The following is a 56,785-nucleotide window of genomic DNA, read 5'->3' on the forward strand; positions in this document are numbered from 1 at the left end:
TAGCAGGCGAGCGCGGTTTCGTAGTCCTTGAACTCGATCACGATGTTGCGGTCGCGCGCCTTGCCCTCCACCGCCTCGAAGGTGCCGCCGCGCACCCGGAATTTCGCGTCGTATTTGCGGAGTACCGCCGCGAGGGCGGGGCCGTAGGCTTTGGTGTATTCGGGTTTGATCACATCGATGCGCCCGATCCAGTACCCCTTCGGCATGTTGTCCTCCTCATCTTTGCATTCTCAAAATCAAAAGGGGCCACTGGGGGTTAAATTGCTCTGCGGCGGCGATGGTTCCGTCGGGTTGACGACGCCGTTGGGCTTGAGTTAGCGGCCCGGCGGGGCCAGGCTAATTGAGCGTCGAAGTCCGTTCAGGGTCACGGGCGGAAAATCTCACTTGGAGCAAATCTGGTCGGCACTACGTCAGACAGCCGACATCGACGACGACGGCGAGGATTTCTCAGTAGGGCACAGAACCGGAAGTTAAGGCCAGCGGCAACCTTATCCGGTTAGGATCGACGACGACCCTTCAGGAGCCAAGTCATCCCCGTGTTCACGCGGCATGATTTCGTTACGACGTCCTGTCGCGCCGCAATCAGCTCTGTTGTGCGCGAAATGCCTGTCCGCAGGCGATTGCCTCTGTAACGCGCGTTTCAAGCCGAGTTGAGTTTATTGAAGCGGAATTTAATGGGGCGGGCGCGCGGTCTCCCTACATCCAATACCAGGTATCCGCATCGGATGCTGCAAGCAGATAGCTCGCGGTCTAGACAGCACGCTCGCCTCACGAAGCGTGATCAATTCGTCTCGTCCTGCGCGGGTCTGCAATCGATCGATACAGGAGAAACGAGAATGATTTCATTCAAAGCTCTTTCCGCGGCCGTGCTGCTGTCCGCGACTGCAGCGACGCCGGCATTCGCGCAAGCTCTTGTGGGCGTCGCGCCGGGCGCTGTGAGCAGCAGCGACGACGCCCTCTATATCAAAAATCTACACGACTCCGGGTATAATCCGAAGAACGATTTCAATCCGAACGGGACCATGAGGGCCGCCATCCAGGAGCCGGGCGCGTTCGCGTTCTATTATCCCAATCTCGACGTTCTGAACGGTGGCAGCCCAACGCCTGCTGCCAGGTATTCTCCCGACTGGCCCGCGTTGAAGGGCGCGTGCGTGTCGGTCGGCGGCGGCATCACTTACTGCGGCACCCGGCACGATGCTTTTGCGCCCGACCCATTCCCGCGTCATCATGCCAGCCATCATCACCGGTCGTGACTCGACCGCGCGGTACAGCGCCATGCGCGGCCGCACGGAGCGTGGCGCGCGATGGCGCAAGGCGGACCTCATCAGGAATCGATTGCGACCTCTCTCCGATCTCGACTGCTCCCTCCAGATGACCAGGACGGCAAAGGAAAAGAGCCCCCGTGACGGCAGTGCTAACGGACAGATCGAGCATGTTGCGCCCGGAGATGAAATTTTCAACCGCCGTTCCTGCGGCGCTGATCAAAACGGGGGCGACCGGTCCTCGCGCTAGTTTGAAAGGACCTCGTGTTGCCAGACGGTGCGGTCGTCCCCATCCTAGAAGTCATGAGAAAGGACCAACCACGATGAAGATCAGACTGGCGGTTGCGGCGCTCGTGACTGTGGAGTTGGCTTGCGCTCCCTTTGCTGCCGAAGCAAGGACGCACCAAATTTCAACGACGCAAAAGACGCACTATAATTCAATGACGGCATCGAAAATGTATCCGACAAGCGTCCTAAACCCACCGTCGTTTAGTTATCCAACAAGCGTCCTAAACCTACCGTCGTTTAGCTATCCGACAAGCGTCCTCAATAAGTAACTTATCCGACAAGGTAGATCGGTTCCGCGGTAATTGCGAGGACTAGCGACAGACATTGCACTGCAGCTTCATCTACAATCATTTCTAAGGCATCGACGATGCACATCATCAAGTGTTGGTCATATCAAGCTCGTTCCCGAATACGGCGGCTGATGACCGCTCTGGGTCATGAGCCAAGCCACAAAACTCAAGGTGAGCATAATAGGTCCGGTTTCGGCTGCTTAGCGCCAAGCTGCTAGGGGGACTGCTTCTACGCAGATGACGCTCTGCTTACCAATCGCCCCCTGCGCACGCCTCTAGGATGCGCCCATCAATGGAAGAGCCGACGGATCCAGCGAGGCTTCCGGGAGGTTCACGAAAGGCATTCCCGCCGAACGTCCGGATCCATGGCATCGCAAACCACACCAGCGCGGCCGCCTGAAGCGCAAGGTTAAGACCGAATGCGGCCTGATAGGCCACGACCGGATAATGCCCGTCTGGAGACGGCCATTGCCCGACCACGAGCCCGATGCCGTATTGAATCGTGAACGCCCAGCCGAAGTGCAAGAGGTTCAGGGCGGAATTGGCGCGCGCGGCTAATTCCCTGGGGAAGTAATCGGCTATGGCCGCAAAGCTAAGCACGGTTGCGGCGCCAGCGATCGACACGATGGACCAAGGCAGAAGTGATGGCAAGTGAATGCGTAAAACCAGAGCGAGTTCCGCCACGATAAACAACGCTCCCACGCCCGCCAACAGAGCTTCCGTTCTTATATTGAGTTTGCGCAAGCGATCAGCCATGGCTCCAAGCAGGAGAGCTCCGAGACTTAGGCTAACAGCCATAAGGAACATTTGAGTGACCCGGCTCTGCCGGTCGAATCCTTCCACATCTGTAAGCCAGGCCGAAGCCCACAATGACTGCAACGCCCAAGCCGAGCCAATGCAGGCGGCCGAGAGCGGTGCGACTCTCAGGAAGCGCGGATCTGAATAGATGGACCACAATGTAAGTTGCTTCCGAGCGGAGGTGGCGATCTGCGAGTCTGTGACGCGTTCCGGAACGACTATATAAATGAGTCCACCCACTGTGACCGTACCGATCGTCAGGATTTCGAATAGGCTGCGCCAACCAATATAACTCAGCAACCAATCGGTTGGCGCGGTCGCTGTGACCGCGCCGAGCGACCCCAACATGATCATCCAGCCGTTGGCGAGCGCGACACGCTCTCTCGGAAACCAGGTGACGATGGCCTTGAGTCCGGCCATCAGCGAGCCGGCAACGCCAAGTCCAATCATGGCGCGCGCAACAAGAAGCTCTGGGAAGCTCGACGCGGTACCGAACAGCGTTGCGCCGCCAGCCGCAATGACCAGCAACACGCCTTGGACTCGACGCGGTCCAAGGCGATCCAAAAGGACCCCTATGGGGATCTGCGTCAAGCCGAACACCAGGAAGTAGATTGACGCGAGCAGCCCGGTCTCGGCGGCGTCGAGGCCAAAATCCGAAGCTAATGCCGGCGAGATCGCGGCGTTGATCGTCCGAAATAGGTAGGCAAGGTAGTACCCGGCGGCAAAGGGCAGAAAAACTGAGAGGACCAGGCGCCATTTAGGAAGTGAGGGCTTTCTTGAGACATCAGTCTTGCCGCTCACATGTGGATCGCAATTTGACGGTGTCGGGCGTGGGTTTTGCTGTAAGTTTCCGGGGGCGCCATGCAGGTCGGCGGAATGGATCGGATGGCGGCGAGCGTGCGAATTGCTACCCCCTTCTCCGGGGCTTACGCCCTGGCCGAAATCGAAGCATTCAGAAGTAGCTTTGTGACCGTTGTGCTGTGGCTCCGAGACCCGCGGGGCTTCCTCGCCTGTTGCTTGCGCTGCTCGTCCATGGCCTTGGGAATTGAGGCTGTCGATGGTCTCCCGTATGAGAGGCCGACACTGTCGAACGCGGCGATCGACCTGTTCCGCCAAAACCTTGAAACGCTGGTCACCAAGGAGGATCGCGTCTTGTTGCCGCTCTTGCGAAACCGGCGGCGTCACAGCCAACTGGTATCGAGCATGTAGGGCGACTGTCTCGGCCATCGTACGCACGTCATGTTCGAGACGATCGAACCTGGCGTGCATATCGTCAAGACGCTCGCGCAGCAGAGCCTCGACCGAGGGGACGGGCTCAAGAAAACGCTCGAGGGCGGCTTCCACGAGCATACTCTTGCCGACGCCCGGTCGATCGGTTGCGAGGTCAAGCCGACCACAGACAGCTTCACTCAGCCGAACTGTTAATTTGCGGCGTGCTGAGCTTTTGCGCCTGCGCGAGGGTCGGACTTCAGCGCGACTACATTGCGCATCCAGATCGGCCAGCTGTTGCATTTTCTGACAACCCCAAAATCCGCAGGATCGAGACCGCGGCACCGCGACACGATTGATGTGGTGAACTAACCTGACGGGAATTACAGAAAGGACGGGCGACGCTTTGGTTCAACAGAGCAGATCCAGCGGCCATACTCTGGCGTAGAAAAAGAAAGGAGATGCGGAATCTCATTGACCGCAATTGAGTATCGGCGCAAAGGCAAAGCCCTTTTTATCGGCAGAGAGCCCGACAGATAGTCGCAGTAGGTGAGCTGTCCCCTTCACGAATGAGTCTTTAAACCGCTCGGCTTCCCGAAGACGAAATGGCACTCACGGAGAGCCGGCCCGAGTTTTCACTCGCGCCGCGTTTCCGAGTTCAGGCGATTCGATACTGACTTCTTTGAGAACTGTCGATCCACTGGACAGGCGCCGGCCGAGCGCTTCGACAAAGCGATCGTAGCGTTCTGCGCCTTTAGCGCGCGCGGCAGGGCTCGACTGCTCTGGCAGTGCCGGCGTCGACGTCAGCCAGAAACGGATGAACAGGCCTATTGTTTCGAGCGTGACACCGTCATTGCGTTCGAGCCGCTCGAGCACTCGCACGATACGGTCCAGGCGCTTGGCGATCGCAGCTTCCCGCCGATCGGAATCGTCAGGAGAAAGAAATGACGCGATGGCGGCGTCGGCAACCAGCGACTTCGGCTTGCCCTGACGCTTAGTGTAGGCCTCCGAGCTCGCGAATATCTCTGGATCCAGATAGATGCTGAGCTGCGCCTTTTTCATCTCGCTCCGCTCATAGACCCATCTTGTCGTCGGCGTCGAGGCTGACAGCGCGTGCCAGTCCCTGCATCGATCGGTTCAAGGCCACAGTCTGCATTGCATCGGTATCTCCTTCGTCCGGCGCCGCAGCAGATTCGTACTCGGATAGCGGCGCATCGACAACGATGTCCTCGTGTTGCGGCATTTCGGGCTCGCGGCGCAGGCCGGCATTCTGATCGCGTACCTTATTCTTGAGAACCGCAAGCAGCTTGACCGACGGAGGAATTGGCCTACGTCCCGACCACTCGTCCGGTCGCGCGATCAAATTGACCGGTACGATGCTTAATGGCTTTAAAATCCGGCTCTGGAATCGCGAATCCTCGTAATAGCGGACCTTGCGGGCGCGCACGGGACAACACGCCTGAACGCTCGTTCTCGCTCTTGTTGAGCAGTTCGCGGGCCGCGGAGGTCACGACCGGATGGACGCGCTCGCCAAGGTGCGGCGTCGCCAGCATGGCGTTCAGCGTTGCGTCGATTTCGCGTGAAGGATCCGACAAGAAGTTGGCGACGCCCGCGAGTGTTTTGTCGGCTTCAGCGTAAAGAACATGTAAGATCGCCACGACGAGCAACGAATGGCTGGTTTTCTCCCAATGATTGCGCCGCTCCAGTGCGCCCTCGGGGTCTACTAATATATCGGCGATGTTCTGTGCATCACGGACCTCCTTTTCTCCTTTGCGGATCTCGAGCAAGGGATTGTAGGCAGCGCTTAAGGGATTTGTCGGATCAAACAAGAGCACTGACCCAAACTTGGCGTGAAAGCCGGAGGTCAGTTGGAAGTTTTCGCCCTTGATGTCGTGGACAACAGTGGAATACGGCCATGTCAGGAGGCTTGGGATGACGAGCCCGACACCCTTTCCGGACCTGGTCGGCGCAAAGCACAGAACGTGTTCAGGACCGTTGTGCGGCAGATACCGACCGCCCAGACGGCCAAGCACGACGCCGTCGGGTCCAAGTAGGCCCGCACGGCGCACCTCTTTTGTATTCGCCCAACGCGCCGACCCATACGTCGTGACGTGCTGGGCTTCTTTCGCGCGCCAGACCGAAAGGATGATGGCGATGACCATGGCTGCGATCCCGCCACTCGCGGCGATGCCTCGCCTTCCATGAATATTGTTGGCGCGTAGGCGCCGAACTTGAACCACCAGATGAAGGGAGCAAGCGGTTGATAGATCGGCCAACGCCAAATCATTAACCAGGCAGGTCCGAGTTGCGGCTGGAACGCAATGCGCCACGCCGTCCACTCGGTCGCAGCCCAGACAAAGGCGAGTACGACCATGGATACAAGAAGGAGCTGACCCCAAAGTATTCGGGTTGCGGACATGCGCAGAGGTGAGGCGCAATTCGAGCAAACATTATTCAACAGCAATCCACTGGCCGTCGCAATCACTCGTACCATGGCGTAGAGATCGGCGGGTCAGAGCGAGAGGTCGCGCTTGCGGCCAAAACTCCATTCGACGCCACCCGGACCGGCAATGCCGTTCACGTGCCGGCCAAGCTCGCGTTCGAGTGAAGGTATCCAAGGGACGAGCTGAAAACCCAAGCCGTTGTCGATCATCGCGAAGCGGCCGGACGCAAGTGACAGCCGCCGGCTATAATTCCCCGCGATCCGGTCTCCCGTCTCCACGGGCAAATGCGCGAGCCCGGTTTCCGAGGCGAGACGCTGACCGACCGCATCGAGTTCGCGGCTCCGCAGTGTACCGACCAGGTTACGTCCGATTGTGACTTTGTCGCCGTCGCGGCGCGCAAGGCCCTGCTCTGCCAAGCTATCGATCCGGCGATCGAGCGCGGCCCGGACCTCGGCACCGAAACCGGCGCGCGAAACTTCCACTCCGTCTCGCGCGACCAACCGCCGGTCGAGCCAGGTCGCCCCTTCCGCCGCTACCTGTTGGTCGAGATTGAGGTCCGAGCGGACAGCCAACGCGATGCGCTGACGGCCGCGTGCATCCTCGAAACTACGCAGCTCCACGATACCCCCAATTGGACCATCACCCGCCGATTCGATGTCGGGGAGTTTTAGATGATGAACGCGCCCGTCGATGCCGTCGACGACGGCGAATGCCGAGCCCCTGAGCTCGTCATCCAGCCCGCGCGCAATGAGGCGGCCGATTACAGGCTCGCCATGGCGTTCGCCTTCGATCGCCCAGGACGACGGTGCGCGTGCGGCTCCATCCTTGGTCAGGCTCTTATGCAGCCGCTTGATGATATCGCCGCGCTCGCCCAGCTCCCGCAATCGCTGCTCCGTATCGGCTCCCAAGACCCAGCGGGCTGACCCGGCAGGTTCGGCCAGACCTAACCGCTCCAAGGTCCGCATTCGGCCAATGCGAATCTCCCGCAGCGGGTCACCAACGGCATCCCGGCTCGGCCGTAGATCGATCACCCCATCCGCGGCCCCCGCTTCCCGGGCAAGCACCCGATCGATCCGTGTCCAGCGCTCGGCCGTGGTCTCCGCCTCCAGGCCTCGACGGGTTTCGAGTTCAGATCGCGGGCCGAGCTCGCGGGTGACGAGGTCGCCGGCGCGCGCACGAAAACCCGTTGAAATATAATCCCGGCTGATGACGAGGTCTTTGCCGTCGTCGGCGCGGCCTCTCACGAGGATGTGGATGTGGGGGTGCTCTGTATTCCAATGGTCGATGGCGACCCAATCGAGCCGCGTGCCGAGGTCGCGGGAGGCATGGTCCATCAGCTCGCGGGTGAAGCTCCGCAAATTCTCCAGCTCGCTCGCATCATCGGGCGAGACGATGAACCGGAAATGATGCCGGTCGTTCTTGCAGCGTTCGGCGAAGGTTTTGCCGTCCGCCTCCTCTCCAGCCGCATCGAACAACTTGCCTTGGGATCCGTCGCGAGTCACCCCGTCGCGCTGGAGATATCCGATATGGGCGCGTAGCGCGCCGGGCGGCCGCATCTGGCGCACGACCCGCGCCTTGACGATGGCGCCGCGGGCACGGCTATTGAGGAGCCGCGACGCGGCAAGGCTCGCGGCGCGGCCACGCCCAAACGTGCTGCCGCGCCTCTGGCCGCCCCGCGAGAGACCGCCAGCTTTCTGCGCGGCTTGGAGCGCCTGCGTCAGGAACGGTTTTGTACGAGCCGCGCGCGTCGAGCGGATGCGGCCTGGACGGATGCGAAAATCATCGTTTCCGGTCATTTCGGACTCACGGGGTGTCGAAAGTTGAGTGGCCACAAAGCGTTCCCGAAACTCGCGAGGTGCGATCGATATTGTGCAATGTTTGCCCGATCGCTGGAATTTCCCGATGCAACCCATCCCGACCGACCGCACGCACCTTGCGTGCTTTATCCTGCCCTCGTCGGTCGCTCGCCTCCTGCGCCCAATTTCCGAGCTGCAGGCTTCCAAGAGCCCAAAGCGGATTGCAAAAAAATACACTTGCAGTCATTGCTGTAGGTCCTCACATGATTGGCGCACGAACGGTTCAGTGGAGAGTCATGTCGGTACCAAAAGCCAGTCGTGAGCTGACTGATGAATTGCGACGTTGCTGCATGTCAGATGCAAACCGACCATCAGTCAACGCGCATCCACGCGCTCGACAAACAGCGGAGCTTCCTGCCAAGGAACCGCGCGTTTGGTACGAAATGCCGGGTGTTCACTCTGCCTGTCGTCGAGTAACGGCGTGACCGCGGCAACGTAGGCCGTGGTTTCCGGTGGAGGCGGTTGGCCTGTCGCGAGGTGTTGCTGATAGCGCGCCGGACCTGCGTGGTAAGCCGCAAGGAAACCCGCCGAACGGAAACGATCGTGCATCTCTTCGAGGTATGCGGCGCCCGCCATCATGTTGTCGCGCGGATCAAAGGGATCGAGACCGAGACTATAGCGAACGCTGAGCTCGACCCAAGTGCCGGGCATGAGTTGCATTAAGCCCATCGCGCCGCGAGACGAGATCGCATGCTGGTCTCCGCTACTCTCAACCTGCATCACGGCACGGATCCAGTGCGCCGGGACGGCGAAGCGACGGGACGCCTCCTCGATGAATTTAGCGAACCGATCGACCGCTCCAGAACGCGCTGCAGTTTGCGCGTGCACGGTCGATTCAAAGAGTGTCAAGCCGGCGACTCGGCACGCGAATGGCGCGATGATTACGATGACGCGCGCGATTGTTCGGAGCGAACGGCGCCATGCGATCGGATCGGCGACCCCACGCGTAGAGCTCTTCCCTCGCAGGCTGGACGAATGTCCACAAATTTCTGGGGTTGGCCGGGAAGGAAAAAACCGAGGCGGTTTGAAGCAACAGCAGTGGGCTGAAGGAGTATGAACTTCGTGCATGATCACTCCTCGTCAACCCACACGGGCACCGCTTTGCCGATAACGGCGGATGCAGGTAGTGGTCCAAAGTATCGACCATCGAGCGAGTCCGCGGACTGCCGGTTCATGACAAAGATATCGCCATCAGCTATGACGCGGCATCCGCGCCATGCTGGAAGCGGGCGGCCTCGTCCGTCACGTTCACGGGCCTTGCCCACATCGATGCCGTCGATGGTGATCGTTAAGGCATTCCTGCAAACCGTTTGTCCGGGCAATGCCAATACACGCTTGAGCATTGGGACGCCGAGCGGCAGGTAGCCGTTGAGATCGATAAACGCCGCGAGGAGATCAGGGGGCTGCACGGCGACGAGTTCAGTGACGATCAACCGTGCCGCTGGTTGAACACGATAAAGGCCGATCGGAACGCTGTGTGATGCATTCCATATGTAGTGCGGCGTCATTCCTCCGAGCGTCGAAAGGAGAAGGCCTGTCGCAGTAAATGTCGTGAAAAAGGCAGCACACCGAGCGCTCATGACGTGATCCTCCGGCGATGGAGCCAGGCCTGGTGGCGGGATCGCGTGTATGGCCGAGGTGTTTCGTTGACCGACAATCGGTTATGAACATGGTGCCAATAATCGGGTGCCGCGTCGGCCGGATCGATGCCGAGCGCGTCGACGATATCGATCAATTGCAGAACCCGTTCAACCTTCGGCCAACCGGACAGCCGCAGCAGACTCTCACCCCCGGGTGTGATCCAGGGTACAGTCGAATAGCGCTGTCCAGGTATCGCTGCGCGCAAAATATCGATGCGGGATAGGACGGTCCCAAAGTCGTTGGACGTCCAACGCACGAAGGCGAAAATGCTGCCGGGCGCGAACGACAGGACGCGTCGATTGCGGTCGACGACTCTCTCCGAAACGTGTCGCCCAAACCGAACGCGGTTCTCGATGCGCTTTTCGAGCCACAAAAGTTCAACCATCGTAAGATCGCCCGCGCCGACCTCATTCGTTGAATGGCGGTTGGGAGCATGAGGGTACGTCTTCATGGGTCAACGCCGCTCCTTTCCTGCATAAGGAATAGGAACGTGCTGCTTCGCCGGCAGCACTGTGCCGATGCCGGAATCGCTCGTTGAAGTTCTGGTGCCGCGGTCAGCCCATGCATTCAGATCGGCAACCGAGTAGACGACGCGGGCCCCGATCTTCCGGTAAGCGGGGCCGGTCCCGTAAATGCGATGTTTTTCCAAAGTGCGAGGTGAAAGGCTGAGGAATCGGGCTGCCTCCGCAGTCCGCAAGTACCGTGGCGGTAAGCCGGCGTTCGGATCAGGCATCTGGGGGCTCCATGGTCTTCTGGAACGCCGGCGAGATCATCGGCGCGTCGACGGACAGCATGGCGCAAGCAAACTCAATGCGGGATGGCGAAGATTGGGGGGTGCATTTTCGATACCCCCGACAAGCCGTCTATTTTCGGGAAGGCGGCCTTAGCAAAGCGCGGTAGCCGCCTTGCACCAAAGCGAATCCAGTCTTGACCAAGCGGATGATCCGATCGCGCACCTCGTGCGTTCCCCATTCCCGCTTGGGAATGTGTTGGGCGGGCAACAGAACTTCGGCGATTTCGTGATAGGTGGCGCCGTCGGTCCTTGCATCCGACGCACGCAAGGCAAGCGCAATTCGCTGCCGGCGATGCGCTGAAATCGCGTGCGGAGGCGCGCCCTGCGGCCGGCCAATGAGCCCTCGCCACAAGCGCATACCGGCACCCGCCCTGAATTCGAAGTCGCGGTCGAGCGGCAATTCGACAGTGTAGGCAGCGGCGATGATTGGCGCTTCCTTGAACCAAATACGATGCTCTACGCCGCGCAAATGCAGCACGGCGTGCCAACCATCCGGGCCTTGCCGAAATTGACTTTCGTTCAACTCGTTCAGATCCGGCCTGACCTGTGTGTGCAGGCCGACGAGCGATGCAGGGCGGACCGGCACAATCGTCGGCACGGCCTCGGGAGCCCAGAAAATTGTCTGTTCGAGGAACGATCGATCGGCATCAGCTGCGAAAAACCAACACCCAGTGCTGCCGAATTCGGCTGGTGAAGGTTCGATCTGATGATGAGATCGTCTTATAATCTCGTTCAAACGACGCGTTGCGGCGCAGGCATTCCCACGCAATTCCGGTCAACTCCGCCTCTTCGATGCGGTCGTAGTAGGTATCGTCTAACGATCTCCAGTTGAACTTTCACATAAACTCGTCCCCAAACTGAGTTGCCGCGCTGGCGGCGGCATCATTCTTAGAACCTCTGGTTAGTCCCGAATCGCGCATCGCGTGATGCAGCAAGTCTGATTTGTGAAGGGAAGAAAAATTCTTCTGCGAAAGGCGCTAAAGATTGGAGTTTGACGCTCCGCCGCGAAGCAAATGCCGATAGCCGTGCTCTGTCATCCACTTTGCGCGGGTCAGGTGCGTATCAAATGCACGTTTTGCACGATCGTACTCGAGCTCTGGATTGATGTGCAGCACGATTTGCGCCACCTCGCGCCAATCTGCCCCCTCCTTATCTGCATCGAGCATGCGCAAATAAGTAATGATATGCTCCTCGTCGTAGACTGTGAGCACGGGATCCGTTGGTGCAGCATCGGCAACGTCAGGATCGCGGGGCGGTTTTTTCATAGATCTTCCAAGCCTTGCAACGCCATCACGCCTTAAATCCGACAAACTCTAACCGCCGCGACTCTTCCCGAAAGAGGGTACCCCTTAGACTTTTGAGCAGCACGCGGCCAGTATTTGCCAGGATAGCTCCCTCATGTAGCACATTCCGCGACGAATAGGAACGATCGTTCCTAGAGCGATCGTTCCGGTTCGGTTCCCATGCCCTATGGATCTCAAGGAGATCATGGCTGTGAACCTGCGTCGCAAACGCCACGATCTAGAAATGACGCAAGAAGAGCTAGCCGAACGAGCGGGCCTGAGCGCCCGCTACGTGGGCGCTATCGAGCGTGGCGACGTTTCCGCAAGCGTCACTGTGCTCGGGCAAATTGCCGAAGCATTAGGAATTGAGCCGGGAGATCTGCTCAGGCGAGCTGGGAGATCGACCAGATCGTCGTAGGCCGCCTTGGGCCTGCTTGCGGAGGATCGCTCGAGGATAGAGTCCTTGTACGGCCGATCTTTAGCTTGTTTCGTTCTTGGCGCGGTCGTTGCGCTGATATCGGATGCAATAGCAAAAACCCCGCCCGATTTGTTCGGGCGGGGCTTGGCGGCGAGACTTACTCGCCGTTCTTCCGCGGCCGCGACCACAGCAGGGTGTAGCCTTCGCCACCCTCGTTGTCGAACAGGTTTGCGTAGATGGGCGCCGTGAAGGAGGGATCGTCGAGCTTGAGTGAGAGATAGTCGCGACCTTCCTCGGAGCGCTTCGACCAGGCGGCGCCGATCTCGACGTCGCGGCCCACGAAAACGCGGTGGCTCGGAGCTTTGTCGTTGGAGGGGTTGGATTCCGCGACGATGCGGACGCCTTTGGCCTTCAGGCTGAGGGTAGCGATTTCGCCGTGGTAGTCGTTTCCGACCTTCTTGAACGAACCGATGGTAGCCATCTCTCTTCTCCTGTTGTGTTGCGAGCCCGCGACCACCGCGGCCTCGATGGCGATCTACAGGCCGAAGACGATCGGCGACGCACCCGAAGGGCCGGAGCGCAGCGGAGGATGCTGTCGACGCGACTTTCTTGCCTCGCGAGGAATGGGCGTTAGCCCAGGGGAAGAAAGTCGCGGCGACAGCGTTGCCGCTCAGACGATCGAGGCGCAGCGGGTCTTCGGCCAGATCGAGCCATCACAGAGGCCACGTGCGTCGCGTGGTGAACCACAAGTCCGGGAGAAGATGGCGGCCTGCGATTCGGCTTGGCAAGAGGTCGAAACGGTTCCGCGCATAAAAGAAACGAAGGGAGGCAAAAGGCGATATCGTCAGCGCAACGCCAACCGCGGACGAATGCTCCAGCGCGGAATCTATGCGGACCCGGATGCAGTCAACGCCATCTGGTCGCGACTATCTCTCACTCAAGTTCGGCGATCCCACACTCGGCACGCTGCTGTCGTCGACAAGTTCGACAGGCGAATGGCACAGGATCACTGCTGATGCGCTGCGGCTGCGAGAACCGGCTGAGGATCGCTCCCGACTGCCCTGTCCGAACGGAGCGGGCAGATCTCGGTGAAGATGGTCAACCGTGTCCACGCCGTGCCGCCAATAAAGACCGCGCCGAGACATGCGAAGATCTCACGCGATACCAAGGACGGCACGCCGAGCTCCGACATCGCAAATAGGACCTGATAGCCAGCGAGTGTCGCCGGGACAGCAAAGAGGGCGGCAATGATGGCACGGATGATCATGGAGCGCGTCATTGCGAAGGCCGTTTGGCCGACCGCAAGAGTCATTCCGCCAGCGGTAATGCCAACAAGCGGCGCTCCAAGGATGCCGGCACCGCCGTGCAATGCCATCATGAAGACGGGAGTCCGACAAAAACGGCAAGGCGTATGCCGCCAACATAAAGATCAGCCAGCAGAATAACCCAATGCCAGCAAAGTTCAGAAGTAGTCCAAGGGCAAGCATGGTGGTGGCTCCATATGCAAAGGGGTAACGGTTGCGCGCAAATTCGAAGATGCAGTCGAAACGAGGCGGAGTTGCGGCGACATCAACTCCGCCTTGGTGGCGTGGAAGATGGCACGTCGGCGCTCACGAAGCGCCGAATCTCCAGACCGCGATGCCCATACGTTTCGCCTTGTCGGCAAGATTGTCCTGGATTCCCGTGCCCGGGAAATACATGACGCCGATCGGCAGCAGTTCAAGCATGGCGTCGTTACGCTTGAAGGGCGCTGCCTTGGCGTGCTTCGCCCAGTCCGGTTTGAAAGCGATCTGTGGCACCTTGCGATTGGTCGCCCATTTGGAGGCGATCAGCTCGGCGCCCTTTGGCGAACCGCCGTGGATGAGAACCATATCGGGATGCTTGGCGTGAACCTTGTCGAGGCGATCCCAAATCAGGTTGTGGTCGTTGAAGTCAAGGCCACCGGTAAGAGCAACCTTTGGTCCTGCGGGCAACATGACCTCGGTTTCGGAACGGCGCTTGGCTGCGATGAAGTCTCGGGAGTCGATCATCGCTGCGGTGAGAGTGCGGTGGTTGACGAGCGAGCCCGACCGGGGACGCCAGGACGAGCCAGTGTGGACCTCAAAGCGTTCGATGGCCTGATCGCGAAAAAGTTCCAGGCAGTTGCGGCGTTCGGTCAGCGTGATGCCCTCGGCTGTCAGGCGTTCAAGTTCGACTGACTGCACTTCCGATCCGTTCTGCTCGCGCCGGCTCTTGCGTTGCGCCTGTTCGTTGTCGTCGAGCTGGCGTCCGATGCGATCAGCGGCGCGGTGGAAGAGATTGACCGTCAACCAGAGCAGGTCATCCAGGTCTGGTTCGAGCCGTGTGTCGTTCAGCGTGGCGACGAGGGCATCAAAGATATCCGCCACGGCGCCGGCGATCATCCTCCCTTCGGGCAGCGGTCTGGGATCAGGCTGGTCGTCGAAGGGACGATAGCCAAAGAGCTGCAGCTCACTCAGCAAGTGCTCGGTTGGAGATGCGCTCTGTGCTGGCTCGATGTCGTCATGGTCGGTCATGGGTTAAGTCCTTTGCCGCTTCGGCCGCGCCCATCGCGGCCTTCGTGGCGATCACTCAGACGGCATGCGGGACGGGCCAGAACCCGAAGCGCCAGCGGAGGGCCGAAGCGCCAGCGGAGGATGGCAGAGGGGCGGCTATTTTGCTTCGCGATGCAAAGCGCGCCGTCCGGCCATCGATAGGATCTCATCGATCACGCGCGGCGGAAAATAGCCGCTCCTTTGCCATTGCCGGCCCGGGCCGCTTGCCGCCCGATCGCCCTCTAGAAGGCCGTGGTCGCAGCCGTCGCCGGCAAATGGATTCGCCGCGACCGACCCTGTTGACGTCAATGGAGGGCAGACGCAGCTATCTGGCCACTGTGGAGGGCAACAGGAAGCGGTCGACGTCCTCAGGTGCGAGCTGTATCCGCAACGCTGCCCGGAGGGCATCGAGCCCGAAGACGTGCAGATCTTCATTGAAATCACCAAGCCGCGGCGACAGCGCGATCGGCTCGATACCGACAGTTCGTGCGCGCTGTGCGAGAGTGATCTGTACCGCGTTTCCCGCGGCATCGGCGTCGCGAGCGATATAGATGCGGCGCAAATCCGGTGAGAGTAGCATGGCCGCGAGGTGATTGGCGGAAAGTGCGGCTGCCATCGGCATGCTCGGCAGCACGCAGCGCAGCGACAACATGGTCTCGATGCCTTCGCCCGCGACGAGTACGTCTTCGTTCGCCGGGCCGAAAAGCACCGCGTTGCCACGGAGGTCTCCCATCGCGCCTCGCGGAGTGTCGATCGGTGCCTTGCCGAGCCGAATCCGGTCAAATCCAAAGGGATCGAGCCAGGTACGGTGCACGCCGGTGATACGGCCTTCGAGGTCTGTGACGCGGGCGATCATAGCAGGCCAGGTCTCGGTCGGAAGGTGCTCGTCAGGTCGATAGTAGCAACGCGGATGGAAGCGCAGGCTGCCGCCATGGTGCACAGGGGCTATGCCTCGGCGGTGCAAGTAAGTCTCAGCGATGGTCCCCTCGATCGGACCAGAGATGGCAAACAGCCGTCTCGCGGCTTCCTGCGATCCGGTCGCGACCGTCGGAAGAACCGGCTTCGAGACGAGTTCCGGTTCAGAGCGGGGCAGCTTCAGAAATCGCCGCGCCTCCTCCGCAACCTCGCGGAAGTCGCGAAGCCCGAGGCTCTCTCGGATGATGTCGAGCAAATCGCCGTGCTCGGACGTTGCGGCGTCCGTCCACTTGCCAGCAGGCCCCTTCGGCGAGTCCTGAAGCCGCACGAACAGCGAGCGACCCGGCGTGTTATGGACATCGCCAACCAACCAGTACCGTCCCGCGCGCTTGCCGTTGGAGAGATAATGGCGGCACACCGCCTCCGCCTCACGCGCGAGGCGATGGGCCAATTCGGAAGCATCGCGCGCCATCACGCGGCCTCCCGTTCACCGACCCGTTCGATCGGGTAGCGTTCGAACAGCTTGGCCAGAACGGCCGACACCACTTTCGTCGGTCGGAACGAACATGCGCAGCTTCCAGGAGATGATCTCCCCGAAGAGCCCATAGGCACGGAGACGATCCCGCATGGTGTCTGTGAAACCAGACAGTTCGATGCGATGCGCGCCCATCACGCGGACGCGCCGGAGTCATGGGCGCGTAGGTAAGCGAGCCGGCGAATCCGCCGTTCCCGATGCCCGCGTACTTGCCGTTCCATGCCTCCGCAGGCGGCAGCCAAACCTCGAAGTGGATGTTCGAATCAGCGCTCGGCTCCAGACGGCCCTGCAGCCGGCAGAACGGCTTGGCTATCGATACGGCCACCGGCGGGTCCATACCGGACACGGAGAATGGAGGCGCAACGGCGGTTGCTGCGGTGACGAGTCCGCCGCCGAATTTCTTTCCGTTCAGGGCGTCGCAATCTGTAGCGCGGGCCTGGCCAACTCCAAGCGCCACCCATGTAAGAGCGCAAAATGCGATGTTGCTCGCGCGAGTGAGGATCCGATTTCGCGTAAGTGAGAGGTCGGTTTGATACATCGGCTTTCCTCGCTCCGGGACGCTTGCTGCTAGAGCTCCGCCGGCGAACAATCTCGCGTCGTCGGCTACTGTGTGAAATCGCGGTCGACAAAGAACCGCTCCCGCACCGACGGTGCGAGAGCGGAGTCACAGGGAGGAGCCCTCCATGAGGGCCGCCGTCGCCGACTCGAACGCCGATCAACTCGTCGCGGTGAACGAGGTTCTTCCGGACGTCCTGTCGGTTGACCTCGATAAAACCGTTTCACGGCAACGGAGCCGGCGCATACGAGAGCAGCAATTGCGCGAGCAAATGCGGATCGGTGATATTCGGACTGTGACTGGCGTCGATGCCGTGGAACGCCCAAGCCGGATTCTGAGAAAACCTGTCCGCGAACTGGCGAAAGAAATCCTTGTTCGGCTTCCGGGTGCAGTGAATGTAGGCGCGCGGACAAGGAGGTGTCGCATGCGACAGCCGCAGCCGTTGTGAAAACGTCCGCACAGGCTGATGCCGGCGCAAGGGCGTCGTCCAGGCGATGTCCTCTGGGGACGTGTCCGGCGCCAGGGCGACGGGCGGGATCAGCCATCCTTCGACGGAAGCGGCAAAGCTGGATTCGCCCCCCGAAAGATCGTACAGGGACTCTCCGTCCTGCGGTACGAAGGCGTCGACGTAGATCATCTGTCTGATCCGTTCCGGGATGCGATCGGCGATCCCCGTCGCGACCATTCCGCCGTAGCTGTGGCCTACCAGAATGATGTCGGTCAGATTCTCGTACTCGATCACGTTTCTCACATCCTGAATGTGAGTCTCGAGATCTACCAGCGGGTTGGCCAGATGAGCGCGCTCGCCCAAGCCGGTATAAGTCGGAACGAGAACTTCATGGTTTTCGGTGCGTAGAAGGTCCCGGATTCTTTTCCACGCCCAGTTGCCGGCCCAAGCTCCGTGACAGATAAGGTACGTCGCCATCAAGTACTCCCGAGCACTCCGACGGCCATCCCCACGATCCGGACGATGGCGGCAGCTCTCCATTTCGCCCTCTTCTCGCGCGGCGACCACCACCAAAAGTGAAAAATCATTTTGCGATTGTGGGCTTTTCTTGCTTGGATACTTTCAACTGTAGAAAGAGAAAACTCGCTCGCCCGGCAACACGATGTGTTTTTGAAAAACCAATCATCAGCAAGCGTGCGAACCCATCGCTTACACCTTTCATCGCTGTCAAGCTTCACCGTTCGGGCGTGAGCCACGGCTCGGCATGCGCTTCAGTGCATGCACCGGCCGATCGTGGCAAAGTCAGGTATTCGGCTCACCGGCTCACGCTCGTTCAGTTTCGGAAAACCTGCGCGTTCATCTCGGTTCCTGGATACCCGCGGATCACCCAGCGAAATAGAAGCTCCGGTTCGGCCCGACGGTCGGACGCGTCTATCCCTCCCCATACAGTCCGACCAAGTTCTCCCGCAGCAGGTTCTTCTGCACCTTGCCCATCGTGTTGCGCGGCAGGGCCTCGACGAAGACCACCCGCTTCGGCTGTTTGAATTTGGCCAGTCTGTCCGAAACGGCCTTCAGGATCGCGTCTTCATCGACGAGAGAGCCCGGCGCACGCACGACGGCGGCCGTCACTCCCTCCCCGAACTCGGGGTGCGGCAACCCGATGACCGCACTCTCCACCACGCCGCCGATCGCATCGATCTCGGCCTCGACCTCCTTCGGATAGACATTGAAGCCGCCGGTTATGATGAGATCCTTCCCGCGCCCGACGATATGGAGATACCCGCGCTCATCGATGCGGCCCAGATCTCCCGTGACGAAGAACCCGTCTTCGCGAAACTCGGATGCCGTCTTCTCGGGCATCCGCCAGTACCCCTTGAAGACGTTCGGTCCGCTCACTTCGACGACTCCGACCTCGTTCTGGCCAAGAACGCGGCCATTTTCCGGATGGGCAACCCGAATTTTCACTCCGGGGAGGGGCAATCCCACCGTGCCGGGCACCCTTTCGCCCGAATACGGGTTCGAAGTGTTCATGCCCGTCTCCGTCATTCCGTACCGCTCCAGGATCGAGTGCCCGGTCTCATCGCGCCATTGCTGGTGCACCTGCGCAGGCAGCGGAGCCGACCCGGAAACGAAAAGGCGTATGCGTTCGGATGCGGCGCGCAGGCCCGGCAGCTTGAGCAAACGAACGTAGAAGGTGGGAACGCCCATCAGCACGGTCGCCCGCGGCATCAGGGCCAGCGCGTCGCCGGCGTCGAAACGTGGGCGGAAGATCATGCGCGCGCCGGCCATAAGCGTGACGTTCGAAGCCACGAAGAGGCCGTGCGTATGATAGATCGGAAGCATGTGGATCAGCACGTCCCGATCCGAGAGCTGCCAACTCTCCACGAGAGTTCGAGCGTTGGAAATCAGATTTCCATGGGTCAGCATGGCCCCTTTCGAACGGCCCGTCGTGCCCGAGGTGTATAGGACCGCGGCCAGATCGTCGGGCGCGCGACCGACCGTTCCGAACGTCGAGGTCTCGGCAGTCGCCGCCTGCGAAAGACTGCCGCTGCCGTCGCCGCCGAGCGTCTCGACGACAGCCCCGAGTTCGGCCGCCATGTCGACGAAATTCGGTCGGCACGAAGGATCGCAGACCACGATCGTGGGCTCAGCGTCCTTCAGGAAGTATTGCAACTCGTTAGGCGTGTATGCGGTGTTCAGCGGAAGGTATACTCCGCCGGCTCTGACCGTCGCAAGGTACAGGACGAGCGCCTCGAAGGACTTCTCGACCTGAGCGGCCAGACGATCACCTGGGCGCATCCCTCGCCCGACGAGCAGGTTCGCCATGCAGCCGCTAAGTTCGATGAGTTGGCCGTAGCTGACGGTTCTTCCGTCGGGCAGCTCTATCGCGACCCGCCTCGAGTCGACGTCGCCCGGAAGTACGGAAGAGAACAAGTTGCAATCGCTCATGGCATCATCACCGATCGATCAGGGGCACGGGTCATTCTTAGGCGGTCACTTCCACCACTATTTTTCCCCTCGCCCGACGCGCAGTCATCGTTTCGAACGCCTTCTGGAAGTCTGAGAAAGAAAACGCTTGCGTCGGCGGCGGCGAGAGCGAGCGCGCTTCCAAAGCGACGCGAATGTCCTCCATCACCCGATCAAAGACGTCCGGCTCGAACTTCCGAATTTGAGCGCTGTCCACTCCGGTGAGCGACGCCCCCTTCAGAAGTGCGATATTGAACGGAAGGGCCGGGATTTTTCCTGCAGCGAACCCGACCACGAGATGCCGTCCCCTCCAAGCCAGCGTACGAAAGGCGATGGGCGAGATTTCACCGCCGACCGCATCGAAAACCACGTCCACCGCGCGACCTTTGGTGAGCGACTTCAACGCGTCCCGCCAATCCTTGTTCGTGTAGTCGACCGCGGAGTCGGCACCTTGCGAGCATGCGAATGATCGCTTTTCCTCGGACGAAGCGGCGGCGATCACATGCGCCCCCAAGCTCTTCCCCACCTTGATCGCCGCCGTCCCGGTTCCGCCTGCTGCTCCGAGCACGAGGAGGATCTCTCCCGCGCCCAGCGCCGCACGCTCCCGAAGGCCATATGTCGCCGTGAGATAGTTCACGGGAATCGCCGCGGCCTGAACGAACGAGAGGCTCTCGGGAATCCTGAACAGCTCCCTCTCCGGCACCACGATCTCTTCGGCCAACGCGCCGCGCGAAGCCAGCCCGAACACCCGATCGCCAACCATTATTCGACACACGGCCTCGCCGATCTCGTCCACCACGCCGGAAAACTCCGTCCCAGGAACGAAGGGAAGCGGATCTTTGGTTTGATAGAGTCCCTGGACCTTAAGATCATCGACGAAGCCGATGCCGGCCGCCTTGATCCGAACTCGAGCGCTTCCTTGTGGCAGATCCGCGGTCGGGACATCCTGGATCCGGAGCGACCGAACCGGCGAAAATTTTTCGACGAGAACCGCCTTCATTGTGCGTCCTCCTTGCGGCACGACCGAGAGCTCCTGCCGCCATCGACCATATCAACGCGGCCGCTATTCGGGCCCTCGAGTTTTGACATCAGTGTACGAGGTTCACAGTCACATTCTTGGTCTGGGTGAAGCTATCGAGCATTGCCGCCAGCGAGAACTCGCGCCCCAGCCCGCTCTGTTTGTAGCCGCCATACGAGTGGCCCGGCTGCTGACCTGCTCCTTGGTTCACTTGAACCCAGCCGGCTTCGACATCGCGAGCCGTGCGAAGAGCCTTGCCGATGTCATGGGTCCACACGTAGGCCGCCAGCCCATAGTGGCTATCGTTCGCCATCCGGATCACCTCCGCCTCGTCTTCCCAAGGTATCGCGACCATGACGGGGCCGAAGATCTCCTCTTGGGCAAGCCGCCAGCTGTTCTCTCCCTGGCCGAAGATCGTCGGTTGTAGGAAGTAGCCGGTGTCCTCGGGCCGGTTCGGAAGGCCGCCGATCACGAGTTTGGAGTTCGGCTGTCGCACTCCCTCTTCGATGTAGCTGCACACCTTCTCGAACTGTCTACGGTTGATGATCGCCCCGATGTCGGTTTCTTCCGAAAGCGGATCGCCTACCTTCAGTTTGGAAACCGCTGAACAAAGTTTCTCCAACACCTTGGAGTAGACATCCTTGTGGACGAACAGCCGCGATCCAGCCGTGCACGACTGGCTTTGTCGCGTGAAGCGCATGGCCGCGATGATGCCCTCGATCACCCAGTCGTCGACGGCGTCGGGAAATACGATCGAAGGACTTTTTCCTCCCAACTCGAGTGACACGGGTATGATTCTCTTTGCGGCCGCTTCCATCACCAGTTTGCCGACCGGGGTCGAGCCGGTAAAGGACAGCTTCGACACCTCGGGATGGTTAAGTAGCGGCGCGCCGCATTCCGTTCCCGTGCCGGTGAGGACATTGAGCACCCCAGGTGGTATGTGTTTGGCGCAGATTTCAGCCAACGCCAGAACAGCAAGGGGCGCGTCCTCCGCCGTCTTCATGACCATTGTATTTCCCGCGCAAAGCGCCGGGGCGATCTTCACGGATGCGAGCAGGAAAGGCGCGTTCCACGGAATAATGGCCGCAACTACGCCCAGAGGCTCTCTTACGGTGAAGCTCAACACGTCGCGGGAAAGGGGTATGGTTTCTCCCTTGAGTTCGGAAGCCAAGCCCCCGAAGTACCGGAACATTTCTATGGAAGACTTCACCTCTGGGCGCGCTTGCGTCCGAAGGGCGTTTCCAGTTTCCTCGGCGATGAGGCGCGCGAGTCCTTCCGATCTCGACTCCACCTCATCCGCGATGTTCTGCAGCGCTCGGCCGCGCTCTCTCGGCGGTACCCGCTTCCAGGACTCGAATGCCAGGATGGCGGCATCGACTGCGTCGTTCACGTCTTCGGCGGATCCCCGCGGGACGGCTGCGATGATCTGACGTCGAGCGGGGTTTTCGACATCGACGAACTCGCCGCCCTTCGCATGCACCCAATTTCCCGCAACGAGCATCTTGCGCTGTTGAACACGCTGAAAGGACGGATTCTCGTTCATGACAATTCCTCCGCATTGACGCTTTTATCGTTACGTTGAGCGAAGTCTTCAGACCAGCTCCATGGCCCGGACAGCTCCGACGCGGGACTCCTCTTCTATCATTTTGGCCCCTTTCTCGGCGATCATCAGCGTCGGCGCGTTCGTGTTGCCCGACGTTATCGTGGGCATTACGGAAGCGTCGATGACCCTCAGCCCGGCAACGCCTCGGACTCTGAGCCGGTGATCTACGACGGCGTCTCGATCCTTTCCCATCCGGGCTGTGCCGACAGGATGGAAAATCGTCGTTGCCATTTCGCCAGCCGCCTGCGTCAACTGCTCCTCGGTCTGGAGCAGCGGTCCGGGCAGCACCTCCTCCGGCCGATGTGGCCCGAACGCCTTAGCCGCCATGATGCGCCTGGTAAGGTGGATGGAATCGACGGCGACCTTGCGGTCCGCCGGCGCGCTTAGATAGTTCAAGCGTATGGAGGGATGGACGCGGTGGTCCGGCGAAGCAGCGTGCACCGAGCCGCGGGCCTCGGGACGAAGATTCGCAACGCTCGCCGTGATCGCCGGATACGGATGAAGAGCATCACCGAAGCGGTCGAGCGTCAGAGGCTGGATATGATACTGAAGGTTCGGAGTTCGTTGCGACGAATCCGACTTGGCGAACGCCCCGAGCTGGCTCGGCGCCATGCTCATCGGGCCCCGGCGACCCAACGCATATTGCAGCGCTATGCGCGCCTTGCCGTGGAGCGTCGAGGCAAGCTGGTTCAGCGTCAGCGCGTCTTGAACCTTGTAGGTCAGGCGCAGTTGAAGGTGATCCTGAAGGTTCTCGCCCACGCCGGGCGAATCGACCAAGGTATCGATTCCCAGTCGTTGGAGATGGTCGCCTTTGCCTATCCCCGAGAGCTCCAGCAACTGAGGCGACGCGATCGATCCCGCGGTAAGAATGACTTCGGCACGGGCATGAGCGATCATTACGGCGCCGTCGCGGTCTATCTGCACTCCCACCGCTCTCTTGCCGTCCAGAATTATCTTCCGGACGTGAGAATGAGTCAGGATGCGGAGATTGGGCCTTTGCTGCACCGGCCGGAGAAACGCCTTGCTGGAATTCAATCGCCAGCCGTTGCGCTGGTTGACCTGAAAATAGCCGACCCCGAAGTTGTCACCCCGGTTGAAGTCGGAAGTGGCGGGAATGCCGGTCTCGACGCATGCAGCGCGAAAGACGTCCAGAATCGGCCAATGCAGTCGCTGCTCCTCGATCCGCCACTCGCCGCCGCTGCCGTGCTCTCCGTCGGCGCCATGGACGAAATCTTCGTGCTTCATGAAGAAGGGCAACACCTCCCTCCAACTCCAGCCGGGATTTCCTGCGTCGGCCCAACGGTCGTAGTCGTCCGATTGACCGCGCATGTACACCATGCCGTTGATCGAGGAGCATCCGCCAAGCAGTTTGCCGCGGGCGTACCTTATCGAACGGCCGGCAAGTCCCGGTTCCGGTTCCGTGCTGTAGCACCAGTCGGTCCGGGGGTTGTTGATGCAGTAAAGATATCCGACGGGTATGTGGACCCAATGATAGTTGTCCTTCCCACCGGCCTCGAGCAGGAGCACCCGATGGCGCGGGTCGGCGGACAGGCGATTTGCGAGAAGGCAACCGGCGGTACCGGCTCCGACTATTATGTAGTCGTACGTCTCTGCATTTTGGGCCAATCCCGCCTCCCTAGACGGCTGTTTCTTTATGTTTATTCAGGCGCTCCCCCGATCCACGAGGATCGGGGAAGTAGGATCGCGGAAGTAGATCAGGGAAGTAGGATCAAGGAGCCGGAAGTCTTCCTGGCCTCCAGATCCCGGTGAGCCTGGGCAGCATCGGCCAGCTTGTACTCCGTAACCCCCACGGCCTTTATGGTTCCGCGCTCGATAGCCTCGAACACCGCGGCAGCGCCTTTTTCCAGATCCGGGCGTTTCGCCGTGTAATGCGCGATGGAGGGCCTCGTGACGAAAAGCGAGCCCTTCGCGCCAAGCACGCCGAGATCGAACGGCGGCACCGGCCCCGACGAGGTACCGAAGCTGACCAAGGTACCGGTCATCCGCAGGCAATCCAGCGAACCATTGAATGTCTGCGCTCCGACCGAGTCGTAGACCACTGCGACGCCCTCGCCCTTGGTGATCTCCTTCACCTGCTCGACGAAGTTCTGGTTCGTGTAGACGATCGGATGATCGCAGCCGTTGGCGCGCACGAGCTTCGCTTTGTCTTCGCTGCCAACCGTGCCGATGACGGTCGCCCCCATGGCCTTCAGCCACTGACACGCGATCAGGCCGATGCCGCCGGCGGCGGCGTGCCACAAGACGACGTCCCCGGCCTTCACCTGATAACAACGCCGAATGAGATATTCGACCGTCAAGCCCTTGAAGATAAGGCTCGCGGCCGCCTTGCTCGACACGGCCGCCGGAGGCTTCACAACCCGGGCGGCAGGTGCGTTTCTGATGGTGGCATAAGCGCCGGGAGGCCCACCGGCGTAGGCAACGCGGTCGCCCACGGAGAGGCCCGAAACTCCGCTGCCTACAGCTTCGATCGTGCCGGCCCCCTCGACGCCGATGCCGCTGGGTAGCGGAAGCGGATAAGTCCCGGAACGATGATAGACGTCGATATAATTGACGCCGATCGCTTCGTGGCGGATCTGCACTTGTCCTTCCGCAGGCGCAGGAAGCTGGTCCGAGACCCATTCGAGTACGTCCGGCCCCCCGGTACGAGAAAACTTGAAGGCGTGCGCGGTGATGGTCATATCAGAAAACGCTCCAGAGTAACTGCCGGTTACGTTTTTCTGCTCTTTTCGCTGAGCGACCAGCATCAATCACGCAAAAGCGTTTTTCAAAATTGAAAAGAATAGGCCGGCGTTCGAGTCGACCATGCCCGAGCCTCACGCGAGCATTTCTACGAGGAAACCGCTGCGGGTTCCTAGTCGACGTCCGTGAACTCGGCCGACGCTTGCTGAAGGGCTTCCGCGAGATGGTCGGCCAGTACCCTCACTCGTGCAAGCGAACTCGAACCCGGTGCCTGCAACATCCATATGTCGGACGAAAACGGAGCCTCTTCCTTGAGAACCCGGACGAGGCCAAATTTCTTCGCAACGAAGGCCGGCAAAACAGCGAGACCCAGATTGGCCTCGACCGCCGCCAACTGTGCGCTCATCGTGTGTGCGCGGAAGACCACGTTTGTCTCCGGCAAAGCGTCCAGCAGCCACCTAGAGAACGGCAGAAAGCCGAGTTCGGCCTCCCAGCCGATCAAGCGGTGATTCACCAGATCCGCCTGCACGTCGGGCGCACCGCGCGCGCTCAAGTAGGTAGACGAGCCATACAGCGCAAGCGAGATCCGGCCGACCCGGCGAACCAGGTAGTCTCCGTGCGGCGGGTGCACGAGACGCACGAGCACGTCGGCTTCGCGCCTGCTCAAGCGCATCGGGCGCACATCGGCGATAACCTCCAACCTGATCGAAGGGTGACGCTCACTAAAATCCGCAAGAGACGGGATGATGAAGTGTTGTCCCAACAGTTCCGGAATCGCCAAGCGGACGATCCCAGCAAGGCTTTCGGCAGGAAAGGCCGCTCCTCGTTCCAGCCAGAGCATATGAGCTTCCGCCTGCTCAGCGGGTTCGAGCAACGCTTCGCCCGCGGTCGTCAAACTGTATCCGTCGTGTCGCTTGGTGAAGAGACCTCTCCCGATCGTGCTCTCAAGAGCCGCGATCCGGCGTGCGATGGTCGCCTGGCTTACTCTGAGCTGTCGGGAGGCTTCCGTTAAACTGTGAAGCCGGGCCACGGCCAGGAAGTAACGCAGGTCGTTCCAGTCCAAGCACATCCTCCATCACGGCGAGAGGAGCGGCCCGACGATTACCGAGTGCTGTCCTGGGTCGATGCCGCTACGCCCACCACATTCAAAGCGTCTTCATTTCCTATCGTAGAGACGAAAGCTGAAACGTTTCAAGCTGATTTCGGAGGACATAGGCCGTGCAAAAACACACCTTGGTGCGTCCGAGGACACGACGGGCGTCTCGGCTGATGCGGCATAGCCCGAGTTGTGTGCGGCGTTCCTCCCCCGGGCAAGCCATGGAAGCAGAGAATTCCAGAGCACATTGCTCCGAAGAGCCCGAGTTGGAGCGTTTTGGCCGCTGCCCAGAACTCCGCTTGGCGGTCTTTGCCGCTATTGCGAATGCTTTACCAACCCGCACTTGCTCTCCGCGAGCGGAAGAGCTGCTTGATCGGCCGGGATTGTGCGAACGATACGATAGGAGTCCCAATCAGCCTTTGACTCCGATGGAGATTTCACCTCCGCTAGATACATATCTCGGAGCACTCTCCCATCCGGTCTGATCGTGGCGTTCTTCGAAACGAGATCTTGCACGGGAAGTTCGCGCATTTTTTCGGCGACCGCCTTTCCGTCTTCGGTTCCGGCCGCTTTGATCGCTTTGAGATAATGTAGTACCCCCGAGTAGACGCCAGCCTGAATCATGCCCGGCTTTTTCCCGGTCCGCGCTTCGTACCTCTTGGCGAACTCGCGGCTGTCGTCGTCGCGATCCCAGTAGTACGCTGTCGTCACCAGCAGCCCTTTGGCGCTGCTGAGCCCCAGCGCCCGGATGTCGCTTATCACCACCACCAAACCAACCAGCTTCTGACCGGTCCCAGCCAGATTGAATTCTGCCGCCTGCTTTATCGAGTTGATTGTATCGGCCCCCGCGTTCGCGAGTCCGACTACTTGCGCCTTCGAAGCCTGGGCTTGAAGCAGGAAGGAAGAGAAGTCGCTTGTGCTGAGGGGATGACGGACGCTTCCCAGCACAGTACCTCCGTTTTGCTCGACGGCTTTCGTCAGATCCGCTGCCATTTGATGCCCAAAGGCGTAGTCGGCGACCAGCAGAAACCATTTGTTGCCGCCGTCCGCGAGAACCGCACGCGCAGTACCCACGGCCTGAGAATACGTATCCCACATCCAGTGGAAGCCGGTCAGCGAGCAGTCTTCGTTGGTGAGGCGCGTCGTGCCCGGGCCAACGGAAATGGTGATTTTACCCTTCTCTCGAGCAAGGTTCTGGACCCCGATGGCGATAGCCGAATTGGTGAGGTCCGTGATCATGCCGACGCCGTCGGCGTCGAACCATTTCCTCGCAGTCGACAGACCGATGTCGGTCTTGTTCTGGTGATCGGCTGCCACGATCTCGACCTTCTTGCCGAGCACTTGGCCGCCGAATTCTTCGACGGCGAGCTTGGCCGCCTCGACGGAGCCCATTCCGCCGAACTCGGCATAAAGACCTGATTGATCGTTGAGAACGCCAATCCGTACGACGTCTCCTGCAAACACCGGGCTTGCAGTTAAGCCGATGATCGCGAAAAGCGCTGCCCAGGCCGATTTCGACATGCCTCCCCCCATTTGTATTTATTAGTGGTCGCGCAACCGGCCGTATCTTCCGAACCAATGCGCGCTTTGCGGAAGCTTGAAATTTTTCAGCGCTGGCCTCTACGAAGAAAAACGAAAAACGATTTTTCGTTTCTGACCTCTCGCTTCGTAGGGCCCGACCGAAGCCGTCACCGGCGCAAGCCCCGAGGCCAGGCTGACGTGCGAGGTTCTGCCGACATGCCACAGTTGTGAGACGATACGGCCGCCCTTTCCGTGCACGTCATCGACGATGGTCTTCCATCCATCGGACTGCTGCTCCGGGTACCCGCATCGCCGGCCCTAAATTGGGCGTTGCCGCCCTGGGGTTGCCGCTGGTCTCGATCTCCTTCGGGGAGTGCCTGATGGCTTCCATCTGGAGCTTGACGAAGGCTTCGAGCTGCGGCCCTTGTGCGCCGCACTCCCTCTAACTCTGCGTCAGCGATCGCTCAGCCCTCGCGAGCGCGGGTTCGAGCTTCTCCTTCGGATACCCGCGATCTGCATGCCGCCGCGCTGCGTCACCCAGGTCTTGCGCGCGATTTCCTCAACGTCTCCGGCACACCGGTCATGGCCGAATCCCCCGACTCGCTTGCGAGAGGCCGATGATACCCTTGGTGCTCGTCCGTCTGGGATCGATCCTTCGGAAGGATTCGACCGAATGCCACGTCCGGCTCGCGGTCGGGTTCCAAGGATTCGGCTTCCAACAGGCTCACAATGATGGCAATTTGAGACAAATTCGAACCAACCGCGGGGTCTCCACCGCGGTTCTCCACCGTCCGAATCCGGTGGCTCGAGAAATGCCGTGTTTTATTGGGGTTTTCGCACGTCGCGGGCAAGTGGCGGAGAGGGAGGGATTCCAACCTCCGTTACATGGCCCACCCGGAACGATTCGACGTCCGACCCTCAAATTCGTAGCCAGTCGGCGGCTCGCGCAGGCAGAGTTGAGCTCGACGACGTTCGGAGCAACCCACCTATCTGCACGACTTAGGCGCCGATTCAACGACATCAGCATTAACTTGTTTACCTCGGGTCAGCCCTCTGCGACCGTGATGGGTCGCCCGAGCTCATTCCTAGATTAGCCGTGAGAGAGATTTTCGCCTCCAACAGGAACGGCGTTGGTTGTGGTCGATGGACCCACATCGACGGGTTCAGCGAGAGCGTCATCCGCTACATCCGGGAGATCGAAGCCCGCGACTGATGATAGCTGGATGGAAAGGAGACGGGCCATGACGGGAATGCACAAGGCGCAACAAGAGGTGCCAGCGCCAACGCAGCGGCTGTTCCTGACACGCCGGGACGCTGCCATCGAATTGCGGATGTCGCTGGCAAAACTGGACCGCGTGATCGCGCGCGGCGAACTGAAGGCCAAGAAGCACGGACACTCGGTGGTGGTGATGGCGAGCGAGATCACGCGCTATATCGAACAATGGCCCGACGTACAACCGCGCGCCGTTCGTGGCGCGCGGTGAAGACTAATTTTCAGCTACAAGCCTTCCGTTGCGTCTCCAACGCTGCATATTCAGGCGACCGCCTTGAGCTGCGGCCTCGGCCGCGCAAGGTGGCGCTCCCATGCATTCATGATGCCCATGCGGGGCTTCCAGAGCCGATTGCGCCGGTAGGCGCGCTTGACCTTGTCGCCCGGATTGTGCGCCATGCAGTAGCCGATGGCATCGGGATTGAACTTCATGGTTTCGCCGTCGTCCTGCAGCTCATTTTCCGCCCACGTCTGGAAGGTGGCGCGCATGCCGTGCGGCGTCGCGTTCTTCTTCAGCGTATCCACGAGCAGATCGCGCATCGTGTTTTCCGAGATCGGCTGCTCGAACGGATTTTTGAGCTGACTGGCATCGCCGGGCCACAACAGCCCGACCGGCTGGCCGGGGAAGGTTTCTTGCAGGTACGCAATCTGCTCCTTGAGCACGGCGACGAGACGCGGCACCATCGGCAGGATGAACGGATGGCCGTCGTCATCGACCTTCATCAGGTCGCTCGGCACCGTCCATTTCGGTCCCGGCCGCAACGGATCGTCGACGCCGCCTTCCAGATCGAGATGGTCGATGTGCAGATAGCGTACCGCATTGGTGCGCAGGTTGGAGAGGATCAGCGCTTCAAGCGCGCGTGCCGACTGGCTCTTGATGGCGCGCAGCTCGACCATGAACTCAGGCATCTTCTCTGCGTTGAGCGCTTTCATGGGTCCGCGAATCCGCCCGCGCTTTTTGACGGGCTTGCCGAGCACCGCGACGATAGCCTCAACGCTTGCCGGATCGCCCACGGGACGCAGTTCTTCCCTCGCCGCCGCCTTCAGGACGCGGGCAACCAGCGCACGCACTTCCTCGGCCATCGCCGGCTTGGCGTCCCAGATCGGACGCATGACGTCGAGCACCTCGGGCGTGCCGATTTTCTCAATCGGAAGGTTGTTGATCGCCGTGCAATAGATCGGAATGATCCGCTTCATGCCTGCGGCATCCTTGGCATTCTTGCGCTTGTCAGCCCACCCTGCGACGACTTTCGTGCCATAGGTTTCGAAGGTTGGGCCGGTCTTGCGGCGGCCCACGCCTTTGGTGGCCTCAGGATAGATGCCGTGCTTGATGTCGTCCTGCAGCTTGAGATGCGCGGCGAGCGCGGCGTTGTAAGAAAAATCCTCGACGCTGCCGAGTGGCGTGAGCTTGGGCTGGCGCTTCTGGCTCTCCTTCAGCATGTGCTTGGGCTTCTCCCACTGCGAATAGAACAGACGCGAGTTGCCGGTCACGAGCAGTTTGAAGCTCCGATGGTGTTCATCCGTATAGAGCTTCTGCTTGCGCTTGCCTTTCTCGTCCAGCCCACCGTCCGGCAGGGAGTGGAGATTCTTGGCGTTGAAAAACTTGGCCATCATTTCGGAATTTCCAAGTTCGATTGGGCGCAATGCCCAGTCATGCTTCGAGGCATGATCTAGTTTGATTCCGTTTATAATTCAAGGCGGCCCGAGGCGGGTGATGAGAGATGCGGACGCACGACATGGCGTGAGGAGAAAAGTCTTGAATTAACAGTTCCTTGTCATCGGAACGCGTGATGCGAGGTAAGGAGATGGGAGGAGGAGTGAGGAGGCTTGATGATACCGGTGGCTGGGGCGGGAGGATTCGAACCTCCGCATGGTGGAATCAAAATCCACTGCCTTACCACTTGGCGACGCCCCAAAACGACGTGACGGAAGGGCCGGACGAGGGTCCAAACCGTTTCGCGCCGGCACCGTCGGTCTATAGAGACAAGCGAGCCATTTCAACAGGGTAGACGGCATTATTCGCGGCAAATTCTTCTCCCGGACTTGCTGCCCGAACACGGCCTTTCGTCTCGCGACGCCCCTGCCGACCCTCTTGAGAAGAGTGTTGAGGGGCTTGCGGTTTCGTGGGAATACGGCAGCCAATTCGAGGCCGAAACAAGCGGGATGACGCTCATGACCTACCAGGCGCCGATCAAGGACATGCTGCTGGCGCTCAACCATGGCGCGGGGCTGAAGGCCGCGGTGGAGGCCGGCCATTACGGCGATTTCGACGCCGACCTCACCGCCGCGGTGCTGGAGGAAGCCGGCAAATTCGCCTCCGACGTGCTGGCGCCGCTCAACCGCGTCGGCGACCAGAACGGCATCAAGCTCCAGGACGGCAAGGTCACCACCGCTCCCGGCTGGCCCGACGCCTATAAGCGCTGGACGGAAGGCGGCTGGAACGCAGTCTCCGGCCCGGAAAGCTTCGGCGGCCAGGGCCTGCCGCTCGCGATCAATGCCGCCTGCACCGAGATCTGGAGCGCATCCAACGTCGCCTTCGGCCTCTGCCCGCTGCTCACGCTCTCGGCAATCGAGGCGCTGGATGCGCACGGCAGCGACGAGTTGAAGAAGATCTACCTCGGCAAGCTGGTCTCGGGCGAATGGACTGGAACCATGCAGCTCACCGAGCCGCAGGCCGGCTCCGACGTCGGCGCGCTGCGCACCCGCGCCGAGCGCGCGCCCGACGGCACCTACCGGCTGAAGGGCGCCAAGATCTTCATCACCTATGGCGATCACGACATGACCGACAACATCGTGCATTTCGTGCTCGCGCGTCTGCCCGATGCACCCGCCGGCACAAAGGGCATCTCGCTGTTCCTGGTGCCGAAATTTTTGGTCAATGCCGACGGCTCGCTGGGCGCGCGCAACGACATCTATCCAAGCGGCGTCGAGCACAAGCTCGGCATGCATGCCTCGCCCACCTGCACCATGACCATGGGCGACCATGGCGGCGCGATCGGTTACCTGATCGGCGAGGAAAACCAAGGCATGCGCTGCATGTTCACGATGATGAACCAGGCCCGGCTCGGCGTTGGCCTCGAAGGCGTCGGCATCGCCGACCGCGCCTATCAGCAGGCGCTTGGCTATGCGCAGGAGCGGCGCCAGGGCCGCGCGGTCGGCAAATCCGCCGACAGCGGCTCCGATCCGATCATCGTGCATCCCGACATCAAGCGCACGCTGATGCAGATGCGCAGCCTCACTGCGGCCGCGCGCACCATCTGCTATGCCACGGCGGTCGCGCTCGATGTCGCTGCCCGCGCCACGGATGCAAAGGTCCGCAGCGAGGCCGCTGCCCGCGGCGCGCTGCTCACGCCGATCGCAAAGGCCTTCTCCACCGATGTCGGAAACGAGGTCGCCTATCTCGGCGTGCAGGTCCACGGCGGCATGGGATTTATCGAGGAGACCGGCGCCGCGCAGCATTATCGCGACGCGCGCATCACCCCGATCTACGAGGGCACCAATGGCATCCAGGCCATCGACCTCGTGACGCGCAAGCTCGCCGCTAATGGCGGCGCCGCGGTGTGGGCTCTGCTCGACGAACTCGGAGAGACGATCAAGCAGGTTGAGGGTTCGAACGATCCCGCCTTCGGCGGCACGGGCCAAAAACTGCACGACGCGCTCGCTTCGCTGACGCGCACGAGCCGCTGGCTGCTCGAGCGCGTCACCAGCGCACCCAACGATGCGCTGGCCGGAGCGACGCCCTATTTGCGGCTGTTCGGCGCAACAGTGGGCGGCTGCTATCTCGCCTCCGAGGCGCTCGCCGCCCGCAGCGGCAGTTTCGGCGAGCCGCAACGTTATGTGGCGCTGGCCCGCTTCTTTGCGGAGAACATCGCGGTACAGGCGCCGTCGCTGGAGAAGAGTGTGACCGACGGCGCGGAGATGGTGAACGGCGCGGACGCGGTGTTGTTGGGGTAAGTCTCTCATCGTCGTCCCGGCCACGGCCGGGACCCATACCGCGGAATGCATCTGTGGTGCCGTGATGCCAGTCGATCTTTGCAACAATACGGCCTGTGGTTATAGGTCCCGGATCTGCGCTCGCGACCGGACAATGCTGCGCGTTGCCGGGGGCTCGCTTGTCCGGGACGACGCGTGAATATTCCTAACAGCTGGCGCCGTCGTTGCGAGCGCAAGCTAAGCAATCCAGAGCCGCATGTGAGGCTCTGGATTGCTTCGTCGCTTTCGCTCCTCGCAATGACGCATCCATGAGTCGGCATTCTCGCGACGCCTTTTCGTCCGAGTTGAGCTGAGAACCTTCTCCCTCCGGAAATCAGAGGGCGCAGGGAAGACCGGGTGCCCGCTGCGCACCCACGGCCCCCGCGCAAAAAATTGCGCGAGCGCGCGTTGACCACAGGTGAGCGCGGAAATCACTCCGGCCTTCCCTGCGCAGTGGTTTACGGCTTACTNCGNGCTCTCCCCGGTGAGCCAGACTTTGTTGCCACCGTCGCCCGCGCGATGCGCTTGCGCATCGTCGCGACCTTAGCGCCAGCCTTGGGGCGCCAGGACCACACGACTTCGCCGTCCGCAAAAGGATGCCGCTCGTCAGTCAGCCCATTCGCGTCCACCGCATCCCGCACTCAACGTCCGTGACGACGCGTACGTCCCTCAGCGAGGCGGGACGCGAGAGAAGATGCGACTGATTTGGGGTGATCACAAAGCGATTTATTTTTGCGCGAAGATCTGGACGACCCAAATCAGATTGAAACGCCTCGCGAAATTAGTTTTTACGCGCACGCGTCTTCGGGCGCAAAAGGGCACGACGAGCGCAGTTCGTGCATGGATTGAACGCAGTGAAATCCATCGGAGTGTGTGAGGTGATGGGGTTTCGCGGAGCCTGTCATCGGGCGCGCGTTCGCGCAGCCCGGTGGCTCAACCCATCCTGCCAATGACTGGCGCATCAGGCGGATCGCGATTGGTGAACGCTCATGCCCGCATCTGCTGCTGCTCGCGCGATCGTTCGAGCGCGTTGATGAGCGATCTGATCCGCTCGGCATCCGCGGGCGTTGCCGGATTGTAGATCACCATGGCGAGATCGGGCCTGCCATCGACGGCAAAAGCTGAATATTCCAGCCCGAGCATCCCGACCACAGGATGCCGCAGATGTTTCGTGCCCTCGCCATGTGCATTGACGTCATTGGCACGCCACATCGCTTCGAACTCAGAGCTCAGGCGGCAGAGCTCATCGACCAGCGCCTTGACGTTTTCAGCCGCACCTGCCCGCGCCGTATCCGCCCGGAACGTTGCCACCACAAAGCGGGCGACGCTTTCCCAATGCGGCTGCGCGGCGCGGACCCGGGGATCCAGGAAGAAGAGACGGAGAACGTTGCGCTCGGCGGCGGCGAGCGAGCTGTAGTCCGTGAACACTGCCGTCGCTGCGCGGTTCCAGGCAACGACGTCCCATGTGGCGGTCCTCACAAGCGCCGGGCTGAGCTCCAGCGCGTCGAGCACACGTTGCAGCCGCGGCGAAATCCCATCAGTCGCCTGATAACGACGAACCTCGGGCAGCCGGCCCAGTGCAAGTAGAAACAGGTGCTCGCGCTCGACCTCGGTCAGCATCAGGGCGCGGGCGATGCGATCGAGCACGTCAGCCGACGGCGCCCCGCCCCGGCCCTGCTCAAGCCACGTGTACCAGGTCGCGCTGACATTGGCGCGCTGCGCCACTTCCTCCCGCCGCAGGCCGGGCGTTCGCCGGCGCGCCAACGGAAAGCCGAGGGCTGCCGGGTCAAGCTTGGCGCGGCGATCCCTCAAATAGGCTCCAAGCAAGTTGTCGTTGCTATCAGGCATGCGCATCCTGTTAGTCATTATACCTGTGTAAGGTCCCTACTTTACCGGGATAGACGACGCGCCGAAATAGCCTCCGCTCAAGGTGGAGAATTCTTCATGCGCGTGTTCGTGACCGGTGCAACGGGATTTGTCGGCTCTGCCGTCGTCAACGAACTGATCAGTGCGGGACATAAAGTGCTGGGTCTCGCCAGGTCGCAGGCGGTCGCAGGAGCGCTTGCCGCGACAGGCGCGGACGTCCATCGCGGCTCGCTCGAAGATCTCGATAGCCTGAAGCGTGGCGCGGCCGCAGCCGATGCAGTGATCCACACCGCCTTCAATCACGACTTCTCGAAATTCGCGGAAAATTGCGAGATCGAGGGGCGCGCCATCGAGGCGCTCGGCAGCGTGCTGGAAGGCTCCGACCGGCCGCTGCTCGTCACCGGCGGGGTTGCGCTGTTGGCGCCGGGCCGCATCGCGACCGAGGAGGATGTGCGTGTAACCGGCTTTCCTCGCGTTTCGGAAGAGGTGGCTTCAGCGCTCGCGGGCCGCGGCGTGCGCGCGGCGGCGATCCGTCTTCCGCCCTCGGTCCACTGCATCGGCGATCACGGTTTTGTGCCGCGCCTCATCACCATTGCGCGCGAAAAGGGCGTCTCTGCCTATGTGGGTGAAGGCCTCAACCGCTGGCCCGCCGTGCATCGGCTCGATGCCGCCCGCGTCTATCGCCTCGCGCTGGAGCAAGGCGCCACGGCAGGCACGTATCACGCGATCGCCGAACAGGGCGTGCCCTTCAGGGAGATCGCCGCCGTGATCGGCCACCGATTGAACCTGCCGGTCGCATCCAAGTCTCCCGAAGAGGCGGCCGAGCATTTCGGCTGGTTCGCAACGTTCGTGAGCGCAGACATCCCAGCATCGAGCGAGCGAACCCGGAAGCTCTTGGATTGGGAGCCGAAACAACCGGGCCTCATCGCCGATATCGATCAGCGGCGCTATTTCGAAAGCTGAATGGGTCGGCGCGTGCAAGAGACCCGGTCTTTCCGGAACAAAGACGAAGGTCTTGCGCAGCAATCCTGCGCAAACGCCGAAGTCGGCCTTAACGCTTCTCCTTGAGACGATTTCGGTGAGCGGCCTGTTTGGCGCGGTTGCCGCAGATGGCCATGCTGCACCATCGTCGCCCGCGGCCGCGGGTGCGATCGACGAACATGAGGGTGCAGCTATGCCCCTCGCATGCCTTCACGTCGGAAAAGTCTTCTTCACAGACGAATTTGGCCAGCGCCTCGCCGATCGGCAGCAGCAATGACTCGGGCGAACGCCAGCGCCGCATGTGTTGCAGGTGCAAGCGATCGCCGCCATCCGCGCGACGCGGGACGACCTGGCTGAAAGCCTCATCACGTTCGAGCAGCCTGTTGAGCGGCTCCAGTTCGCGCGCGGCCTTGGCCGTCAACGGACGGCGCATGTGCTTGCGGACGAATCCTCTGAACCACTCGCGTAAGGCCCGCGCCTGATCGGCCACCTTATCCAGTTCGCCCGGCATCGCGCGCGCCTTCAGCGCGTCGAGTTCATCGGCCGGTACCAGCCTGGCTTGCGCGAGCCAGTCGAGGAATCCATCGCCGTCAGCGATCCAGTCGACCGGCACATCGGTCGGCGTCGCGATCGAATTGAGGAAATCCAGGCCGGGGGAGTCGGCAATGAATATCGCGGGGGAATGAGATAGCATCTGGGGGCCTTCCCGCAGCCGGATCGTTCCAACGGTCAGCTAAGTAACCCCTCTAACAGTTCTTGACAAGTTACCTCATCGGCATAACCTGATCGAAGCCATTTTAAAGGTTACGTCCTCACTGCCAGGAGCAGCGCCCATGTCCGTTGTGAAATACCGCTTTGCCGATGTCGATGGTTTCAAAGTCTTCTATCGCGAGGCCGGCTCGTCCGACGCACCGAAGCTGCTGCTTCTCCACGGCTTCCCGAGCGCGGGCCACATGTTCCGTGATCTCATTCCCCCGCTTGCCGACAAATTCCATATCGTGGCTCCCGACCTTCCGGGCTTCGGTCAGTCGGACATGCCGGCGCGGGCAAAGTTCACCTACACGTTCGACAATATCGCCGGCGTCATCGACCGCTTCACCGAAGTGATCGGGTTCGACCGCTTCGCGATCTATGTCTTCGACTATGGCGCACCGACCGGCTTCCGGATTGCCGTTCGGCATCCGGAACGCATCACAGCGATCATTTCGCAGAACGGAAACGCCTATGAGCAGGGCCTCAGCGACGGCTGGAATCCGATCCGCACCTATTGGCAGGACCCCTCGCCGAAAAATCGCGAGGCACTCCGCGCGTTCCTCTCTCCCGAGGCGACCCGATGGCAATATACGCATGGGGTTGCCGACGCAGACGCGGTGTCGCCGGACGGCCAAAACCTCGACAATTTCTATCTGGCGCGTCCCGGCGCCGATGAGGTGCAGCTGGATCTGTTCGGGGACTACAAGAGCAACGTCGCGCTCTATCCGTCATTCCAGCAATATTTCCGGACTCATCGCCCGCCGTTCCTGGCCGTCTGGGGAAAGAACGATCCTTTCTTTCTCCCGCCAGGAGCGCAGGCCTTCAAGCGCGACATTCCGGATGCCGAGGTCCATTTCCTCGACACCGGCCACTTCGCGCTCGAAACGCATGCCGGTGAGATCGCCGAACGAATCCGCGATTTTCTTGGGCGCAACACGCGCGCTTAGAGCACAGCCCGGCCGCGAAACGCGGCTTCTCGCACCGACGCAGCGATGACGTCCGATGGCTCATAGCGAGCCCGAAAATGCAGCTAGAAAATGGAGCCGCCAGTGGGGCAACTGGCGGCTCCAAGCCAGACGACGGCTTACCGGATAAGCAACGACGTCTGACAACAAAGGGCCGGAGCAAATGCGCCGGCTCCTGCGTCGTTCAAAACATCCCTCGTCCCAACAGCGTGACGACATGCCGGGCCAGGCGGTCGGGGCTGACGGAATAGGTCCCCTTCGCGCCCGCGGCCAACGGCAGCAGGACGAGCGCGACGATGGATGTGAAGACCAGCTCAGGCTCGATGGTCTCGCCAAGCTTTCCTTGTTGCTTCCAGCGTTCGATGCAGCGCGAGGCCTTCTCTCGCTTGGTTTCCGCAAGCCGCCGCTCGATCTGCTCGGTCAGCGCCCCGCCTTCACTCAGTCCTTCGCGCAACCAGAGCGGAGCAAGCCAGGGGTATCGCGCCGCGGCTTCAAGTAGACGCGCGACGAAGTTCGAGATCACCGTCATGGGATCATCGCATTCCGCGCCGAACGTCTCTTCGATACTGGTGCAAATCGGAAGCAGGCGTTCTTCGACGAGAGCATCGATAAGTTGCTCCCTGCTGTTGAAGTAATAATGCGCCATCGCGGGCGTCAGGCCGACCTGATCGGCAATCATTCGCAGCGTCGTATTCTGCACGCCCTGTTCGGCGAACAGCACGAGCGCCGCATCGAGCAGCAGCGTGCGCCGGTCCGACTTTCCCGTAGGCCGTCCAGGCGGACGCCGGATGATGTCGCCAACCCTTCGTAGTCTCGCTGTCCGAGCCGTGCGGCCCGCCCGTTGCGCCAGCTGCCTTGACACACTCCGCCCCAGAGAATTAATTAACTCAGTGATTAATATATCGTGCGGGTGAGCGGAGCAATGGCTGCGTAAGAGAAAAATGCCATCGAGTCGCATGTCCTTGATCCGGCGCAGAACGTTTATCTGGGGCCGCTCACTACAGGGGATGCGCCAGGGGGCGCGAGAAGCTGCGCAACGGTGAACCGGCATTGATTGCCGTCACGATGGCTAAGTTGTGTGTTTAGAGACCAGTGAACAAGGACGGCGCGTGAACCGACAACGCGACCGGCAGTGGGTCCCCGATGTGGAAAAACTATGTAAGCGCAGCGATGTTGTGGCTGATGCTGACGCCGTCTCATTTGAGCGCGACCGCGCTTTCCGGTACCGCCCCCTCCATCGCGCGCAATGACGCCGGAACCGGCGCCAACGTTGACGACCAAACGATCGACCGCGAACTTGCGCTGTTTCGCGCGGCACAGATCTCGCTCTGTCAGGCGCTGGTCAGGGCCGAAAAACTGCACCCGGGCTCGAAAACCTGGGACATCGGCTTCGACGGCAGCCCGGCTTCGCCGGTCTACAGGGTGAAGACGATGGCGAGCGATCGCATCTGGGAAAACGCCATCGATGCCCAAAGCGGAGACGTTGCAGGCGAAGAGACTGTCTCGTTCGTCAGGGACCTGAATGCGGAAAATCAGCACAATGTCGACGCGCTCAAAAGCGTGCGCCAAGATCTCTTCGACGCCGTGCTCGTCGCAGAACGCGCCGCGAAGGGCAAAGCGATCGGTGGAACCCTGCTCAGGGACAGCGGGCGATTGAGCTTCGTCGTCGTCATCGTGAGCGGCGATGACCTCAAGCAGGTCACGCTCGATCCGCCCAGAGCAGGCCGCGGCGGACGGAGTGCGCGGCAGGGCGCCGCGATGCGGCGATGCAACTAGAGCGATCGCCGAGCTGAGCGAATCGAGGGAGCGCGCGCCCAGCCTCCACTCTCATTGCGAGCGCAAGCGACGCCTCGCAATAACGGGCCTGATTGAAGGCGCTTGTCCGGGTCTGCAACTTGGCAGATGCTCTCATGCGAGCCTACCGGTTCACCAGCCACAGGACCAGGCTCAGCACGATGCTGATGATGAGCGAGGTCATCAGCGGAAAATAGAGGGAAAATCCCGGGCGCTCGATGACGATGTCGCCGGGCAGCCGGCCCAGCCCCAGCCTGCCGATGAACGGCCACAACAGGCCGGCGGCGACCAGGACAAGTCCGAAGATGATGAGTGCGCGCGACATCCTGCATCCCGACCGATCGTGAACCGTGTTACGACGGCATCTCCAAAGTAGGGACCGCCGCGGCGGTGCCGCAAGACCAGCAGGGCCCTTCCCCGCGCCCAATGTTACCGCTGAAACGCAATCGTTCAGTTTAATTGAACAATCGCCCGCCCTGTGCCAGAACGGGCTCGGGGAGCCTCATGGCTGATTCAATCAGGGCACGGCTGATCACATGGTTGCTTCCAAACGGGCACATAGCCGAGGCGGCCGACCTCCTTTGGAGCGTGCGGGCGAAGTCGAGGAGCGCATCCTCGACGCCGCCGAAAGGATTTTTCTGCAGCGCGGCTTCGACGGCGCGAGCGTCGACGAAATCGCCCAGACGGCGCGCGCGGGCAAGCCGACCATCTACGCCAGGTATCCGGGCAAGGAGTCGCTGTTCGCGGCGGTGATGGCGCGCCAGGTCGCGCGGAACACGCAATTCGAGAATCTGGCGCCGCATGGACGCACGTTTCATGCCAAGCTGATCAACCTTGGCACGGCGCTGGCCGAGCGGATGCTCAACGACGACACGATCGGACTGTTGCGCTCGGCCATCGCCGAGGCGCAGCGCTTCCCGGAATTGACCCGCGGCGTCAACGAGATGGCGCGCAAACGCGCCGCCGCCAACCTCGCCAAGCTGCTCGCTGAGCTCGCGCGCGAGGAAGGGATCGAAGCCAAGGGAGCCTTTGCCCCCGAGCGGATCGCGGATACCGCGCGCATCTTCCTCGATGTGGTGCTGTTCGGCGTGCTGATGCGCCGGCTGATGGGCGAAGACGCCAAGGCACTGAGGAAAGAACTGCCCGATCACGTGCGCCTGCGCGTCGAGTTCTTTCTTGGCTCCTGCGGCAGGAATTAGGGCAATCGTCGCCGAGCTCAGCGAAGCGAGGGTGAGCACGCCAACCTCGGCGTCAAAACGCCTGAGGCATTAGCCGAGGCCCAAACCCAAACAAATAGATCACCGAATTAGTGAACATGCACAGCAATGACGGCGACTGAAGACGCTCGTCCGGATTTGCAACTTGGCGTCCTCGTCTACCCCGCCCGCGTCGATGGAAGGAAGCGGCGGGCGCCGTTCTCATCAAGGACAAATTTTGGGATCGCGCCGACGATGGCTGTATCGCGCACCAGCGCAAGCTTGCGGTTGTCCAGGATCAGCCACGCTCCGTCGACGCGCGCGGCGACCGCGGCATGGTCCTCGGCCGGCGCGAGATTTTTCAAGATGACGATCTTCACATCGGCCGGCGAAAGCCCCGCCTGCAGGAGCGCGAGGTATTTGACGATCGCGTAGTCTTCGCAGTCGCCGCGGCCGGTCTGCAGCGTCTCGAACGGCGAGCTCCAATGATCCTCAACGCCCCATTGCGCCCGGTCGCTGGCCGGCGCGATGGCAAGATCGACTGCCCTGTTGATGCGGCCGACTCGGGCGAGCCCGATGTGACCTGAGCCCTCGGCGACGATATGAAGCACGCTCTGCGCGGCGGCCGGGCAAGGGGCCTGCTTGCGGCAGCGCGCCAGCACCTCTTGCTCGCGCGCAATATCCTCTTCGATCATGCGCCATTTCGCCGTGACCCCGCCTGCCGCAACTGGCTCGCTATCCATGCCGAACAGCGGCCTCCCTTGTGGACCGGCTTGAAGCGCGGCGGGGCGCACGGCGGATGATGCATTCTCGGCCAAGGCGGCCGCTCCGCGACCGCCGGCGGCCCGGACGACTTCGTCCGCGCCGGCCGGGGTGCGAGACAGTGCCAGCGCGGCCAAAACAAGGCTCGCAGCAGCGGCCAGACGCACTGCGCCAAGATGCCGCTTCACATCGCTTTGCCTTGCACTTGCCATGTTTTGCCGGGCATAACTAAACGATACAGTGCCGTTTAATCGGTGCGCTCCACCGCTTCATCAAACCACCGCTTGGTCAAGAAGGCTGCCATGCCGATCGCCCGCTACTTCGTTGTTGTCGGAGGCGCGCTGCTTGCGCTGCTGTTCGCGGCAAACTGGTATTTCGTGGACGCACCAAGCTCCTCCACACTGCCGATCGAATATTCTCCGCTGATGCCGAAGGCCGAGGATCTGAACATCCGCATTCATTCCGAGCGGAAATGGCCGGAGAAGCTGATGTTCGATACGAACCTGCCGCAGATCGCCACGCCCGACCCTTGAGCCGCGGCCGCTCGCGCCGCCGGCCTCAGCGCCAGATAGTCACGAAGGCGGATTTGCCAGCGCTCGCGCCGTTCAGACCTGCAACGTCACAGGCGCATGGCTCCGCCGCCGCGCGCGAGGCGACCTCAGTGCGCCATGGTGGGACCGCCAAGCTTCACGCTGCGTAGCGTTAGCGCGAGCGGAATTGCAGCGAGCGAGATCAGCATCAGGGCCCAGTAGACGTCGATATAGGCGAGCAGCGCCGCCTGGGTCTGCACCGCTTGACCGATCCAGGCCACCGCCTGCTGCTGCGCCTGTGCGAGCGAAGCCCCGTGCGCGGTAAAATAGTTCGTCACCTGCTGCAGCGTATCCTGGTATTGCGTGCTGGAGGGGATTGCGTGTTCGATCAGCCGGCTCTGGTGAAACTGCTCCCGATGCGCCAGCACGTTCGCCGCCAGCGAGACGCCGATCGAGCCGCCGGTGTTGCGCGCCGCGTTGATCAGGGCCGAAGCCTGGTCGGTCTTGTCGGGCGGAATGCCGTCATAGGACGCGGTCGTGATCGAGAGAAAGATCAGCGGCAATCCGACGCCGAGCAGCATGCGCGACATCGCGAAGAACCAGAAGCCGACATCGGCATAGACGCGCGTCAGGTCGTACATCGCGCCCGCCACCACGATCGCACCGGCGATGATCATGTATTTCGGCTGCACCTTGCCGGAGAGGCGCCCGACCACGAACATCATCAGCATGGTGATGAGGCCGCCCGGCGACAGCACGAGGCCGGCCCAGGTCGCGGTGTAGCCGAAGTTCTGCTGCACCATCTGCGGCAGGAATTGGGTAGTGGCGAGCAGGATCGCGCCGGTCGCGAGCATCACCAGGAAGCTCGCACCGAACTGCCGCGAGGCGACCATGCGCACGTCGATCATCGGATTCCTGCGGCTCATCTCCCAGGGGATCATCGCGACGAACGCGGCCGCGCAGACGACCGCGACGGTGACGATGAAGCGCGAGGAAAACCAGTCATCCTCCAACCCGCGGTCGAGCATGAGCTCGAGCGACCCGAGGAAGGTCGCAACCAGCACGAAGCCGACGAGATCGAAACGGTGGCCCTGCGCAAGCAGGCGCCGCCGCTCGGCGGCCGCGGATGCAGGCTCCTGCAGGATCAGCGCGATCACCGCGATGGCCGCGAGGCCGACCGGGCCGTTGATCAGGAAGCACCAGTGCCAGGATAAATTGTCGGAGAGCCAGCCGCCGAGCGTCGGGCCCACGACCGGCGCGACCACGACGGCGACGCCGAACAGCGCGAAGGCCTGGCCGCGCTTGGCCGGCGGAAAGGAGTCAGCCAGGATGGACTGCGAGACCGGCACCATGCCGCCACCGCCGAGCCCTTGCAGGATGCGGAACAACAACAGGGACTGCAGATTCCAGGCAAAGCCGCACAGCACCGAGCTGACCGTGAACAGCGCAAGGCACATCAGGAAGAACGCCTTGCGGCCGAAGCGCTTGGCGAGGAAGCTCGAGGCGGTCAGGATGATGGCATTGGACACGAGATAGGTCGTCACCACCCAGGAGGCTTCGTCCTCGCTCACGCCCATTCCGCCGGCGATATAGGGCAGCGCCACGTTGGCGATGGTGGTGTCGAGCACTTCCATGAAGGTCGCAACCGCGACCAGGATGGCGATCAGCCAGGGATTGGTCCCGGCGACGGGCGCGGCGGAAGCGCCGCCTTTTGCTGCGGCGGCGCTCATAGCCAGGCACTCAAGCGTTCATAGAGGGAGGGTGCCGGGTTGATCCGCACGGTCGGCACCACCGACATGCCCGGGCCGAGCGCGACATCGGTCGGCGGATTGTCCATGATGATCTTGACCGGCACGCGCTGCACGATCTTCACATAGTTGCCGGTCGCGTTCTCCGGCGGCAGCAGCGAGAAGGCGGGACCGGAGCCCGGCTGGACGCTCGCGATATGGCCGCGGATTTCGCGTTCCGGATAGGCGTCGATCCTGAGCGTCACCGGCTCGCCGGGGCGCATACGGTCGAGCTGGGTCTCCTTGAAATTCGCGGTCACCCAGACATCATCGGGCACGAACTGGGTCAGCGCCGTGCCCTGCGCGGCGAACTGGCCCTTTGCGGCGCCGAGATTGACGATGCGCCCGGACTGCGCGGCCGTGACGGTCGTGTAGGACAGATTGAGCTGAGACTGGTCGCGCTGGGCTTCGGCCTGCGCGAGGTTGGCCGCGGCGCTCTCCTGCTGGGCCTTGAGCGATTCGAGCTGCCGCTGCGCAACCTTCAGATTGGCCTGCGCGCTTGAAAGCGCCGCCTGCTGCTGCCGAAGCTGGGAGTTGTATTGCTGCTCGTTCTGCACCGTGCCGGAGCCGGTGCGCGCCAGATCCTGATAGCGCTGCGCCTGCTGCTGCGCGAAGACGAGTCCAGCCTGCGCCTGCTCGACCTGCGCCTCGCCGGCGTTGATCTGCGCCTGCTGGACGTCGATCTGCGCCGCGATGTTCTTGATGCTGGCCTGCGCCGCATTGACCTGCGCCTGCGCTTGCGCCAGCGCGGTTCGATAATCGCGATCGTCGATGCGCGCGATCACCTGCCCGGCATTGACATGCTCGTTGTCGGTGACGGGAACGTCGGTAATGTAGCCGGAGACTTTCGGCGCGATGGCGAACTGCCGCGCGGCGATGAAGGCGTCGTCGGTGCTCTCGAAATGCGCCGCATAGTCGTAATAGAGATAGCCGAGCGCGCCGGCCGCGAGCAGCGCCAGCACGCCAAGCATGGAAATGAACGGACGCCGCCGCAACAGGCCCTTGCGCGACCGCTCCGCCTCGTCCCGCTGCTCGGGCGGCGGAGCCTCCTGCGGCCGCTCGACGACACGGAGCTCGGACGGGGCTTCCTGCGGAACTGACTTCTGGCCGCGCCAGAAGCCTTTTCGGGCTTGTGCCGGATGCTCACTGCCGCGCCATTGCTCGAGCGCGCGCTCGCGCGCCGGTGATGGAACTTCCGCGGCTTGAGGTGACGGAGCCTCGTCGGTGACTGCTGGTTCGGCCATGGCCGCACTCCAAAATTAATAGAACGGAACCGTTTCGTTTTATGAACATAAGCGCGGCTGGCTGCGATGCAATAGGCGCCGTTTGGCAGATTTCTAAACTCGCGGTCATGAATTGCGCCCGGCGCGCGAAATCCGGCGCCGTTCGGCCCCGGTGCGCGCAAACTGTGGCGTCGTTCACGAGTTTTTGCAGTTTGCGTGAATAGAGGAACGATGAGGGAAGGATCGCTTCCCTCATCGCCCCGGTGTTCGGACTGGCAGACCGCCCGGCCTAGCGGTCGACCAGCGCCTGGTTCGCCTTGCGCGCCTCGGGCGAGAAGCGCGGCACGATGTTGCGGAAGTCGCTTCTGTCGAAGGTGGTGCTGGCGTCGATCGCCCCTGTGAGAAATCCCTTGCCGAGCGGACTGTAAGGCACACGCCCGATGCCAAGTTCTTCCAGCGTCGGAATGATCTCCTTTTCCGGCTCGCGCGACCACAGCGAGTATCGGGCGTAAGCGGCGCTGTTGCCTTGCCGGTCACGCGGCAGCAAAACGCGCCAGCGCCTTGCGGTCGATCTCGATCCCGAGCCCCGGCCCATCGGGCACGCGGACGATGCCGCCCGCATGCTCGATCGGGGCGGTGAGAATCGCCTGCCGGATCGGATGCTCGGTGCGGTCGAACTCGAGCATCGGCGCAAGCGGGTCGAGCGAGGGCGGCGTGTGAGGTGGCAGCACGGCCAGTAGCTGCAGCGAGGCCGCAATCGCAATGCCGGTCCCCCAGACATGAGGGTTGTAGCGCACAGCGAACGCCTCGGCCACGTCCGCGATCTTCTTGCATTCGGACAAGCCGCCGGCCGCGCAGGTGTCCGGCTGAACGATGTCGAGCGCATGCGAGACCAGAAGCTCGCGGAATCCGAAGCGGGTGAACTCGCATTCGCCCCCGGCAATCGGAAGCGATAGCGCCGCTTTCACCGCCTGATGGCCGGCAATGTCCTCCGGCGGCACCGGCTCCTCGAACCAGCCGATGTCGTATTGTTCGATCATCCGTCCCAGGCGGATTGCGGCGACGGAATCATAGGCATGGTTGGCATCGACCAAAAGGGCGATACCGGCCCCGATGGCGTCGCGCACTGCGCGCGTGACCTTGGCATCTTCTTCCACGCCGAAGCCGACCTTGAGCTTCACGGCCTTGAAACCTTCGACGACATAGCCTGCGGCTTCCTCAGGCAAGTAGCGGAGCGGATCGCCCGACCTCCGCCTGTAAAGGCCGGTCGCGTAGGCCTGGACCTCGGTGCGCAGCGCCCCGCCCAAGAGTTGGTGAACAGGCACACCAAAATGCTTGCCCTTTAAATCCCATAGCGCGATATCGATGCCGCTCAAGCCCTGGATGACCGCGCCCTTCTGGCCGTGATCGCGCAAGTTTGCGTAAATCGTCCGCCAGAGAGCATCGGTGCGCAGCGGATCCTGGCCGATCAGCCACGGCGCCATCGTTTCGACGACGGCGGCGGTGATCCGCGCCGGACCGTAGCATTCGCCCCATCCGGTCACCCCCTGATCGGTTTCGATCTCGACCACCATGGCCGTGCGGGTGTTGTACCAGGCACGCGAATAGGCAAATGGCTGCGACAGTGTGGCCTGGAGCATGTGGGTGCGGACGTTCGTGATCTTCATCGGCTTGTTCTCGTTGTTTTGAATCAGCGGCGCGAGACGGATATGGAAGATACGTCACACCGCGAGGCGCCTCCCGCGCCTGCATAATACAGCAGACCGCCAAGCTTCGTGAAATCGTTGCAGGCGCGTTCTATGATGGTGCCATGAGAAAATTCGCCAATGCAGCGCTCGCCGCCCTTGCGCTGGCTTGCGCCTTCGCCTCTTCCCTGCCCGCGCGCGCCGACAACACGCCGGTCGACTTGCGCATCCTCGCGATCAACGACTTCCATGGAAATTTGAAGCCACCGCCCGGCGGCATCAGGATTACCGACCCCAACGACGCGAGCAAAAAGGTTGCAGTGCCCGCCGGCGGTTCGGAAACCATGGCGACGCTGGTGAAGCAACTGCGCGAGGGCCACAAGAACACGATCTTCGTCGCGGCGGGAGACCTGATCGGTGCGAGCCCGTTTCTGTCGGCCATGTTTCACGACGAGCCGACAATTGAATCGCTGTCGATGATGGGGCTCGCCATCTCCTCGGTCGGCAATCACGAATTCGACGAAGGCAAGGATGAACTCTTGCGCATGCAGAATGGCGGCTGTCATCCGACCGAAAATTGCCGCGGGCCGCGTCCGTTCGAAGGCGCGAAATTCCATTATCTCGCCGCCTCCACCATCGACAAGGCGACCGGCAAGACCGTGTTTCCGCCTTACGAGATCAGAGAGTTCGACGGCATCCCGGTCGCGTTCATCGGGCTCGCGCTGAAGGGAACGCCGCAGATCATCTCACCGTTCGCCGCCAGCGGCCTCGAATTTCGCGACGAAGCGGAGACCGTCAACGCACTCGTCCCCGAGCTGAAGGCGCGGGGGGTGGAGGCTATCGTAGTGCTGATCCATGAAGGCGGCTTTCCGAGCGGCGACTATGATGAGTGCCCCGGCATTTCCGGGCCGATTGTCGACATCGTCGAGAAGCTTGATCGCGACGTTGATATCGTGATCAGCGGCCACACCCATCAGGCCTATGTCTGCAACATGGACGGACGGCTGGTCACGTCCGCCGACAAGTTCGGCACGCTGGTCACCGCGATCGATGTGAAGCTCGATCCGCAAAGCCGCGACATCATCAGCGCCAAAGCCGACAATGTGATCGTGCGCACCGGCGCTCTCCCGAAGGATCCCGAGCAGACCGCGTTGATCTCGTCTTACGAGAAGGTCGCGGGCCCGATCGCGAGCCGCCGCGCCGGCACCATCACCGAGACACTGTCGCGCGCGCCGAACGCGGCCGGTGAGAGCGCGCTCGGCGATGTCATCGCCGATGCGCAACTGGCCGCCACCTCCAGCGAGGCCAAAGGCGGTGCGGTCATCGCCTTCTCCAATCCGGGCGGCATCCGCACCGACATCAACAAGCGCGACGATGGTGCCGTGACCTATGCCGATGTGTTCGCGAGCCAGCCGTTCCGCAATCAGCTCGTGACGCTGACGCTCACTGGGGCGCAAATCAAGGACATGCTCGAACAGCAATGGCTCGATCCGAAGCGGCCGCGCATCCTCCCCGTATCCAAGGGGTTTCGCTATAGCTGGGACGCCGCCAAACCCTATGGCGAGCGCGTGGTCGCTGCTTCCATGATGCTGAACGGCAAGCCGATCGAGCCCGCCGCCAGCTACCGCGTCACCGTCAATAATTACCTTGCGCTTGGCGGCGACGGTTTCACGGTGTTGAAGGGCGGAACGAACCCGCAATTCGGCTCCTATGACGACGAGGCGCTGTTCGCCTATTTTCAGGCGAGCAGTCCGATTGCGCCACCCGCCGCCGATCGCATCGCCCAGACAAACTGAACAAATTGAGCTGTCAGGCCGTTTCGGCGGAAGGTGCCCTTTCCGAGCGCCCCGCGACCCCTTAAGTTAGCCGTTTATTGCAAGCGCGCCCTCGCCCCCCACCGCGCTTGCCGGATAGGGTACGGCATGAGCACGCTTCTTCTGACCCACTCGGCCTGTCTCAAGCATGCGACGCCGCCGGGACATCCCGAGCGCGCCGACCGGCTGCGTGTGGTCAACGAGGTGCTCTCGGACGAGCGCTTCAGCTCGCTGGCGCGCGGCGAGGCGCCCGAAGGCAATCTCGATCTGGTCACGCTCTGCCACAACGAGCATTATGCGACGGAACTGCGCCATGTGGCGCCGACGAGCGGTACCATTTACCTCGACGGCGATACCTCGATGTCGCCCGGCACCTGGGAAGCCGTGATGCGCGGCGTTGGCGGTGCGGTTGCGGCGACCGATGCCGTGATGAGCGGGCAGTATGACAATGCGTTCGTCGCGGTCCGCCCGCCAGGCCATCACGCCGAAAAGGCGACGCCGATGGGCTTTTGCTTTTTCGACAATGTCGCGATCGCCGCGCGCCATGCGCAGCGCAAGTACGGCATTGCCCGCGCGGCGATCGTGGACTTCGACGTGCATCACGGCAATGGCACGCAGGACATCTTCTGGTCGGACGCCACCGTGATGTATTGCTCCACGCATCAGATGCCACTGTTTCCGGGCACGGGCTCGACCGGCGAGCGCGGCGAGCACGACACTATCGTCAACGCGCCGCTCGCGCCCGAGGATGGCAGCCTGCAATTCCGCGCCGCGTTCGAGAACCGCATCCTGCCGCGGCTGCAGAAATTCGCCCCCGAGCTCCTCATCATTTCCGCCGGCTTTGATGCGCATCATCGCGATCCGCTCGCTTCCATCAATCTGAGAGGAGAGGATTTCGGCTGGGTCACGCGCAAGCTGATGGAGGTCGCGGATGCAAGTGCGGAGGGACGAATTGTTTCGGTGCTCGAGGGCGGTTATGATCTGCAAGGCTTGATGGAATCGGTGGCAGCCCATGTCACCGCGCTGATGGGCCATTGAGGTCTCGCCACATTCCGTCCGCAGTGATCCCCTTAACTCCGCAGGCAGACCCCGCGCGTATTCTTTGGGAAAGGCAGCATGGCCGAAAATAGCCAGGTAGATGTGAAACAGCTCAGCTTCGAGCGCGCGATCGATGAGCTTGAATCGATCGTCAAGCGGCTCGAAGAAGGTAAGGTCCCGCTGGAGGAATCGGTCGCCATTTATGAACGCGGCGAAGCCTTGAAGCGGCGCTGCGAAGAGCTGTTGCGGCAGGCCGAGGCGCGCGTCGAGAAGATCACGACCGATAGCAGCGGACAGGTCACCGGCGCCGAGCCGCTGGATGTGCAATAGCGCGCATGGCTTCTCGACGTCCTTCTACGCTGCCCTGCGGCACAATCGAAACGATTGGGCAAATTCGGCACCACGGACCGAAATAGCTCTTGGCGCATGACGCGCGCTGCTATAGTCCCCAGCATCAGCCCCGTTGAGCTGTCGCGGCGACGGCTCACCTCTCCCCGCTGAAGAGAGGTGAGCCGCGTAGCCGGTGGTTCAACCGAGGTGAACGTCGGGGGACTAGCCGGGCACGTGCGCGTTCATAATCGCCACATCATCTATGTGCAGGGGTACGATCCGCGCGGCCTTGCGCAATATTACCGCATGTTCCGCACCGAGCTCCGCAAGTTCGCGCGGCTCTATCAGCTTTCCGCGACGATCGGCCGCCCCCAGAGTAGCTCCGATGGCGAGATCGCGTCCTGGACCATCCAGACCAAGGCCGATGGCTGGCAGACCCGCACCACCTACGATTTCCTGCGTTTCGAGGATTTCATCCAGCGCGACCTCGCCTGCCCGATCTGGCGCACGGTGTTTCACGCCGTCTTTATCTATTGGCGGCTCGTCTTCAACGGCACCATCGCCCGCTTCACCAAGGCCAATTGGCGCTTCGCGACCTTCATCACCTATCCGCATTTCATCCTGCTGCTGGAGGCCTTGTGCGCCGCGGCATTTGCCTTCGTCTTCGAAAAGGGCCTTGATGCACTGGGCGTACCCACGGTGCTGCGCGTACCCGCGGCGCTGGCTCTCTTTGTCGCGGCGCTCACCGGCGCGCTGAAATATACCGAGAACCGCACCTACGTTCTCTATCTCCTCTGCGACTGGATCTGGACCTGGGAATTCGCGCATCGGCTGCGCCCGGCCTGGGATGAACGGATCGATCGCTTTGCCGCTTATCTCTGCAAGGTCGCGCGGACCAGCGAAGCCGACGAGATCGTGCTGGTCGGCCACAGTTCGGGATCGTTCCTGGGCACCGAAATCCTGGCGCGCGCGCTCAAGCTCGACCCCTCGCTCGGCAAGCGCCGGCCCCGCGTCGTGCTCCTGACGCTGGGCGGCAACTATCCGATCGTCGGCTTCCACAAATGCGCGCAGCATTTTCGCGATCATCTGCGCGAGCTGGCGATCGAGCCCTCGGTCGACTGGATCGAGTGCCAGGCGCGCAAGGACGTGATGAACTTCTTCCGGCTGGATCCGATCGGGAGCCACGGCATCGATGTCGGCGAGCTCCGGCGCAACCCGACCATCATCCCGGTGCGGTTCCGCGAGATGATCAGACCGGAACATTACAATCTCTGGCGCTGGCAGTTCTTCCGGGTCCACTTCCAGTTCGTCATGGCCAACGAGCTGCCGCACGCCTACGACTTCTTCATGATCGTCTGCGGCCCGGTCGCCTTACGCACGCGCATGTGCCATCCCGATACCGCATTGGTGATTGCAACCGGCAACGCGGAAGCGCGGGAGCAGGCTTGGAAAAGCCTCGAATCCGCCACAACTGGCAGTGCAAATGCCGCCGATTTGAGTGCTATGGAACCATCCGCCCGGCGCAGCGGTTGAGCTCTCGCGTTTGTAGGCCAGCCCCGCTGGTCGCCCTCTTGGGTTGGCTTTGGCGGCAGCTTTGGTGTAAAGCTTTGGGCAATATGGGCTGAGGAAAGGGAGGCGCGATTGCCGCAGCATAGCGCCAAGTCTTTCTAGATGCTTGAGAAAATGGCCGAGACGGGTAAGCCACCCAACGTGACCGATATCACACTGACCGTTCCGGAGCACAGCCAGGCTTGAATCCGGACTACCGCCGAGGGGACGAAGATCGGGTAGTCCACGTCTTTGCTGCGCTGATACCGTGCAACCCATCTCCTGTCGGAACGAAAGTTCCGGCATGCAAAATTGGAATAACGCCGTGACCGTATTTAGTAAAACGCCGCTTCTCGACACGATTCGGACACCAGAAGACCTGCGCCGGCTCAAGGTGGAACAGCTCCGGCAGGTCGCCGACGAACTGCGCCAGGAAACCATCGACGCCGTCTCGGTAACCGGCGGGCATTTCGGCGCGGGCCTCGGCGTGGTCGAGCTGACCACCGCGATCCACTATGTCTTCGATACGCCGCGCGATCGCCTGATCTGGGACGTCGGCCATCAGGCCTATCCGCACAAGATCCTCACCGGCCGCCGCGACCGCATCCGCACGCTGCGCACCGGCGGCGGCCTTTCCGGCTTCACCAAGCGTTCCGAAAGCGACTACGATCCGTTCGGCGCCGCCCACTCCTCGACCTCGATCTCGGCAGGGCTCGGCATGGCGGTGGCGCGCGACCTCTCCGGCGGCAAGAACAACGTCATTGCCGTGATCGGCGACGGCGCGATGTCCGCGGGCATGGCCTATGAGGCGATGAACAATGCGGGCGCGATGAACTCGCGCCTGATCGTCATCCTCAACGACAACGACATGTCGATCGCCCCGCCGGTCGGTGCGATGTCGGCCTATCTGTCCCGCCTCTATTCCGGCAAAACCTACCGCACGTTGCGCGAGGCCGCGAAACAGATCAACAAGCGCCTGCCGAAAGTGCTGGCGAACCGCGCCAACCGCGTCGAAGAATACTCCCGCGGCTTCATGATGGACGGCGGCACGCTGTTCGAGGAACTCGGCTTCTACTACGTCGGCCCGATCGACGGCCACAATCTCGACCATCTGCTGCCCGTCCTGAAGAACGTCCGCGACATGGAGACCGGGCCGATCCTGGTCCATGTCGTGACGCAAAAGGGCAAGGGTTATCCGCCGGCGGAAGCCTCCGCCGACAAGTACCATGCGGTGGTCAAGTTCGATGTCGCGACCGGCGCGCAGGCGAAGGCCAAACCGAACGCGCCCGCCTATCAGAACGTGTTCGGCCAGAGCCTGGTTAAGGAAGCCCAGAAGGACGACAAGATCGTCGGAATCACCGCCGCCATGCCATCGGGCACCGGCATCGACATTTTCGCCAAGGCGTTTCCGAACCGCACCTTCGACGTCGGGATCGCCGAACAGCATGCGGTGACCTTTGCGGCGGGTCTCGCGTCTGAAGGCTACAAACCGTTCTGCGCGATCTATTCCACCTTCCTGCAGCGCGGCTATGACCAGGTCGTCCACGACGTGGCGATCCAGAGCCTGCCCGTTCGCTTTGCCATCGACCGCGCTGGTCTCGTCGGCGCCGATGGCGCGACCCATGCCGGCTCGTTCGACAACGCCTATCTCGGCTGCCTGCCAAATTTCGTCATCATGGCGGCCGCCGATGAGGCCGAGCTCGTGCACATGGTGGCGACCCAGGTCGCGATCAACGACCGTCCGAGCTCGGTGCGCTATCCGCGCGGCGAAGGCCGTGGCGTGGAAATGCCGGAAGTCGGCGTTCCCCTCGAGATCGGTAAGGGGCGCATCATCCGCCAGGGCTCCAAGATTGCGCTCTTGTCGTTCGGTACCCGGCTCGCCGAATGCGAAAAGGCGGCCGACGAACTTGCCGCGCACGGTCTCTCGACCACGGTCGCGGATGCGCGCTTCATGAAGCCGCTCGACGTCGACCTAGTGCTGAAGCTGGCGCGCGACCACGAGATCCTGATCACCGTCGAGGAAGGCTCGATTGGCGGTTTCGGCTCCCATGTCATGCAGACGCTCGCCGACCACGGCATGCTGGATTCGGGCGCGGTGCGGGTGCGCTCGATGGTGCTGCCAGACGTGTTCCTGGACCACGACACACCGACAGCGATGTATGCGCGCGCGGGCCTCGATTCCAAGTCCATCGTCAAGAAGGTGTTCGAGGCGCTGGGCAAAGATTTTGCCACCGAGGTGGTGAAGCTCGCCTAAGCAAGGCTGCGTACGATGAAGATCTATCTGGCAGGTCCCGACGTGTTCCTGCCGGATGCACTTGTGATCGGCCGGCGCAAGGCGGACATCTGCAGCCGCCATGGCGTGCGCGGCCTTTATCCGCTCGACAATAGCGTCGACCTTGCTGCCGGTGCCGCCTCCCGCGCCATTTTCGCCGGCAATGAAGCCATGATGGATGCGGCAGACGCCATCATCGCCAATCTCACCCCGTTTCGCGGCCACGGTGCCGACCCCGGTACCGTCTACGAACTCGGCTACATGGCGGGTCGCCGCAAGCTTTGCCTCGGCTATTCCAATGATCCCTCGACCTATGCCGAGCGGGTGTGCCGATCGACCGACGTGAAGGCCGCCGACGGCCGCCTGGTCGATCCGCAAGGGCTGACGGTTGAAGATTTCGGTCTCAGCGACAATCTGATGATGATCCACGCGCTCGAGCGCTATGGTTGCGCGCTGGTGACGCCGCGGCAAAGGCCCGACGATGTCTGGCATGACCTTGCCGCCTTTGAGACCTGCGTGCGGCTCGCGGCCGAGCGGCTTTGAGGGCCAGCGGCCGGATCATACGGATTGAAGAGAAGATGCCCACGTCCCGCAAACGCGCAGATACGCTGCTGGTCGAGCGTGGCCTGTTCGAAAGCCGGGCACGGGCGCGCGCCGCGATCGAAGCGGGCCTGGTCACCGCCAACGACAAGCCGGTAGCCAAACCCTCCGAAACCGTTCCGCTCGATGCGGTGCTGCAGGCGCAGCCTGCGCACCCCTACGTCTCGCGCGGCGGGGTCAAGCTGGCGAGCGCGCTGGAGCAGTATCCGATCGACGTCGAAGGCCATGTCTGCCTCGACGTCGGCGCCTCCACCGGCGGCTTCACCGAAGTGCTGCTCGCCAATGGTGCGAGCCTCGTCTTCGCGGTCGATGTCGGGCGTGACCAGTTGCACTCCTCCTTGCGCGATCACCCCAAGATCATCTCGATGGAGCAGACCGACATCCGCGGGTTCGAAGGCAAGCGCCTGCCGGCGCGCCCGGATGTCGTGACCATCGATGTGAGCTTCATTTCGCTGAAGCTCGTGCTGCCGATCGCGCTGTCCCTGGCTGCCGCCCCGATGCAGCTCCTCGCGCTGATCAAGCCGCAGTTCGAGGCGCAGGGCAAGCATGGCAAGGGCGGGATCATCCGCGATGCGGCCGTGCACAAACAGGTGTGCGACGACATCGCGGCCTTTGCCGCCTCGCTCGGCTGCGCGGACATCAAGGTGTTTCCCTCCGCCATTGCCGGCGGCGATGGCAACGCCGAATTCTTTATCGGCGCGCGGCGTGGCTGAAATCCTGCTCATCGATCATGTCGGCCATCGCGGCGACGGTGTCGCGCTCGTCGAGGGACACGCGGTCTACGTGCCCTATGCGCTTGCCGGCGAGACCGTCGAGGTCGCGGAAGTTCACGGCCACCCCGACCGCCGCCGCCTGCTTGCCGTCGAGTCCCCAAGCCCGGAGCGTATCGCGCCGTTCTGCAAGCATTTCGGCGTCTGCGGCGGCTGCGCCATCCAGCACTGGCAAATGGAGCGCTATCGCGCCTGGAAGCATGCGCTCGTGGTCGAGACGCTCCGCCACGCAAAACTGGATTGCGAGGTCGCGCCGCTGATCGACGCCCATGGCAACGGCCGCCGGCGCATCACGCTGCATGCGCGGATGGACACGCATGAGGTGGTCAAGGTCGGCTACGCCGCCGCGAGCACGCACGACATCATCCCGATCGACCACTGCCCGATCCTCGACCCCGCGCTCGAGCGTGCGCTCGATGCCGCGTGGGCGCTCTCCGAGCCGCTGATTGCAACGGGCAAACCGCTCGACATCCAGGCGACCGCAACCGACAACGGGCTCGATGTCGATATCCGCGGCTCCGGCCCGCTGCAGCCGAAATTGATCGCGGCGCTGTCGCGCGTCGCCGAGCATCATCGGCTGGCGCGGCTGACGCGGCACGGCGAATTGGTGCTGCTGCGCGCCCAGCCGACCGTTGCGATCGGCAAAGCCAAGGTCACGTTGCCGCCGGGCTCCTTCCTGCAGGCGACGGCGGCGGGCGAAGAAACTCTGGCCGCGTTGGTGAAGGATCACTGCGGCCGCGCCAAGCATATCGCGGACCTGTTTTGCGGCGTGGGTCCGTTTGCCTTGCGGCTGGCCGAGCGCGCGCGCATGGCTGCTTTCGATGCCGATGCGCCGGCCGTCGACGCGCTGGCAAAGGCCGCGCATGCGCCGGGCTTGAAGCCGATCAAGGCGGAAGCGCGCGACCTGTTTCGCCGTCCGCTGGTGCCGCAGGAATTGCGCGATTACGACGCCGTGGTATTCGACCCGCCGCGCCAGGGCGCGCAGGCGCAGGCGCAAAAGCTCGCGGCAAGCCGGGTGCCGGTTATCGTCGCAGTGTCCTGCAACGCCGCGACCTTCGCGCGCGACGCGCGTATTTTGATCGATGGCGGCTATCGACTGGAATGCGTCACGCCCGTCGATCAATTCCGCTACACTCCGCATGTCGAACTGGTGGCGCGGTTTACGCGCTGACCCACGAGTCTTACGCTACTAGACTAACGCTGCCCGCGTAGATTTGTCGTGACTACTGGAGACGCCCCCGAGATGCAGCTCGATCGGTTCTTGGACAACCTGGTATCGACGGTTGCCGAAGTTCCCGGCGTGGAAGCAATCGCACTCGGTGGCTCGCGCGCGCGTGGAACGGCCAGTGAAGCCTCCGATTACGACGTTGGCCTGTACTATTCGGTGGCTCACGAGTTGAACACGGAGCGGTTATCGGACGTCGTGAAGAGGCTTGTCGACGAAGCTGATGCGATCGAAGTGACGCCGATCGGCGGCTGGGGGCCATGGATCGTCGGCGGCGCGTGGCTCTCGATCCAAGGGCGCAAGGTCGACCTGCTGTATCGCAACGTCGAAGCAGTTGCACAGGTGATCAAGGATTGCCGGGCAGGCAACATCAGCATGCATTATCAGCCCGGGCACCCACATGGCTTCTGCTCCGCCATCTGGATGGGCGAAATCGCACTGTGCCGGCCGTTGCATGATCCGCACGGAACGATAGCCAAACTAAAGGCGAGTGCCCTGCCCTATCCGCAGTCGCTCGCTGAGGCGTTGGTCCGTCGCTTTCAGTGGGAAATCCTGTTCAGCATCGAAAACGCTGCCCTGGCCGTCTCTCGCGGCGAACAAACGCACGTCGCGGGCTGCGTCTACCGCGCCCTGGCCTGCGCCGCCCAGATGCTGTTCGCGCTCAATCGGCGCTACCTCATCAACGAAAAGGGCGCCCTGCCGGAGGCGGCAG

Annotated in this window: 53 protein-coding genes, 1 tRNA gene and 3 pseudogenes (1 of these 57 cut by a window edge); 20 read left to right on the forward strand and 37 right to left on the reverse strand. The window is 62.0% G+C overall.

The features are described 5' to 3' along the window. Window positions 1–206 (reverse strand): DUF1330 domain-containing protein (locus F758_RS0124250; protein ID WP_024510303.1); only part of this gene is annotated, 206 nt, incomplete at its 3' end. Between the two features lie 630 nt (window positions 207–836). On the opposite strand from F758_RS0124250, the gene F758_RS0124255 reads away from it, so the two are divergent. Then, a complete protein-coding gene (locus F758_RS0124255; protein ID WP_024510304.1) occupies window positions 837–1,253 on the forward strand; it encodes a hypothetical protein in 417 nt (138 codons plus the stop codon). A gap of 836 nt (window positions 1,254–2,089) precedes the next feature. Here F758_RS0124255 and F758_RS0124260 read toward each other — a convergent pair. After that, window positions 2,090–3,865, reverse strand: coding sequence for an MFS transporter (locus F758_RS0124260; RefSeq protein WP_084305622.1), 1,776 nt, complete (start codon window positions 3,863–3,865; stop codon window positions 2,090–2,092). Window positions 3,866–3,877: 12 nt separating this feature from the next. Between F758_RS0124260 and F758_RS0124270 the strand changes: the two genes are divergently transcribed. Then, window positions 3,878–4,063 carry a hypothetical protein gene (locus F758_RS0124270; RefSeq protein WP_024510307.1) on the forward strand — a complete coding sequence of 62 codons (186 nt, stop codon included), beginning with the start codon at window positions 3,878–3,880 and terminating at the stop codon, window positions 4,061–4,063. Between the two features lie 396 nt (window positions 4,064–4,459). Here the strand turns inward: F758_RS0124270 and F758_RS0124275 are convergent, their stop codons facing one another. The 9 genes and pseudogenes from F758_RS0124275 to F758_RS52010 all read right to left on the reverse strand — a co-directional run bounded on the left by F758_RS0124275 (window position 4,460) and on the right by F758_RS52010 (window position 10,939). Further along, a complete protein-coding gene (locus F758_RS0124275; RefSeq protein WP_024510308.1) occupies window positions 4,460–4,909 on the reverse strand; it encodes a hypothetical protein in 450 nt (149 codons plus the stop codon). Window positions 4,910–4,919: 10 nt separating this feature from the next. Further along, a complete protein-coding gene (locus tag F758_RS50930) occupies window positions 4,920–5,090 on the reverse strand; it encodes a hypothetical protein (protein WP_198026555.1) in 171 nt (56 codons plus the stop codon). Window positions 5,091–5,289: 199 nt separating this feature from the next. Then, window positions 5,290–6,266 (reverse strand): annotated as a pseudogene (locus F758_RS44485) (type IV secretory system conjugative DNA transfer family protein); the annotation flags it as partial. Between the two features lie 93 nt (window positions 6,267–6,359). Continuing rightward, entirely contained in the window at window positions 6,360–8,087 is a 1,728-nt protein-coding gene (locus F758_RS0124285) for a relaxase/mobilization nuclease domain-containing protein (protein WP_024510309.1), read from the reverse strand. A gap of 375 nt (window positions 8,088–8,462) precedes the next feature. Continuing rightward, window positions 8,463–8,975, reverse strand: a complete 513-nt coding sequence (locus tag F758_RS0124290) for a lytic transglycosylase domain-containing protein (protein WP_245286579.1) — start codon at window positions 8,973–8,975, stop codon at window positions 8,463–8,465. A 242-nt stretch (window positions 8,976–9,217) separates the two neighbouring features. After that, window positions 9,218–9,727 (reverse strand): S26 family signal peptidase, encoded by a 510-nt coding sequence (locus F758_RS0124295; RefSeq protein WP_024510311.1) that lies wholly within the window; start codon window positions 9,725–9,727, stop codon window positions 9,218–9,220. Beyond that, window positions 9,724–10,239 carry a DUF2840 domain-containing protein gene (locus F758_RS0124300; RefSeq protein ID WP_024510312.1) on the reverse strand — a complete coding sequence of 172 codons (516 nt, stop codon included), beginning with the start codon at window positions 10,237–10,239 and terminating at the stop codon, window positions 9,724–9,726. The genes F758_RS0124295 and F758_RS0124300 overlap by 4 nt, the downstream gene beginning before the upstream one ends. Window positions 10,240–10,242: 3 nt before the next feature. Continuing rightward, entirely contained in the window at window positions 10,243–10,521 is a 279-nt protein-coding gene (locus F758_RS48070) for a helix-turn-helix transcriptional regulator (protein WP_024510313.1), read from the reverse strand. Between the two features lie 130 nt (window positions 10,522–10,651). Further along, window positions 10,652–10,939 carry a DUF2285 domain-containing protein gene (locus tag F758_RS52010; protein WP_245286583.1) on the reverse strand — a complete coding sequence of 96 codons (288 nt, stop codon included), beginning with the start codon at window positions 10,937–10,939 and terminating at the stop codon, window positions 10,652–10,654. Here F758_RS52010 and F758_RS52015 point away from each other — a divergent pair. Next, window positions 10,889–11,275, forward strand: coding sequence for a hypothetical protein (locus F758_RS52015; protein WP_245286584.1), 387 nt, complete (start codon window positions 10,889–10,891; stop codon window positions 11,273–11,275). The genes F758_RS52010 and F758_RS52015 overlap by 51 nt on opposite strands. On the opposite strand, the gene F758_RS52020 is transcribed toward F758_RS52015, so the two are convergent. Together F758_RS52020 and F758_RS0124315 are read right to left on the reverse strand one after the other, a co-directional pair. After that, window positions 11,229–11,360 (reverse strand): transcriptional regulator domain-containing protein, encoded by a 132-nt coding sequence (locus F758_RS52020; protein WP_245286581.1) that lies wholly within the window; start codon window positions 11,358–11,360, stop codon window positions 11,229–11,231. The two genes, F758_RS52015 and F758_RS52020, sit on opposite strands and share 47 nt — an antisense overlap. A 198-nt stretch (window positions 11,361–11,558) precedes the next feature. Then, the gene (locus F758_RS0124315) at window positions 11,559–11,891 is read right to left on the reverse strand and encodes a DNA -binding domain-containing protein (RefSeq protein WP_349543224.1); all 333 of its coding nucleotides are present in this window, start codon (window positions 11,889–11,891) and stop codon (window positions 11,559–11,561) included. Window positions 11,892–12,051: 160 nt separating this feature from the next. Here F758_RS0124315 and F758_RS0124320 point away from each other — a divergent pair, with 160 nt between their 5' ends. Beyond that, window positions 12,052–12,282, forward strand: coding sequence for a helix-turn-helix domain-containing protein (locus tag F758_RS0124320; RefSeq protein WP_024510316.1), 231 nt, complete (start codon window positions 12,052–12,054; stop codon window positions 12,280–12,282). Window positions 12,283–12,439: 157 nt separating this feature from the next. Here the strand turns inward: F758_RS0124320 and F758_RS0124325 are convergent, their stop codons facing one another. The 13 genes and pseudogenes from F758_RS0124325 to F758_RS0124395 form a co-directional block, all read right to left on the reverse strand. Continuing rightward, window positions 12,440–12,763 (reverse strand): DUF736 domain-containing protein, encoded by a 324-nt coding sequence (locus tag F758_RS0124325; RefSeq protein WP_024510317.1) that lies wholly within the window; start codon window positions 12,761–12,763, stop codon window positions 12,440–12,442. Between the two features lie 525 nt (window positions 12,764–13,288). Beyond that, entirely contained in the window at window positions 13,289–13,660 is a 372-nt protein-coding gene (locus tag F758_RS44490; protein ID WP_349543226.1) for a hypothetical protein, read from the reverse strand. A 232-nt stretch (window positions 13,661–13,892) separates the two neighbouring features. Further along, the gene (locus F758_RS0124340; RefSeq protein ID WP_024510319.1) at window positions 13,893–14,816 is read right to left on the reverse strand and encodes a DUF2493 domain-containing protein; all 924 of its coding nucleotides are present in this window, start codon (window positions 14,814–14,816) and stop codon (window positions 13,893–13,895) included. A 343-nt stretch (window positions 14,817–15,159) separates the two neighbouring features. Beyond that, a complete protein-coding gene (locus F758_RS0124350) occupies window positions 15,160–16,221 on the reverse strand; it encodes a DUF7146 domain-containing protein (protein ID WP_024510321.1) in 1,062 nt (353 codons plus the stop codon). Beyond that, a pseudogene (locus F758_RS53355) lies at window positions 16,221–16,437 on the reverse strand (hypothetical protein); the annotation flags it as partial. The gene F758_RS0124350 and the pseudogene F758_RS53355, both read right to left, overlap by 1 nt. A 626-nt stretch (window positions 16,438–17,063) precedes the next feature. Next, window positions 17,064–17,858 carry an alpha/beta fold hydrolase gene (locus tag F758_RS0124355; protein WP_349543253.1) on the reverse strand — a complete coding sequence of 265 codons (795 nt, stop codon included), beginning with the start codon at window positions 17,856–17,858 and terminating at the stop codon, window positions 17,064–17,066. Between the two features lie 360 nt (window positions 17,859–18,218). Beyond that, on the reverse strand, window positions 18,219–19,736 hold the full coding sequence (locus F758_RS0124365) for a malonate--CoA ligase (RefSeq protein WP_024510323.1): 1,518 nt from the start codon (window positions 19,734–19,736) through the stop codon (window positions 18,219–18,221). A gap of 37 nt (window positions 19,737–19,773) precedes the next feature. After that, complete coding sequence (locus F758_RS0124370) at window positions 19,774–20,754, reverse strand: NADPH:quinone oxidoreductase family protein (RefSeq protein WP_024510324.1); 981 nt, start codon at window positions 20,752–20,754, stop codon at window positions 19,774–19,776. A gap of 88 nt (window positions 20,755–20,842) precedes the next feature. Beyond that, window positions 20,843–22,315, reverse strand: coding sequence for an aldehyde dehydrogenase family protein (locus F758_RS0124375; protein WP_024510325.1), 1,473 nt, complete (start codon window positions 22,313–22,315; stop codon window positions 20,843–20,845). 48 nt (window positions 22,316–22,363) lie between these two features. After that, complete coding sequence (locus tag F758_RS0124380; RefSeq protein ID WP_024510326.1) at window positions 22,364–24,001, reverse strand: GMC family oxidoreductase; 1,638 nt, start codon at window positions 23,999–24,001, stop codon at window positions 22,364–22,366. An 89-nt stretch (window positions 24,002–24,090) separates the two neighbouring features. Continuing rightward, window positions 24,091–25,074 (reverse strand): quinone oxidoreductase family protein, encoded by a 984-nt coding sequence (locus F758_RS0124385; RefSeq protein WP_024510327.1) that lies wholly within the window; start codon window positions 25,072–25,074, stop codon window positions 24,091–24,093. Between the two features lie 173 nt (window positions 25,075–25,247). Next, complete coding sequence (locus F758_RS0124390) at window positions 25,248–26,138, reverse strand: LysR family transcriptional regulator (protein ID WP_024510328.1); 891 nt, start codon at window positions 26,136–26,138, stop codon at window positions 25,248–25,250. Window positions 26,139–26,486: 348 nt separating this feature from the next. Then, entirely contained in the window at window positions 26,487–27,692 is a 1,206-nt protein-coding gene (locus tag F758_RS0124395; RefSeq protein WP_024510329.1) for an ABC transporter substrate-binding protein, read from the reverse strand. A gap of 1,241 nt (window positions 27,693–28,933) precedes the next feature. On the opposite strand from F758_RS0124395, the gene F758_RS0124400 reads away from it, so the two are divergent. Beyond that, a complete protein-coding gene (locus F758_RS0124400; RefSeq protein WP_157450136.1) occupies window positions 28,934–29,176 on the forward strand; it encodes a hypothetical protein in 243 nt (80 codons plus the stop codon). A gap of 50 nt (window positions 29,177–29,226) precedes the next feature. Here the strand turns inward: F758_RS0124400 and F758_RS0124405 are convergent, their stop codons facing one another. Continuing rightward, window positions 29,227–30,576 carry a tyrosine-type recombinase/integrase gene (locus tag F758_RS0124405; protein ID WP_024510331.1) on the reverse strand — a complete coding sequence of 450 codons (1,350 nt, stop codon included), beginning with the start codon at window positions 30,574–30,576 and terminating at the stop codon, window positions 29,227–29,229. A gap of 226 nt (window positions 30,577–30,802) precedes the next feature. After that, window positions 30,803–30,877, reverse strand: a tRNA-Gln gene (locus F758_RS0124410). A 257-nt stretch (window positions 30,878–31,134) separates the two neighbouring features. On the opposite strand from F758_RS0124410, the gene F758_RS0124415 reads away from it, so the two are divergent. Continuing rightward, entirely contained in the window at window positions 31,135–32,916 is a 1,782-nt protein-coding gene (locus F758_RS0124415; RefSeq protein WP_024510332.1) for an acyl-CoA dehydrogenase family protein, read from the forward strand. A gap of 1,005 nt (window positions 32,917–33,921) precedes the next feature. Here F758_RS0124415 and F758_RS0124420 read toward each other — a convergent pair. Beyond that, the gene (locus F758_RS0124420) at window positions 33,922–34,782 is read right to left on the reverse strand and encodes a helix-turn-helix transcriptional regulator (protein WP_157450137.1); all 861 of its coding nucleotides are present in this window, start codon (window positions 34,780–34,782) and stop codon (window positions 33,922–33,924) included. Window positions 34,783–34,878: 96 nt separating this feature from the next. Here F758_RS0124420 and F758_RS0124425 point away from each other — a divergent pair, with 96 nt between their 5' ends. After that, window positions 34,879–35,763, forward strand: coding sequence for an SDR family oxidoreductase (locus tag F758_RS0124425; protein ID WP_024510334.1), 885 nt, complete (start codon window positions 34,879–34,881; stop codon window positions 35,761–35,763). Between the two features lie 88 nt (window positions 35,764–35,851). Here F758_RS0124425 and F758_RS0124430 read toward each other — a convergent pair whose 3' ends face one another. Then, a complete protein-coding gene (locus F758_RS0124430) occupies window positions 35,852–36,475 on the reverse strand; it encodes a CGNR zinc finger domain-containing protein (protein WP_024510335.1) in 624 nt (207 codons plus the stop codon). Window positions 36,476–36,614: 139 nt separating this feature from the next. Here F758_RS0124430 and F758_RS0124435 point away from each other — a divergent pair, with 139 nt between their 5' ends. Then, window positions 36,615–37,481, forward strand: coding sequence for an alpha/beta fold hydrolase (locus F758_RS0124435; protein ID WP_024510336.1), 867 nt, complete (start codon window positions 36,615–36,617; stop codon window positions 37,479–37,481). A 202-nt stretch (window positions 37,482–37,683) separates the two neighbouring features. Here the strand turns inward: F758_RS0124435 and F758_RS44495 are convergent, their stop codons facing one another. Beyond that, on the reverse strand, window positions 37,684–38,361 hold the full coding sequence (locus tag F758_RS44495; protein WP_198026556.1) for a TetR/AcrR family transcriptional regulator: 678 nt from the start codon (window positions 38,359–38,361) through the stop codon (window positions 37,684–37,686). A gap of 281 nt (window positions 38,362–38,642) precedes the next feature. Here F758_RS44495 and F758_RS0124445 point away from each other — a divergent pair, with 281 nt between their 5' ends. After that, a complete protein-coding gene (locus F758_RS0124445; protein WP_024510337.1) occupies window positions 38,643–39,275 on the forward strand; it encodes a PepSY domain-containing protein in 633 nt (210 codons plus the stop codon). A 142-nt stretch (window positions 39,276–39,417) separates the two neighbouring features. Here the strand turns inward: F758_RS0124445 and F758_RS0124450 are convergent, their stop codons facing one another. Continuing rightward, window positions 39,418–39,618, reverse strand: a complete 201-nt coding sequence (locus F758_RS0124450; protein ID WP_024510338.1) for a DUF2905 domain-containing protein — start codon at window positions 39,616–39,618, stop codon at window positions 39,418–39,420. 256 nt (window positions 39,619–39,874) lie between these two features. On the opposite strand from F758_RS0124450, the gene F758_RS0124455 reads away from it, so the two are divergent. Then, entirely contained in the window at window positions 39,875–40,492 is a 618-nt protein-coding gene (locus F758_RS0124455; RefSeq protein ID WP_349543233.1) for a TetR/AcrR family transcriptional regulator, read from the forward strand. Window positions 40,493–40,668: 176 nt separating this feature from the next. On the opposite strand, the gene F758_RS0124460 is transcribed toward F758_RS0124455, so the two are convergent. Continuing rightward, on the reverse strand, window positions 40,669–41,439 hold the full coding sequence (locus F758_RS0124460) for a transglutaminase-like cysteine peptidase (RefSeq protein ID WP_198026558.1): 771 nt from the start codon (window positions 41,437–41,439) through the stop codon (window positions 40,669–40,671). A gap of 114 nt (window positions 41,440–41,553) precedes the next feature. On the opposite strand from F758_RS0124460, the gene F758_RS0124465 reads away from it, so the two are divergent. Then, a complete protein-coding gene (locus F758_RS0124465; protein WP_024510341.1) occupies window positions 41,554–41,784 on the forward strand; it encodes a hypothetical protein in 231 nt (76 codons plus the stop codon). A gap of 125 nt (window positions 41,785–41,909) precedes the next feature. Here the strand turns inward: F758_RS0124465 and F758_RS0124470 are convergent, their stop codons facing one another. The 4 genes and pseudogenes from F758_RS0124470 to F758_RS0124485 form a co-directional block, all read right to left on the reverse strand. Further along, window positions 41,910–43,511: a DHA2 family efflux MFS transporter permease subunit gene (locus F758_RS0124470; RefSeq protein WP_024510342.1), complete on the reverse strand. Its 1,602-nt coding sequence runs from the start codon at window positions 43,509–43,511 to the stop codon at window positions 41,910–41,912. Continuing rightward, complete coding sequence (locus tag F758_RS0124475) at window positions 43,508–44,812, reverse strand: HlyD family secretion protein (RefSeq protein WP_024510343.1); 1,305 nt, start codon at window positions 44,810–44,812, stop codon at window positions 43,508–43,510. Before F758_RS0124475 ends, F758_RS0124470 begins: the two co-directional genes overlap by 4 nt. 274 nt (window positions 44,813–45,086) lie before the next feature. After that, window positions 45,087–45,383, reverse strand: a pseudogene (locus F758_RS0124480) (aldo/keto reductase); the annotation flags it as partial. Continuing rightward, window positions 45,325–46,458: a mandelate racemase/muconate lactonizing enzyme family protein gene (locus tag F758_RS0124485; RefSeq protein WP_024510345.1), complete on the reverse strand. Its 1,134-nt coding sequence runs from the start codon at window positions 46,456–46,458 to the stop codon at window positions 45,325–45,327. The pseudogene F758_RS0124480 and the gene F758_RS0124485, both read right to left, overlap by 59 nt. A gap of 143 nt (window positions 46,459–46,601) precedes the next feature. On the opposite strand from F758_RS0124485, the gene F758_RS0124490 reads away from it, so the two are divergent. The 9 genes from F758_RS0124490 to F758_RS0124535 form a co-directional block, all read left to right on the forward strand. Beyond that, on the forward strand, window positions 46,602–48,272 hold the full coding sequence (locus tag F758_RS0124490) for a bifunctional metallophosphatase/5'-nucleotidase (RefSeq protein ID WP_024510346.1): 1,671 nt from the start codon (window positions 46,602–46,604) through the stop codon (window positions 48,270–48,272). A gap of 126 nt (window positions 48,273–48,398) precedes the next feature. Then, window positions 48,399–49,328, forward strand: a complete 930-nt coding sequence (locus F758_RS0124495; protein WP_024510347.1) for a histone deacetylase family protein — start codon at window positions 48,399–48,401, stop codon at window positions 49,326–49,328. A gap of 78 nt (window positions 49,329–49,406) precedes the next feature. Beyond that, on the forward strand, window positions 49,407–49,658 hold the full coding sequence (locus F758_RS0124500) for an exodeoxyribonuclease VII small subunit (protein ID WP_024510348.1): 252 nt from the start codon (window positions 49,407–49,409) through the stop codon (window positions 49,656–49,658). Window positions 49,659–49,835: 177 nt separating this feature from the next. Beyond that, window positions 49,836–51,191, forward strand: coding sequence for a hypothetical protein (locus F758_RS0124505; RefSeq protein ID WP_157450138.1), 1,356 nt, complete (start codon window positions 49,836–49,838; stop codon window positions 51,189–51,191). A gap of 319 nt (window positions 51,192–51,510) precedes the next feature. Continuing rightward, a complete protein-coding gene (dxs, locus tag F758_RS0124515; RefSeq protein ID WP_035722939.1) occupies window positions 51,511–53,460 on the forward strand; it encodes a 1-deoxy-D-xylulose-5-phosphate synthase in 1,950 nt (649 codons plus the stop codon). A gap of 15 nt (window positions 53,461–53,475) precedes the next feature. After that, complete coding sequence (locus F758_RS0124520) at window positions 53,476–54,021, forward strand: nucleoside 2-deoxyribosyltransferase (RefSeq protein ID WP_024510351.1); 546 nt, start codon at window positions 53,476–53,478, stop codon at window positions 54,019–54,021. Window positions 54,022–54,056: 35 nt separating this feature from the next. Beyond that, window positions 54,057–54,791, forward strand: a complete 735-nt coding sequence (locus tag F758_RS0124525) for a TlyA family RNA methyltransferase (protein WP_024510352.1) — start codon at window positions 54,057–54,059, stop codon at window positions 54,789–54,791. Continuing rightward, window positions 54,784–56,019: a class I SAM-dependent RNA methyltransferase gene (locus F758_RS0124530; protein WP_024510353.1), complete on the forward strand. Its 1,236-nt coding sequence runs from the start codon at window positions 54,784–54,786 to the stop codon at window positions 56,017–56,019. Before F758_RS0124525 ends, F758_RS0124530 begins: the two co-directional genes overlap by 8 nt. A gap of 72 nt (window positions 56,020–56,091) precedes the next feature. Then, window positions 56,092–56,785: the 5' portion of a nucleotidyltransferase domain-containing protein gene (locus F758_RS0124535; protein WP_024510354.1), read on the forward strand. The gene runs 134 nt beyond the window's last position; the window shows 694 of its 828 coding nt (coding positions 1–694); the start codon lies at window positions 56,092–56,094; the stop codon falls past the right edge of the window.

The organism is Bradyrhizobium sp. ARR65 (genome assembly GCF_000472385.1).
GTDB lineage: Bacteria > Pseudomonadota > Alphaproteobacteria > Rhizobiales > Xanthobacteraceae > Bradyrhizobium.

What these genes read in the sequence shown, in the direction of transcription:
- F758_RS0124255 (WP_024510304.1), top strand. Translation starts at nt 837, where the DNA reads ATGATTTCATTCAAAGCTCTTTCCGCGGCCGTGCTGCTGTCCGCGACT.
- F758_RS0124260 (WP_084305622.1), bottom strand. Translation starts at nt 3,865, where the DNA reads ATGGCCGAGACAGTCGCCCTACATGCTCGATACCAGTTGGCTGTGACG.
- F758_RS0124270 (WP_024510307.1), top strand. Translation starts at nt 3,878, where the DNA reads ATGTTCGAGACGATCGAACCTGGCGTGCATATCGTCAAGACGCTCGCG.
- F758_RS0124275 (WP_024510308.1), bottom strand. Translation starts at nt 4,909, where the DNA reads ATGAAAAAGGCGCAGCTCAGCATCTATCTGGATCCAGAGATATTCGCG.
- F758_RS50930 (WP_198026555.1), bottom strand. Translation starts at nt 5,090, where the DNA reads ATGCCGCAACACGAGGACATCGTTGTCGATGCGCCGCTATCCGAGTAC.
- F758_RS0124285 (WP_024510309.1), bottom strand. Translation starts at nt 8,087, where the DNA reads ATGACCGGAAACGATGATTTTCGCATCCGTCCAGGCCGCATCCGCTCG.
- F758_RS0124295 (WP_024510311.1), bottom strand. Translation starts at nt 9,727, where the DNA reads ATGAGCGCTCGGTGTGCTGCCTTTTTCACGACATTTACTGCGACAGGC.
- F758_RS0124300 (WP_024510312.1), bottom strand. Translation starts at nt 10,239, where the DNA reads ATGAAGACGTACCCTCATGCTCCCAACCGCCATTCAACGAATGAGGTC.
- F758_RS48070 (WP_024510313.1), bottom strand. Translation starts at nt 10,521, where the DNA reads ATGCCTGATCCGAACGCCGGCTTACCGCCACGGTACTTGCGGACTGCG.
- F758_RS52010 (WP_245286583.1), bottom strand. Translation starts at nt 10,939, where the DNA reads ATGCGCTTGTGGCGAGGGCTCATTGGCCGGCCGCAGGGCGCGCCTCCG.
- F758_RS0124320 (WP_024510316.1), top strand. Translation starts at nt 12,052, where the DNA reads ATGGATCTCAAGGAGATCATGGCTGTGAACCTGCGTCGCAAACGCCAC.
- F758_RS0124325 (WP_024510317.1), bottom strand. Translation starts at nt 12,763, where the DNA reads ATGGCTACCATCGGTTCGTTCAAGAAGGTCGGAAACGACTACCACGGC.
- F758_RS44490 (WP_349543226.1), bottom strand. Translation starts at nt 13,660, where the DNA reads ATGATGGCATTGCACGGCGGTGCCGGCATCCTTGGAGCGCCGCTTGTT.
- F758_RS0124340 (WP_024510319.1), bottom strand. Translation starts at nt 14,816, where the DNA reads ATGACCGACCATGACGACATCGAGCCAGCACAGAGCGCATCTCCAACC.
- F758_RS0124350 (WP_024510321.1), bottom strand. Translation starts at nt 16,221, where the DNA reads ATGGCGCGCGATGCTTCCGAATTGGCCCATCGCCTCGCGCGTGAGGCG.
- F758_RS0124365 (WP_024510323.1), bottom strand. Translation starts at nt 19,736, where the DNA reads ATGAGCGATTGCAACTTGTTCTCTTCCGTACTTCCGGGCGACGTCGAC.
- F758_RS0124370 (WP_024510324.1), bottom strand. Translation starts at nt 20,754, where the DNA reads ATGAAGGCGGTTCTCGTCGAAAAATTTTCGCCGGTTCGGTCGCTCCGG.
- F758_RS0124375 (WP_024510325.1), bottom strand. Translation starts at nt 22,315, where the DNA reads ATGAACGAGAATCCGTCCTTTCAGCGTGTTCAACAGCGCAAGATGCTC.
- F758_RS0124385 (WP_024510327.1), bottom strand. Translation starts at nt 25,074, where the DNA reads ATGACCATCACCGCGCACGCCTTCAAGTTTTCTCGTACCGGGGGGCCG.
- F758_RS0124395 (WP_024510329.1), bottom strand. Translation starts at nt 27,692, where the DNA reads ATGTCGAAATCGGCCTGGGCAGCGCTTTTCGCGATCATCGGCTTAACT.
- F758_RS0124400 (WP_157450136.1), top strand. Translation starts at nt 28,934, where the DNA reads ATGACGGGAATGCACAAGGCGCAACAAGAGGTGCCAGCGCCAACGCAG.
- F758_RS0124405 (WP_024510331.1), bottom strand. Translation starts at nt 30,576, where the DNA reads ATGATGGCCAAGTTTTTCAACGCCAAGAATCTCCACTCCCTGCCGGAC.
- F758_RS0124415 (WP_024510332.1), top strand. Translation starts at nt 31,135, where the DNA reads ATGACCTACCAGGCGCCGATCAAGGACATGCTGCTGGCGCTCAACCAT.
- F758_RS0124420 (WP_157450137.1), bottom strand. Translation starts at nt 34,782, where the DNA reads ATGCCTGATAGCAACGACAACTTGCTTGGAGCCTATTTGAGGGATCGC.
- F758_RS0124425 (WP_024510334.1), top strand. Translation starts at nt 34,879, where the DNA reads ATGCGCGTGTTCGTGACCGGTGCAACGGGATTTGTCGGCTCTGCCGTC.
- F758_RS0124430 (WP_024510335.1), bottom strand. Translation starts at nt 36,475, where the DNA reads ATGCTATCTCATTCCCCCGCGATATTCATTGCCGACTCCCCCGGCCTG.
- F758_RS0124435 (WP_024510336.1), top strand. Translation starts at nt 36,615, where the DNA reads ATGTCCGTTGTGAAATACCGCTTTGCCGATGTCGATGGTTTCAAAGTC.
- F758_RS0124445 (WP_024510337.1), top strand. Translation starts at nt 38,643, where the DNA reads ATGTGGAAAAACTATGTAAGCGCAGCGATGTTGTGGCTGATGCTGACG.
- F758_RS0124450 (WP_024510338.1), bottom strand. Translation starts at nt 39,618, where the DNA reads ATGTCGCGCGCACTCATCATCTTCGGACTTGTCCTGGTCGCCGCCGGC.
- F758_RS0124465 (WP_024510341.1), top strand. Translation starts at nt 41,554, where the DNA reads ATGCCGATCGCCCGCTACTTCGTTGTTGTCGGAGGCGCGCTGCTTGCG.
- F758_RS0124470 (WP_024510342.1), bottom strand. Translation starts at nt 43,511, where the DNA reads ATGAGCGCCGCCGCAGCAAAAGGCGGCGCTTCCGCCGCGCCCGTCGCC.
- F758_RS0124475 (WP_024510343.1), bottom strand. Translation starts at nt 44,812, where the DNA reads ATGGCCGAACCAGCAGTCACCGACGAGGCTCCGTCACCTCAAGCCGCG.
- F758_RS0124485 (WP_024510345.1), bottom strand. Translation starts at nt 46,458, where the DNA reads ATGAAGATCACGAACGTCCGCACCCACATGCTCCAGGCCACACTGTCG.
- F758_RS0124490 (WP_024510346.1), top strand. Translation starts at nt 46,602, where the DNA reads ATGAGAAAATTCGCCAATGCAGCGCTCGCCGCCCTTGCGCTGGCTTGC.
- F758_RS0124495 (WP_024510347.1), top strand. Translation starts at nt 48,399, where the DNA reads ATGAGCACGCTTCTTCTGACCCACTCGGCCTGTCTCAAGCATGCGACG.
- F758_RS0124500 (WP_024510348.1), top strand. Translation starts at nt 49,407, where the DNA reads ATGGCCGAAAATAGCCAGGTAGATGTGAAACAGCTCAGCTTCGAGCGC.
- dxs (WP_035722939.1), top strand. Translation starts at nt 51,511, where the DNA reads ATGCAAAATTGGAATAACGCCGTGACCGTATTTAGTAAAACGCCGCTT.
- F758_RS0124520 (WP_024510351.1), top strand. Translation starts at nt 53,476, where the DNA reads ATGAAGATCTATCTGGCAGGTCCCGACGTGTTCCTGCCGGATGCACTT.
- F758_RS0124525 (WP_024510352.1), top strand. Translation starts at nt 54,057, where the DNA reads ATGCCCACGTCCCGCAAACGCGCAGATACGCTGCTGGTCGAGCGTGGC.